The organism is Paenarthrobacter nitroguajacolicus (assembly GCF_007786235.1).
Lineage (GTDB): Bacteria > Actinomycetota > Actinomycetes > Actinomycetales > Micrococcaceae > Arthrobacter > Arthrobacter nitroguajacolicus_A.
The window spans coordinates 401,596-447,866 of sequence record NZ_VNFK01000001.1 but is presented as its reverse complement, the minus strand read 5'-3'; the positions used below and the strand labels follow the sequence as shown (position 1 = coordinate 447,866).

Here is a 46,271-nt window from a genome sequence, read left to right as displayed (position 1 = left end):
AGACGGGCAAGGACATGTCCGATAAGTACAAGGAAACCGCGATGGGCGGCCTCGCCGTCAACGTCGTCGAATGCTGAGTCTTTTTACTGTCTGTGCCTAGTGCCATGCTGTATCCATGAGCGGGGGATACGACAGGGATTTTTTGCGGGCACGCCTTGAACTGCCCAGTCCGTCGGCAACGACGATTCTTTTGGACTACATCCACTTCTCCGTGCGTTTCCGGGCTGCCCGGAAGCTCGCGGCGATCGTGGGGGTCAATATCAGCGGCGCGGAACTGAACCCACTGGCCCGCGAGGGGACCTGGCATTTCGATGACAGGATTCCGCGGGAACAGCAGGCAGGCCCGGACGTCTACAAGAACAACGCGTTCGACCGCGGACACTTGGTCAGGCGCCTTGACCCCGTCTGGGGTGATGCTGCCACGGCCAAGAAAGCCAATCAAGACACCTTTGCGTTCACCAACGCAGCACCGCAGGTTGATGACTTCAACCAAGGCAAGGAATTGTGGGTGGGGCTCGAGGACCATGTACTGGGGCATGCGGATGCCCATGACGCGAAGCTCAGCGTCTTTACGGGACCCGTCTTCCTTGATGACGACCAGCCATACCGTGGCGTGCAGATTCCGCGGAAGTTCTGGAAGATCGCCGCCTGGACCAATGATGCCAAGCTGGCCGCCGTCGGATTCGTCCTGGACCAGTCGCCGCTGTTGGGCAAGGTTGAACTGAAGAAAGCAATCGATCAACGGCTGCTGGAAGGCGAACCACCGCCGCTCGGGCCGTTCAGGACGTTCCAGGTTCCCATTGGGCAAATCGCGGACCTCACGGGATTAAGCCTCAGCAGGCTCACTACCGCGGATCGCCTTGTCAGCGGGCAGCGCGAACTGGGGAAACAACCGAAGGCCATCCAGCTGGAGAGCATGCAACAGATCCGTTTGTAGGATCCCGGAAGAGCGCGTTTCTGCTCGGAAACCAGCAGATTTTTCTCGGCCCGATAGACTTGGGGCTGCATGTCCGCATGCGCACCACGCTTTTGAACACTGCACCAAAACCCTGAGATTGGACACGGCCACCTTGCGAGAATTTACCGCCCGCTTTGCCACCGCCGAGGAAATCGATAACTGGGACAAACACGTCACGGCTAATCCGAACGGCGGCAACATGCTGCAGTCGGACGCCTACGCGGCAGTCAAGGACGGCAACGGTTGGTTGGTCCGCCGCTTGGTGGTGGAGACCGCCGATTACGCCAGCTACAACTTGCTCCTGGAGAAGAAGTTCCCAGTGATGGGCCGACTCTGGTATCTCATCAAAGGCCCCGATGCCGCCGCCGTCGAAGACATCAGCCCCATGCTCAAGGCGATCGCCGCATTGGCCAAGGAACAGAAGATGAACGTCTTCACCATCAAGATCGAACCCGACGTAGTGGAGTCTGCCGAGGCAACGTCCCATTTGACGGCTGCCGGTTTGGTGAAGGCCCCCAACATCCAGTCCAACGACTCCACCGCGCTACTGGACATCTCCGCGCCAGCCAATGAAGTGCTCCGCAGTATCTCCTCACGGGCCCGGAACGCGGTCCGCAGGGCAGAGCGGGAGGGGTGCGAGGTCCTCCCGGCTGAGCCCGGCGAAGACAGTTACCGCAAGCTCTACGCGCTCATGCAGAACACTGTAAACGCCAAGGGTGCCATGCCGCTGCGGAGCTACGAGTACTACTCGAAGTTCTGGGAAGAGTTCTGCAGCCGCGGCCAGGGGCATTTCTTCTTCGTCCACGAGGACGGCGCCCCCAGCGTTGGCGCTTTCGTCATCAACTACGGTTCCAAGGCCACGTACAAGGACGGCGGTTCCACCCAGAACCGCAAGCAGTACGGTGACTCGCACCTCGCCCAGTGGGCGGCAATACAGCGCATGCAGGAACTTGGCTGCGTGGAGTACGACTTCTGCGGCACACCGCCTGCCGCGAGGATCAAGGACAAAACCCACCCCCTTTATGGAATGGGCCTGTTCAAGACGAGCTTCACCAAGACCGTCACGGACTTCGTGGGCTGCTACGACCTCGTGCTGGGGCCTGTCCGGCACAAGTTGTGGCTCAAAGGTGCGGAGCGCATCTTCCGTCGACTCGAGACCATGCGCACAGGCGGCCAGTTCTACTGACGGTCAACCACAGCCAGAACGCCAACTTCAGGCCCGCCCCGGCCACCAACGGGTGCAAATCTACTTTAGGTGAGGTATTTTCTTTGACTCCGATTGAGGCTGGAACCGACATGGAATTCGTGATTCTCAGTGACGCTGATTTCGAGACCTTCGCCAAGGGCCATCCGCAAGGCAGCTTCATCCAGTCCATGGACCTGACGCGGTTCCAGCGCGCCCGCGGGCAGGAAGTCGAGCTCTTCGGCGTGACCCGCAGCGGCACCCTGATTGCCGCAGGGAAGCTCGTCTACACTGCCAATCGCTTTGGCTACAAAGTGTGTGACTGCGCCAAGGGACCACTGATGGACTACAGCGACGCCGCCGCGGTGCGCTTCGTCGTCGAGCAGTTGAAGAAGCGCGCGGCCTCGAAAAAGGCCGCTGAGCTGCGCATCTCGCCCAACATCCGGTACATCGCGCGCGACGAAGAAGGCGCCGAGCACCCGGAGGTTGAGGACAATCGTCCGCTGCTGAAGGAGTTCGAAGGCCTGGGCTTCAGGCACCAGGGCTTCGACATGAACTTCGCGAACATCAACTGGATGTTCATCAAGCAGCTCGACGGGATTGCCGATTCCGAAGAGCTGATCATGGGCATGAACTACCGCACCCGCAAGGCCATCCGGAAAGCCGAGAAGAACGGCGTGTACCTGGAGCAGGCCACGCTGGAAACACTGGACGATTTCTACACGGCGTTGAGCACCGCCGGCGACGAGAAGGGCTTCACGTACCGCGAGCGCGAGTACTACGAGCAACTTCTCCGCAACACCTCCGCTGAGTTCACCAAGCTCATGATGGCCAAGATCAACATCCCTGAGTACCGCGCGTCCATCACTGAGCGCCTGGATGCCGAGTCCAAGACCCTCGCGGACCTCAAACGGGAGGTAGAGGAGACTGGCAGCAAGAAGAAGGCCAACCGCGTCAAGGTGGTCCAGGACCTCGTCGACAGCTACGAGCGCAGCCTCAAGGACATCGAACGGTTCCCCGATTCCGTGGGCGTTGCGACTGTGGCAGCCATCCACTTCGCCTGCTCGGGCGACGAACTGGTGTGCGTCATTGGCGGCACCGTGCAGGACTACATCTACTTCAACGGCGCCACGTCCCTTTATTGGGGCATGATGCTGCACGCGCTCAACAACGGGTATTCCCGCTACAACTTCTACGGCACGTTCGGCATCCAGGGCCAGGACGAGACCGGACATGGCGGCTATGAGTTCAAGAAGGGCTTCGGAGGCGAGGTAGTGCAGTTGCTCGGCGACTTCGTCGCCCCCGTGAACCCCTTGGTGTTCAACGCCTACCGCGTGGTCAGGAAGCTCGCAGGAGCCGCCCAGACAGTACTGGGACGATTGCCACTTGAGAAATTGCCAGTAGTGCGAAAGCTTCGGGGGAACCGCTAATCAAACAAGCCAAAGGAGGATCACCGCGTGACTGAACGCCCCGAGGGGTCCGCCAGCCGGCCCCACACCGACGGTTTGCCCAAGACCCAACCGTTGCGTCCGTCGCAGGTCCGGCAGAACGTCAACGCCAAGCGCATGCTCATGCGCCTGGTCCAAGGTGATAGTCCGCCCACCGCCCCCATGAACATCGTGGACCGGCTTGCGGGGAGTCCTTACGCCAACCCCACCATCCAGGTGGTGGGGGTGGATGCCTCGGCCCGGAAGACCATCGACTTCGCCCTTCATCTGGCAGAGGTCATGTTCCGATACGGCGCTGGGGCCTTGGAAGTTGAAACCAGCATGATTGCGGTCACTGCTGCGCTTGGCCTGAAGAACATTGAAGTGGACATCACCAACCAGTCGGTGGCCATCAACTATGCTCCCAAGGACCAGACTCCCATCACGCTGCTGCGCGTGGTGCGCTCCTGGACCAACAACTACGCAGGCTTGGCTCAGGTGCACCAACTGGTCACGGACATCGTGGCCGGTGGAGTGGGCCGCGACGAAGCCGTACGCAGGTTGAACGAGATCATTCGCAGCGCCAAACCGTTCCCGCGGTGGATGGTCACCATGGCCTTCGGCATCTTTTCGGCGGTCTTTGTGGGCGTCCTGGGTGGCGGGCTGGGTGCATCGGCCGTGGCTTTTGGCTCTAACATCCTGATCAGCCTGCTCTCCCGTCAACTTGCCAGATGGCGGACGGCGGACTTCTTCAACACCATGGCGTGCGCGTTTCTGGTCACCTTCATCGCCCTGATGCTCGGCTGGGCGGGTGTGGACATCCCTCCGTCCATTGTGGTGGCGGGCGGAATCCTGCTGTTGCTCCCAACGGGCCGCCTCGTTTCGTCAGTGCAGGATGCCATCAACGGCTTCCCGGTCACAGCGGCCGGCCGGTTCCTCTCCACGGCGCTCACCTTCGGAGCCATCGTCGCGGGTATCGGCGTCGCCGTCGTGGTCGGAACGCTGATGGGCAGCGAAGTCCTGGACGTCACGCGAACATTCCCCGACGCGTATCCGCTGTGGGGCCAAGCGGTCCTGATCGCGATCGCGGTGGTGGCCATCGGCGTCACCGAACAAACGCAGATGCGTCTGTTACTTCCGACGGCGGCAGTCGGCATCGTGGGCTTCTTCGTTTTGTGGGGTGCCGGGGCAGCTGGTCTCGGCGATCGCCTGTCGCCGGCCGTCGCGGCGGTGGTGATCGGTCTCCTGGGCCGGGTTGTGGCGCTCAAGCTGGGTGCTCCGCAGCTGGTGGTGGCCGTCCCGGCGGCCCTGATCCTATTGCCCGGCCTCACTATATTCCGGTCGATGTATGTTTTGACCGTGGAAGAGGGAGACATCCTTGTGGGTGCTGGCGGCATGCTCAACGCCGCGGCCATCGTCATGGGGGTGGCAGCGGGCATCGTGCTCGGCGACAACCTCGCCAGGCCGCTGACCAAGGGCCTGTCCAGCAATGAACGTCGCCGGGTCAGGCGCCGCTAGGCATATCAGAGCAAACGGAAAGGGCGCCGCATCTTCGCGGCGCCCTTTCTGCACTAAAAGCTAGATCTGTCCTACGGGAAGTTTCTTCTCTGCCTGGAAGACTTCCTCAACGCGGCCTTGGGCCCAGTAACCGGACAGGGAGACCTGCGAACGCTCCAGCCCGCGCTGTGCGAAGAAGATCTCGCGCAGGCCCTTCATGTAGCCACGCTCGCCGTGGGCGAAGACGTCGACCCGCCCGGGCAGCCATTCTGTGGTGCGCAGTGCCTCAAGCAGGAGATCGCTGGATCCGGCGGGAGTTCCCTTGCGGAGCAGCCAGTGCAGTTCCACGCCGGCCGGTGCTGAGATCGGCAGAATGTCGGCCTCGCTGTCCACCTCAAGGTAGGCCGTTCCACGGGCGTTAGCACCCAAAGCTTCAACGCAGGCGGCGATGGCCGGGATAGCGGCGTCGTCTCCGGCGAACAGGTACCAGTCCGCGTCAGGGGCGGGGTTGTAGGCCCCGCCCGGGCCTGTGAAGATCATGGAGTCGCCTGGTTCGGCTGCGGCTGCCCAGGGCCCGGCGAGACCTTCGTCGCCATGCACCACGAAGTCGATGGCCAGTTGCTGGGCTTCGAGGTCCACCCAACGGATGGTGTAGGTCCGGGTGTGCGGCCACTGCTCACGCGGCATGGTGTCCCGGATGGTCCATAGGTCCAGCGGATATTCGTAATCGACACCCGGCTGCGGGAAGACGATTTTCACGTAACGGTCCACGTACTCGTTGTTCGCGTAGTCGCTGAATCCTGGCCCGCCGGCAACGATCCGCACCATGTGCAGCGAAAGTCGTTCCTTCCGCAAGACGGTCAGATTGACCTGGGGGCGGGTTTTGCGTGAGGCGGACGAGGTGACGGGGAGAGCAGTCATGAAGGTAAGCCTAAGCTAATTCACTGAACGCCTGCTGGGTATGAGTCGAAGGTTACAGTTCCGGGCTAGAGCACGGGCAGTTCCCACTTGATGGGGTCGGCGCCCTGCGCGCGCAAAAGGTCATTCGTGCGGCTGAAGGGCTTGGAGCCGAAGAAGCCCCTGGATGCCGACAGGGGGCTCGGGTGTACCGAGACAACCGACGGCGCTCCGGCCAGCAGCGGCGCAACTCCTTCGGCATCCTTTCCCCACAAGATCGCCACCAGTGGCCTCTGTCGACCAGTCGCGTCGGTTCGATTGGCCACAGCGGTGACGGCCGCCGTCGTCAGGGCCTCCCAACCTTTGTTGCGGTGTGAGCCGGCATTCCGCGCTTCGACGCTGAGGACGCGGTTCAGCAGCAGGACGCCTTGGTCCGTCCAGGCGCTGAGGTCGCCGTGGACCCGGGGTGGCAGGCCGAGGTCGTCATGAAGTTCCCGGTAGATGTTGGCAAGGCTGCGGGGGATGGGTCGCGTTTGCCGTGACACGGCAAAGGAAAGCCCGACGGCGTGTCCCGGCGTCGGGTACGGGTCTTGGCCCAGAATGAGTACTTTGACGTCGGTAAGCGGCTGGCGAAAGGCACGCAACAGATTGTCGGCGGCAGGAAGGACCTCGGCGCCGTTCCCGGCCTGGCGCGCCACGAAGGCCAGCGCGTCCCGGAGTTGTGGTTCAACAGGCCGCAAGGCCTCTGCCCAGTCGGGGGCCATCAGCTCCTCAAGCGGCAGATCAACCAGCGCGTCAAATCCGGGATCCGCCACGCCCGTGGGTTCAAGGTCAAACAGTGCATCCTCGCCAGTCACCACGCCATTGTCTCCCGGCTGGCGCCGGCAGGGCGAATGACAGCGTTGTTATTCGCCCGTAACATAGGGGTAGGACATTTTCACCCAACAAGCGTCGAAGGAGTGTGCCGTGGCAGAACCAGCACCGGAACCGATGGCGCCGCAGGCTACCGGGTTTGCCCTTGAAGATCTCGCGGCCGAGACCCGCAGCGACTCCCCGCTCAGTGAACGGGACCAGCAGATGCTGGCCCTGGAACGGCAGTGGTGGAAGTACGCCGGCGCCAAGGAACAGGCTATCCGCGAACTGTTCGATCTCTCCGCCACACACTATTACCAGATCCTGAACGCCTTGATCGATACCGAGGATGCGTTGGCCCACGATCCCATGCTGGTCAAGAGATTGCGTAGACTACGTACGTCCCGCCAACGTGCGCGGACGGCACGTCGCTTGGGGTCCGACGCGTAAATCGCCAGGCTGATCTGTCAGCAGCAACCAGCAAGGACAACGCTTCACCATGACCAAATTTGCCAGGGACGAATTCGACCAGGTCCCACAGAACACCAACCGGCAGGGCGTGCACCGCGACGCCCAGGAGACCGCCCGCCCCACCCTGTGGCCGGTCCTGACCGTAGGAGCCGTAGCTTTGGTGCTCGGCCTGGTGGCCTTCCTGATCCTTCCGAACCTCGGCTTGGTGGCCCCGAGCGCGTCCTCAAACGTGTCGACGCCGGCTCCCCAGCAAACTGGTGCCTCACCATCTGCCGAGCCCACCGAGGCAAGCAGCGACCCCGCCGCCTCCGGCGAACCCAGCCCGGAAACGACGCCATCGGACGTTCCGTCCGAGACGGCGTCCGCAGCGCCGGTGGACAAGACCACCCCGGTGGCGGTTTACAACGGGGCCGGTACCGCGGGCCTGGCCGGCCGAGTGGCAGGCTTGGTCGAAGGTGACGGCTGGACGTTAAGCACCGTAGGCAACTGGGGCGGCGTACCCCAGCAGACGTCCGTCATCTTCTTCAATGCTCCTGCGCAGAAGGCCAACGCCGAAGCCCTTGGCGCACTCCTGGGCATCCAGGCGATTGTGGAAAGCCCCGACGTCCAGCAGCCCTTGGTGGTCGTGGCGGGACCCGGCTACCAGTAGCCGCGAAACGGTCCGAAAAGGCCCAACTCGGTTAAGCCTCAATAACAAAAGTGATGCCCTCCCCGTTCATGGCAGCGCCGGCATAGTGACAGTGGTTACAGTGGATTAATTCCGGTACGGAGATCCCGGCAACCGGTCTTGGCTACTGCGAAAGTGTGGGCATCATGGCATTGGGAACCGTCAAATGGTTCAACGCCGAAAAAGGCTACGGCTTCATCACTGTGGATGAATCCGGGGACGACGTCTTTGTACACTGGTCCGCCATCCAAATGGACGGCTTCCGCGCCCTGGAGGAGGGGCAGCGGGTGGAGTTCGAACTGGGGGAGGGCCAGAAGGGGCCGCAGGCCGAAGGGGTCCGGGTCGCGTAGCTCGCCGCGAGTTCAGCAGTTCCCGTCAGCTCATGGCTGAAACCCCTTTGTTTATAGCGTAAATGGGCATCCCTGCTTGCACTCTCCCCGGCCGAGTGCTAATTATTGATTTAGCACTCCTACGGTTCGACTGCTAAGTCCGGCCCGGTTAATCCCGGTGGCGGATGGCTTTGGGCCGCTGGAGGATCAAGAAAAAACCTTGGTGGGGTGAGGTTCGGAGCGCGGGGCATACATAGGCCGCAAGCAAAGGACCGTCCGTCGCGGGCACCCCATCTGACAGGTACCTTCTTAACGACTGTCCCGAAAGGACTACCGCCGTTATGGCCAAGATCATTGCATTTGATGAAGAGGCACGCCGCGGCCTCGAGCGGGGCCTGAACATCCTCGCTGACGCCGTCAAGGTTACCCTCGGCCCGCGTGGACGCAACGTCGTCCTCGAAAAGAAGTGGGGCGCTCCCACGATCACCAACGATGGCGTTTCCATCGCCAAGGAGATCGAGCTGGACGATCCTTACGAGAAGATCGGTGCAGAACTGGTCAAGGAAGTTGCCAAGAAGACGGATGACGTCGCTGGCGACGGTACTACCACTGCAACCGTGCTCGCCCAGGCACTGGTGAAGGAAGGCCTGCGCAACGTTGCCGCCGGCGCCGACCCGCTGTCCCTCAAGCGCGGTATCGAGAAGGCTGTCGAGGCAGTCATCAGCGAACTGCTGGCCTCCGCCAAGGAAATCGAAACCAAGGAAGAGATCGCAGCTACGGCTTCCATCTCCGCCGGTGACCCGGAAATCGGCAGCCTGATCGCCGAAGCCCTGGACAAGGTGGGCAAGGAAGGCGTCATCACTGTCGAGGAGTCCAACACCTTCGGCCTGGAGCTCGAGCTCACCGAGGGCATGCGCTTCGACAAGGGTTACATCTCCGCTTACTTCGTCACGGATGCTGAGCGCCAGGAAACGGTTCTCGAAGACCCGTACATCCTGATCGTCAACTCCAAGATCTCCAACGTGAAGGAACTCGTCACGGTTCTGGAGAAGGTCATGCAGTCCAACAAGCCGCTGCTGATCATCGCCGAAGACATCGAGGGCGAGGCTCTGGCCACCCTGATCGTCAACAAGATCCGTGGCACCTTCAAGTCCGTTGCCGTCAAGGCTCCGGGCTTCGGTGACCGCCGCAAGGCTCAGCTCGCCGACATCGCCATCCTCACCGGTGGCCAGGTCATCTCCGAAGAAGTTGGCCTCAAGCTCGAAAACGCTGGCCTGGAACTCCTCGGCACCGCCCGCAAGGTTGTTGTCACCAAGGACGAGACCACCATCGTTGAAGGTGCCGGCGACGCCGAGCAGATCGCCGGCCGTGTGGCCCAGATCCGCGCCGAGATCGAAAACTCCGACTCCGACTACGACCGCGAGAAGCTGCAGGAACGCCTGGCCAAGCTGGCCGGCGGCGTTGCAGTGATCAAGGCCGGTGCCGCAACCGAAGTTGAGCTCAAGGAACGCAAGCACCGCATTGAGGACGCAGTCCGCAACGCCAAGGCTGCTGTTGAAGAAGGCATCGTTGCCGGTGGTGGCGTTGCCCTCATCCAGGCCGGCGCCAAGGCATTCGCCAACCTCACCCTCCAGGGTGACGAGGCAACGGGCGCCAACATCGTCAAGGTTGCCATCGACGCTCCGCTGAAGCAGATCGCCTTCAACGCAGGCCTCGAGCCGGGCGTTGTTGTAGATAAGGTTCGCGGCCTGCCTTCCGGCCACGGCCTGAACGCTGCCACGGGCGTCTACGAAGACCTTCTGGCTGCCGGCGTCAACGACCCCGTAAAGGTCACCCGCTCGGCTCTCCAGAACGCTGCCTCCATCGCTGGTCTGTTCCTGACCACCGAGGCTGTAGTTGCCGACAAGCCTGAGAAGAACGCTCCGGCTGCCGGTGGCGACGAGATGGGCGGCATGGGCGGCTTCTAAGCCCCTAAGCTGTAGCGATACAGCGCCAAGCATCACGCTTTAGAGCAAACGACGGCGGTCCTCACCTACTGGTGGGGGCCGCCGTTTTGTGTTGGTTCCCGAGGGCCGGCTCCCCAAGGAGGTAGCAGCAGAGGCCCTTATGAACGCTCAAAACGGCATCCCGTGCTGCTTAGTGGAGTAATAGCACGGAATAAGTGTCGGTGCGTTCTGGCAGGATTAACGCTATGACGATTATTGCTGCCGCCGATGGGTCCGCCCTCGGTAATCCTGGACCGGCCGGCTGGGCCTGGTACGTTGATGACTCCTGTTGGCGCGCAGGTGGGTGGCCGCACGGCACCAACAACCAGGGCGAACTAATGGCTGTCCTGGACCTGTTCAGGTCCACTGCCCATGTACCCCAGGAAGAACTGCTGATCCTGTGCGACAGCCAGTACGTTATCAACTGCGTCACCAAGTGGATGCCGGGCTGGAAGCGGAAAGGCTGGCGGAAGGCCGACGGCAAGCCTGTGCTGAACGTGGACCTGCTCAAGGACATCGATCAAGCAATCGTTGGCCGGAAGTACACGTTCGAATGGGTCAAAGGCCACGCCGGCCACGACCTGAACGAAGCCGCGGACGAGCGCGCACGCGCCGTTGCCACGGCCTACCAGCAGGGCGTGGCGCCGAAGGTGGGTCCCGGCTTCCCTGGCGCTGGGCAAGGGGCGCAGGCCCAGCAGGAGAGCCATGTCCAGGCCGCCGAGCCGGTTGCTGCAGCAGCATCCGCCAGTGCTGGCATTCCTGCCGGTGCCAGCGCAGCAGCGGCAGTGAACGCAGCTTCGACGCTTGCCAAGGCGGGCCGGGCCATGAGGCCGCATTTCGAGCCAACCCTCTTTGGAGAGTCGGGCATCTTTGGCCAAGCAGATCTTTTCAGCGAGCTCGACGACGACGCTTCCGCTCAGGAGCTGTCCGCGGAAGATACAGTGCTCGCCCTGGAGCGTGAACTCCTCAGGCCTGATGTGCGGGCGGACATCGGCCGGATTGGCATCCTGTTGCACCCCGATTTCGCGGAAATCGGCAGCTCCGGACGGTTCTGGACACGGGATGCCATGATGATGGCGCTGGAAGAGGATCCGGGCGAACCCACCGAGTTGGAGCTTCTCAGTGCCGACCGTCTCAGCGACAACACCATCCTGCTGAACTACCGCAGCTTCGCCCATACGGGCTCAGCGCTCCGGAGTTCCGTCTGGATCCTGGACCGCGGCCAATGGCGGCTGAGATTCCACCAAGGGACTGTAGAAAACTAAAGCGGCCATCGAAAACTAAAGCAGCCGTCGAAAACTAGAGCAGCCGTCGAAAACTAAAGCAGTCGAGCTTCAGGGCCGTGGACTATCGACCTGCGAGGCCGGATGTACAAGGGGGAAGACACCCGGCCCCGCAGGAGTTCATTGGTGCGGGCGCCGGTCGCTAGTACATAAAGCGCTGGGTGTTGCCCTGCTCCACTTCCGAATAGCTGGTTGCTGCAGAGGCCAAAGCCATAGTGATGGACGCCAGTGAGGCTTCAACTTTGCTTTGAGTCGTTGACCACTCCAGGACGAGAGCCTGGAAGTTGGTGGCCGCTGTCCCTTTCCATGTGGCCTCGAGTTCCTCGAGGCCGCGTCTCATGGTCTGCACATCCGAACTGATGCGATCAACAGTTCCTTTGACGTTCGCAGACTTGAGCTGGAGCAACTCGGTGTCGACGGAGATGACGCTCATGGGTAATGCCTTTCGATGAGATGTTCCGCAGGTTGCGGCGGGAAGCGTGGGCCACAACAACGAGCCTAGGAAGCCGCGTGAAACCACGAAACAGAACATCGACGCTATGTGGACAACAGCGCTATGTGGACGAAAGCGCTATGTGAATGAAAGCGCTAGGTGGAGAGCAACTCGGCAGCTTCTTCGTGGAACGGCAGGCTGACCACCAAGGTGGCCCCGCCGCCGTCGGTCTCTGTGACCCGGACTGAACCACCGTGGGAGCCAACAATTGCGGCAACAATCGCGAGTCCGAGGCCGCTGCCGCCTGTTTCGCGGGTGCGCGAGGTGTCGGCCCGATAGAAGCGTTCGAAGATCTTGTTGGTTTCAGCGTCAGGGATGCCGGGCCCGTGATCGCGGATCTCGATGACCGAGACCGAGCCGGCAGGCGTCGTCCGGACACCCACGGCGAGTTCGATCGGACTTCCCTCGGGCGTGTACCGCAAGGCGTTGCCCACCAGGTTCCCGATGACCTGCCGAAGCTTGGCTTCATCTCCCTGGACGGGCGCAGCGGCGGGGGAGCCGCCGTCGAGTCCTGTGAGCGTAATGGTGCGGTCACCCGAAGAGGCTTTGGTGTCCACCATGGCGTCGTGCGCCAGAAGGTGGAGGTCAACGGGTTTGAGTTGGAGCGGCCGTTGCTCGTCCAAGCGGGCCAGCAGCAACAAGTCCTCCACCATGGAGCCCATGCGTTTGGCTTCGCTTTCGATCCTGCCCATGGCCATCGCGATGTCTTCCTCAGTGGTGAGGGCGCCGTGGCGGTAGAGCTCCGAGAATCCGCGAATGGTGACCAAGGGCGTACGGAGTTCGTGGGAAGCGTCGGCCGCGAAGCGCCGCATGCGCCCTTCTGAAGCAGCGCGTGCTGCGAAGGAAGCTTCAATGTGTGCAAGCATGGCGTTCAGCGAACCACCAAGACGCCCCACTTCGGTATGCGGGTTGTCGATTTCCACGCGTCGCGACAGGTCTCCCGCGGCGATGGCAGCAGCCGTCTTTTCCACCTTCGCCAAGGGGCGGAAGGACCGGGCCACCGTCCAGGTGGCGATGAAGAAGGCCAATACGAGGGTCAATAAGCCCACGCCGACCACCACCAAGACGGCATGCTCCATGACTTTGTCCACCGGTGTCAGCGGCAGACCAATGATGACCACGCCGTTTTGTCCATTGGCAACGACGCCCACGGCAACGACGCGCCAGTTGGTGCCTGCGGTGCCCCTGACCTGGAAGGGAGTGTTGCCGCGCTGCTTGGCCTCTGCTGCGGTGATGTTCGTGATCGCTGGACGATCGGTTTGGCTTCCGCCGAACGTGTAGGGTTCCAGCCCGGGAACGTACAGTGTCAGCGAGTAATCCGTGGGCACTGCAGAGTCGGAAGGGGCAGCATCGTTGGGGCCAGAGCCGGAAGGGGCGGAGTTGGGCCTGGTGAGGTCGTCGAAACCCTGCTGTTCCTGCGCCAAGGCGACGGCGGCCTTGAGTTTATCGTCCACTTGGCCCTGCAGGTAGCTCTTGACGAGCGTTAACGTGCCGGAGCCCGTCGCGGCCAGGGCCAGTAGGAGAAGGCCCATGATGATGGCGACGAGTTGCGACCGCAGGGACGCCGATTTCCAGCGTTGCAGCAAGGTCAGCGCTTCTCTGCCGTCCGCAGCACGTAGCCCACGCCGCGCTTGGTCTGGATGAGGGCTGCGGCATCGGGGTCGATATCCACTTTGCGGCGCAGGTAGGAAATGTAGGACTCAACGATCGAGGCATCACCGTTGAAGTCGTACTCCCACACGTGGTCCAGGATTTGGGCCTTGGACAAGACGCGGTTGGGGTTCAGCATGAGGTAGCGCAGGAGCTTGAACTCGGTGGGGGACAGCTCGATCACGGTGCCGCCGCGGCGGACCTCGTGGGCGTCGTCGTCGAGTTCAAGATCGTCAACACGGATCACGGCGTCGTCGTCTTCCAGCGGCTGGGTGCGGCGCAACACGGCGCGGATGCGGGCCACGACCTCGTCGAGACTGAACGGCTTGGTGACGTAGTCGTCGCCACCCACGGTGAGGCCGGTGACTTTGTCCTCGGTGTCGTCCTTCGCGGTGAGGAACAGGACGGGGAAATGCTTGCCGGCCGCACGGAGTCGGCGGGTGACCGTGAAGCCATCCATGTCCGGCAGCATCACGTCCAGGACAGCGAGGTCCGGGGCATGGAGATCGGCCGCGGCGAGGGCTTCGCGACCATTGGACGCGGCCACGACCTCGAACCCTGCGAAGCGCAGGGACGTGGAGAGCAGCTCGCGGATGTTGGGTTCGTCATCGACGACAAGGAGCTTGGCTTCGGGGCCGTTCTTTTTCATGACATCCATGATGCTCCCAGAAACTGGGAGTTGTCTGGGTGCTGCATGTGAGCGAACTGCGCGGCCCGGCCAAGCCTCCTGCCAAGAGCCACGAGGTCGCTCAGGCACCCAGCACCAAACCGGCCCCCAGCGCGATCATGGTCACGGCTATGCCGCCGTCCAGGAAGCGCCATGACAGTGGCTTGGCGAAGAATCCCCGAAGGAAACGTGCCCCAAAGCCCAAAGAACAGAACCAGAGAATACTGCCCAGCATGGCCCCGGCGCCGAACCACCACTGCAAGGGAGTGCCCTGCGCGCTGGCAAGTGAACCGATCAGCGCGATGTCCAGGTAGACATGCGGATTGAGCCAGGTCAGGGCCAGGACAGTGGTGACCGAGGCTGCGAGGCCCCGCTTCGCGCCGCCGTCGTTCCGGGGGCCTTCAGCCGTCAGCGCCTGGGGCCGCAGCGCGCGCCGGGCGGCCATGACACCGTAGGTCACCAGGAATGCCGCGCCCACATAGCGGAGGACCACGACGGCGGCAGGGGCTGCCGTTATCAGGGCGCCGGTGCCAAGGACACCGGCACCAATCAATACAGCATCGGACAGCGCGCACACTGCCACGATGGGGCCAATGTGCTCTCCGCGGATTCCCTGGCGGAGAACGAAGGCGTTTTGTGCCCCGATCGCGACGATCAGTGCGAGGCCTGTGGCAAGGCCGAGGCCCGTGGAATGGAAGAAGTCAGTAAAAGTCACTCTTTGAAACTACGGAGGGGAATATCTTTAGACCAGCTAAAGTTCCTCATGCCACGTAAGATCTGCTTATGCCACAGTTCCCCTCCGAGCAACTGCTCACCTTCGCCACCGTCCTCTCCGAAGGAACACTGGATGCCGCCGCGCGCCTGCTGCACATCACACCGTCGGCGGTTTCGCAACGGCTGAAAGCGCTGGAACAATCGGCCGGCAGGGTGTTGCTGCAGCGAAGCAATCCTGCTCAACCCACCGAGGCGGGCGAGGTGGTGCTGCGACTGGCACGCCAGGTGGCACAGTTGGAGGCCGATGCGGGCAGGGAGCTTGGCTTGGGTTCCGATGGGGCGCAGCTTGCCGTCCCGATCGTGGTCAACGCGGATTCCCTGGCGGTGTGGTTCCTGCAAGCGCTGTCCCAGATTCCCGTGGACCTCAATGTCACCTTCGATCTCCACCGCGACGACGAACAGCATTCCACCTCGCTGCTGCGCTCCGGTACCGTTATGGCCGCCGTCACCGCTACACCGGAGCCGGTGCAGGGGTGCCGGGTGGAAAGCCTCGGGGTCATGCGTTACCTGGCCGTTGCGGCGCCCCACTTTGTGGACCGCTGGTTCCCGGGCTTGCCGGATGGCTTGGAAGCGAAGGTGCTCAATGCAGCCCCCACCGTGGATTTCGACCGCAAGGACACGTATCAGTGGGCCTTCGTGCAGTCGCGTTCCCGCACCGGCGGAGAACCGCTCCCCGTACGGAAGGGCCCGCGCCACTATGTTCCGGCCTCACAGGACTTCGGCGATGCCATACGGTTGGGCCTCGGCTGGGGACTCATCCCGGAAGTCCAATGCGGGCCGGACATCGCTGATGGCCGGCTGATTGAGCTTGCCCCTGAACGGCCCTTCGACGTGCCACTGTACTGGCAGCGGTGGCGGACAGCATCAAGGGTGTTGGACGTGCTCAGCGAGACCGTTCGCAACGTGTCGGGGCAGTACCTCAGGAAGCCTTGAGGGCTCCGAAATCCGAACACGCCCACGGATGCTTCCTAAATTGTCAGTGCCCCGTTCCACACTTGAAACATGGCAAAGACAACAGCTCCAGTCAGCATTCACCAGCACCGCAGCCGTGACGACGTCGAGTTCCATGTGACGTACTTGGATACGGATACAGGCCGGGTTCGGCGCGAAGACTTCCATGACCTCGCGGCGGCCGAACGCTTCGCCAGTGCCCAACTCCGCGATGAAGATTCCTGGGCCGTAGTGGATCAAGTCAAAGCCCACCACACCAGCCGCATGGTTGCCTGAGAGGGTCACTCCGGCCGGTTGCGGGAGTGACCGCCGTGGACGAACGGTGATGACACCCCTTCGTACTTCAACAGCATCATCATTCCCTCGGCTGCATGATCCAGGTTGTGGCAGTGGTCCATCCAGATGCCGGGGTTGTCGGCATGCAGCAGCAACTCCCACACTTCGCCCGGCAACACGTCCACCGTGTCCAGTACCAAGGGTGAACCGCTGGGTGCCACACCGTTCCGGCTGAGCACCTGCACGTGATGTCCGTGTGGATGCATTGGATGCGGCTCGGCTGTGCGGTTCACCACCGTTACTTTTACGGTGTCGCCCTCAGCCACGTCCATGGAGGGAACCAGCGGATACGCGGCCCCATTCACAGTGAACGCGTAACGCGGAATCCCATCCACAAAGCGGAACTGCCGGTCCAAAACCACCACCTCTTCCCGGGTGATCCTGCGGCTCCCCGCAGCAGCGCCCGTAGAGCCACCGGATGGTCCGACCAGGGGCTTGCCATACTCCAACAGGTCGAGCACGGGGGTGGTGGCGAACGCGCCCGCAGGGGCCTTTTCGGGGATCCCGGGCTCAGCGACGCCCGAACGTGACGGAGAGACCACCACTGCGGCGCTGGCAGCGGCGTCGGACCGCACGGTCACGGGCGCATCCGGCATGATGAAGGCGATGTCCACCCGGCCCCCTGCACCAAGACGGACCAGCTTGCCGTTCACTTCTTCCGGCTGGTTCACGTCGGTTCCGTCCACAGCCACAGCCTTGAAGGCAGTGCCCTCCACCAAGTAGCGCTGCGGCAGGGAATCGGTGTTGATGAGCCGCGCCCGCACCATCGAACCAGGTACGGCGGAGTGGCCACTTACACGGTCTGAGGAGCCCAGCAACCCCAGACCGCTAAGGTCGTGTCCGGCCACCACGATGTCCGTTTCAGCACGGGGCAACGAGGGGTGGTGCACGACGAATGTGCCGTAGAGGCCTTTGCGGACCCCTTCGGCCGAATCCTGATGAGTGTGGTACCAGTAGGTGCCCGCTTGGGCAGCAGTAAAGCGATAGGTCATGGACTGTCCGGGCATCACGGCATCCTGCGTGGCGCCGGCCACTCCGTCCATGGCATTGGGAACGTCGTACCCGTGCCAGTGCAGCGTCACGCCCGCAGTGACGTCGCGGTTCTTCAAAACCACCTCCATGACTTCACCCAGTTGAGCTTCCAACGCTGGGCCCGGAAGGCTGCCGAAGGTCCAGGCCTCCGTTGCCTGCCCGGATGGCAGCGTCACCTGTTCCACGCGGGCGGTCAGTTCGTAGTGCCGCACCACGGCGTCGGCGGGAGGGTCGCCCAGCAAGCTGGTCACCGGCGTCGGGTCCGTCACTGTGGTGGCTGTGCCGCCGTTGTGGTGGCCGACGGCGGCACTAATCACGGTGCCGTCGGCGGACCGGCTCCCAAGCCAAGCGAAGACTCCCGAGCCCAGAGCGGTGCATGCCATGAGGCCGGCAACCGCGGCAGCCGCCGTCGGACGCCTTCCTGCGGGGGAGGCGCCGCGTGTTCCTGTAAGTCCTGCCTTTACTCCGCGCCCCGGTGTTAACAGGGCGAGCCGTGCCAGCAGCACCGTTCCGGCCACCATCAACAGCAGTAGCGCAATGCTCCACGGTGCCGGAAACGGACCAAGGATGAAGGTCAGTGCGAGTGATGCCACCGACGACGCTGCCGCGGCCACCATGGCGAGTACGGCCCATTCACGGGATCGCCCACCACGTTCCCGGTCCTCTTCGGCAGGTTGTGAGCCGGTGTTCCGCCTCCTCAGCAAGTACGGAACACCGGCCATCGCGGCCCAAGCCGCGGGGATGGCGGTCAGGGGAAGGTTGATGGTTGTGCGTTCGCTTGCAAACCACCAACTGCCGGCCACCAAAGCAGGGAGTAACGCGTAGCGCGCCGCCGTCGCTACAACGGCGACACCGACGAAAAGGATCGCCAAGTGGATGTTTCCAGTCTTGGTTGTCCGCCCGTCACTACTCAATGAAACGGTCTTCCAGACGGCGGCGATCCAGGCGCCGGCCGCCAGGACGGACAGCACCAAGTCCACCGCCAGCAGCTGTGAGATGGTCACAGCTGCGGGTGGTCAGGCTGCGCTGGACGAGGCCGAAGCATCCGATGCCGCGGCCTTGGGAGGCAACGGTTGCGGGTTGAGTGCCGCAGCACGTGCACGGTTGAACAGCCAGTACGACATGAAAATCATCAGCACGCCAACGATCGGGTGGATGGAGACCACCCACGATCCCGCCGGGGTGATGAACTCCGGCGAAGAACCGGTGAGCATGCCGCCGATGATGAAGATGAACAGTTGCAGCCAGGTCAGCAGGAAGATGCCTGCGGCCAGCCAGATGGTGCGGGAGCCAACTTTGGCAATCGCCGCTACGATGGCAGCCAACAGGGCCCCGTACCGCAAGACGTACTGGCCGTTTACTGCATGGAAGACGCCCGCTTCACGCTGGGCTTCGATGGTGTTCTGGAAGTGGAAGTAGCCGGCAAAGAACAACTGGGCCAGTGCTGACAGCAGGACGATCGCCGACAGGACCAGGAGGGTCTTACGCATAGGGAATCCTCTGGTAAAAAATTCACAGATTCTTCAAGGCCTTCAAACCGTCGGCTCCCTGGCTGCGGGCTTCCCCCACCGCCGACGGCTGGCCGCCAAGTTGCCTGGACCAGGGGCAACCAAAAGGGCGGAGAGCTTCACTAGGAATCGTAAAGTCGCTGGAGATGATTGGCAAGGGGCCTGAGGTTCTTTGGTTCCTTGGCCTGCTGCCTATTGTTCCTGTCCGACGTCCTTACCCACATCCTTGGCGTCCATGATCCGGTAGGCGTAGCCCTGTTCGGCAAGGAAGCGTTGGCGCTTGGCTGCGAAATCCTGGTCCAGTGTGTCCCTGGCAACCAGGGAGTAGAAGCGGGCGGCCCGGCCGTCCTGCTTGGGTCGCAGGAGACGTCCCAGCCGCTGGGCTTCCTCCTGACGCGATCCGAAGGAGCCTGAGACCTGGATGGCCACGGATGCTTCCGGAAGGTCGATGGAGAAGTTGGCCACTTTGGACACCACCAACGTGTGGATCTCGCCTTTACGGAAGGCATCGAAGAGTTTCTGCCGCGCCTTGACGCTGGTTTCGCCCTTGATCAAAGGAGCGTCCAACCGCTCGGCAATCTCGTCCAGCTGGTCGATGTACTGGCCGATCACCAACAGTTGCTCGCCCCTGTGAGCGGCCACGAGTTGCTCCACCAGCTGGGTCTTGGTTTCCGACGTCGCGCAGAGCCGGTACTTGTCAGCGTCATCGGCCATGGCATAGGCCACCCGTTCGTCCCGGGGGAGATCCACGCGCACCTCCACACAGTCGGCCGGTGCTATGTAGCCCTGTGCTTCGATGTCCTTCCACGGAGCGTCATACCGTTTAGGACCGATCAGGCTGAACACCTCGCCTTCGCGGCCATCCTCGCGGACGAGTGTTGCCGTCAGGCCAAGCCTGCGCCGTGCCTGCAGGTCCGCTGTCATTCGGAAGATCGGGGCAGGCAACAGGTGGACCTCGTCATAGATGATGAGTCCCCAGTCGTGGCCGTCCACGAGTTCCAAATGCGGGTAGAGGCCGCCGCGCTTGGTGGTGAGGACCTGGTAGGTGGCGATGGTAACGGGCCGGACTTCCTTGACCGCACCGGAGTATTCGCCGATTTCGTCCTCAGTCAGCGACGTCCGTTTGAGGAGCTCGTCCTTCCACTGCCGCGCCGACACAGTGTTGGTGACAAGGATCAGCGTGGTGGTGGATGACGTTGCCATCGCAGCAGCCCCCACCAACGTCTTTCCCGCACCACACGGAAGCACGACGACGCCGCTGCCGCCGGCCCAGAAGTTCTCCGTGGCCACCTTCTGGTATGGACGGAGCTGCCAGTCGCTTTCGTCCAGCATGATGAGGTGGGGCTGCCCGTCCACATAGCCGGCCAGGTCTTCCGCGGGCCACCCCAGTTTGAGCAACAGCTGCTTCAACTGTCCCCGCTGCGACGAGTGCACCACCACGGTCTCGCCGTCGATCCTTGGACCCAGCAACGGGGCGATCTTCTTGGCCCGGATGACTTCTTCCAGCACGGGGTAGTCATCAGTCCGCATCACCAGGCCATGTTGTGCGTCCTTCTCAAGCCGCAGGCGTCCGTAACGGGACATGGTCTCTTCGATGTCGATCAGCAGCGCATGCGGCACGGGGAAACGCGAATACTTCAGCAGGGTGTCCAACACCTGCTCGGCGTCCAGGCCGGCGGCGCGGGCGTTCCACAGGCCCAGCGGCGTGAGCCTGTAACTGTGCATGTGCTCGGGGGCGCGTTCCAGCTCAGCGAAGGCGGCGATGGCGTGCCGGGCCTCGGTGGCGAGTTCGTGGTCGACCTCAAGCAGTATGGTTTTGTCGCTTTGTACGATCAGCGGACCGTCGGTCACTGTTGAATCCTCACTTGCGCAGTTTCACGGCGCGGTTTTCATGAACGCAGTTCACCTGCGGGTTCCACATCGATGATCCGGTGGATGGACAACACCCGTTCGGTGTCCTTGGCGGGATCGAACACCCGGACGCGTCCCCCGGAGACGGAGACAGGAACAACGGTTTCGGTGTTGGCATTCCCCAGGCTGTCCACCACGTTCATGGTGACTGCCTGTTTGAGCCTTATTGCCGTCTGCAATGTCTCCAAGCCAAGCTGTGTGGACGCTTCGCCCGTCCCGCCGGCGGGAACCCCGCGGTGCTGCCGCAAGACCGAAAGCTGCGCCTCGACGTCGTCGTCCGGCGGAGCGGTCCGCGGTGCCGTGTAGACGGGCCGGGCGCTGCCCGGCACCGCTGTGGTCCGCTTGAAACGCACGACGGCGGGTTCGGCCTCCTGCACCGCCGGCGAAAGTCCCAGCTCGCGGAGGACACGGGCCGTTTCGCGGGGGCTCGCCGAGGAAGTTAGGACAGTCGGCGCGATGCGCACCAAGCTCAAGGCCGACGTCCGGGCCTCCTGCAGGAGATCGGTAATGGCGGTCTCGTCATCGCTCTGGATGAAGCTGGCACTCGTGCCGATCCGCAGGCGGCCATGCCTGGACGCCGTGTCCTGGATGAGGTACGCCAGCGGCTGGGGCACGTCCGTCGCGGAGTGCTCACGGAGGAACGCCAACAGCGACTCCGCATCCTGTCCGGCGTCGAGCGCCCTGCGTATGGTGACGGCAGAGAACCGGTAGATGGACGCCGGACCTTGCCCCTCGGCGTCGGCCATCAACAGCAGCGTTTCGCTGAGTTCGGGCGCAAGGTACCCAGGTGCCACGGCCGTCAGGTCCGCCTGCAGGAGGATGTGGTTCACGGCAGCGGGCAGGTGCTCGCCCAGAATAGTCATGGCCTGCTCGGGCTGGGCATCGGCAATGGCCGAACCCAGCTGGGTCAAAGCACCGGAGCCCATCAGTCCCAGAAGGGCGGCTTCTTCGAGGATCCCGCGGACCAGGGAACTGAAACGACGGGACATCCTCGGCTGGGACCACTCGGCGCGTTGAAGTACGGCACGGGCGTCCAGGACGGGAGCCTTGCCGTCCGGCGCTGCGGCCTCCACCGTAAGCTCATTCAGGATTTCCAGGACCCTCCGCCGAACCACTGGGGCGTCGGGCCGTTGGGCCTCCGCGGACAAAGCATTGATGGTGGTGCCGGCCGCCCCCTGATGGGATGCGGTGGATGAGGGACCCGTGAGCGGTTGCCCCACCAGCGACGGGGCGCGCTCGCTGGCCAGCCAGGCGTTGACCAGCCAAAGCCATTGCTCCTGCCGGGGCAGGTTGAGCCATTCCAGCGACGGCGGCTGGACCCAGGTGGAACTGTCCACATCCAGCCGCAGCAGTCCGGCCATGGCACATAGCTCAAGGAAAATGGCGGTCTCGTGCACGCCGCAGCGGATGGACTCGGCCAGGCGCCGGAGTTCCCGGACGCCCACCCCGCCGCTTCGGAGCGTCGCCAGGGGTTGCTCACGAACGGCGAACAACAGCTCGCCGGCCAGCCGCAAGGTTTCGGCGATTGCGCCCATGGCCGCATTGCGCCGCAAAGCAGCACTGGTATGGCCCAGCTCCGGGACGGGTGGGGCCAGCGTAAAGTCATCCACGATCGCCCCGCCACGGAGGGCGATACCCACGCTGTGGGGCAGTTCCACGTGGCCGGCGTCCAGGGGGACCAGCAGACCGCGCGCCAACAGCCAGTCGATAGGCCCGACGTCGGCGCTTTCGTGGGTGACGGACGCACGGCGTTGGGCTTGGGGTACGGCGCCCATGGCCCAGCTGCCGAACTTGTCCAGCAATCCAAGGGTGCGCTCCGGTGCTGTCGCCAGGATGGTGCGCAGGTTCTCCGGACTGGACGTCCACCGCTGCAGCGCGAGCGCCGCATCCATGGGAGTGCTGGCCAAGTGGATGCCCAGGCCACTGTGGTGGAGTTCGGCTACCAATTGCACCACGCGCTGGGCAAAAGCCGGCTGCAACCGGACGAGTTCCGTATAGCTCCTGCCCAGGCCTGCTGGATAGATGCCAATGACGTCCTTGAGGCTTCCCACGGGAAGGTAGAAACGTTGCCGTGAGCTGGTGGCCGGTGTTCCGGCGGGCGGATCGGCCCGATGGACCAAGGCAAGTTCCTGCAACTTGGCGAGGATGGGGTCCAGTGCTGAGAGCGTTGAGCCGGCAATGACCTTCTTCAGCCCGGCGGCGGAAACGCTGTGGCCGGTGTCGGCATTGGTGCAGAGGTGGAGAGTCTCCAGGACCTGCATCTCGGGCTTGTTCAAGCGTTCCAAAGCCCTCTGGACACTGACCCGGGCACTGGCTCGTGCGGCCAAGGCCGGGAAGTCCGGCGCCATGGGGGAGATCAGGTCCGGTCGCGCGGCAAACAAGGCCCGCAGCGAGTTGTCGCTGCGCGCTTCCAGTTCCTTGCTGAGCGCGCGAATAAGGGACATCAATCCAACGTTACCGCCCCCGGGCCGCTCGTGCCCGCCGACGGCGCCGGTGGTTACTGTCGGCGGCGCTGGCGAACGGCGTCGAGGACCAGGATGACGGCCAGCATGAAGGCCACGGGAAGTCCATAGAGTGCGGTGGAGGTGACCCAGACCGGCGCCACGCCGCCGTTGTACGCCACTGCCATGACTGCGCCAACCGCGGCCAGGGAAACGATTGCGATGACGGCGGCGATGATCATGAGGGGGCGACGGTAACCCGGGGAAGTCATGCCATCAACGCTAGCAGCAGCATCCGTTCGGGATGGATTGCTGCTGATCGGGTACGGCGTGGACGCGACAAAGCGGGATTAGGGGGCTGGGCAGGATAACCTTGAAGGAACAGACCAACACGGACCGGGCTGCCACCCTCGATCCCGCAGAACCCTGCGGATGCGGTGTTTGGCCCGACGTGTCTCCCAAAGCAAGAACGAAGAAGGTTGATTACGTGCCTACCGGCAAGGTCAAGTGGTATGACAAGGAAAAAGGCTTCGGATTCCTCGCGGCTGAAGATGGCCAGGAAGTATTCCTGCCCAAGACGTCCCTGCCCGCGGGCGTGACGGAGCTCAAAGCCGGAACCCGCGTGGAGTTCGGTGTGGCCGACGGCCGCCGTGGAGCACAGGCTCTGGGACTGCGTGTCCTGGAGAAGACTCCGTCCATCGCCAAAGCCAAGCGGATGAACGCCAGGGACCTCGCACCGATGGTGCAGGACCTCGTCACGGTGCTGGACAACCTCTCCGGTTCCTTGTCATCCGGCAAGTACCCCGACGGCAACAAGGCCAAGGCCATCTCCATGGCGCTGCGCAAGGTTGCCGACGAGCTGGAAGCCTAGGACCCGCCATGACATCGGAATCCGCACAGGACACAAAGGCCGGAAGGGACGAACAGGCAAACCCTGTGGCCGGCCCTGACGCTGCCAAGGCTCCTGGAAACGGGGATGCCCCCGGGCGGAAGCCGGTTGCGGCGAAGTCGCGCGCCGGCTTGCCCGTGTGGCGCACCGGCAAGCCGGACGCATTCCTTGCCGCCGCCGTCGATACTGCCCGCGAAGCAGTAGAGAGCATTGCCAACCCTGGCGAAGTAGGGGCGCACCTCGGCGCGAAGTCGGAGGGTGACCGCGTGGTCACGCACCTGTTCGAATCCAAGCTTGCCGGCTATGGCGGCTGGCAGTGGTACGCCGTGGTGACCCGTAACTCACGTTCCAAGATCGTGACTGTGAGCGAGCTCGGGCTGCTGCCCTCCGAGGATTCCATCCTGGCACCCGAGTGGGTTCCGTGGGCCAAGCGTGTCCGTCCCGAGGACGAGACGCCCCTGGTGGAGGAGACCGTGGAGGACGTCACGGAGGAGTCGGTGCAGGCGGCCGAAGACGAAGCAACCGAACCCGCTGACTCGGATGCCGATTCGGACGAACCCGACGCCGATGCGTCGGATGAATCCGACGACGTCGACCCTGAATAAGGGCTGTTGTCACCGGAACAAACAGAGCTAACCGGAACAAACAGAGCTAAAGGTGGACACTGATGTCCACCTTTAGCTGTTTAATCAGAGCCCGTCGTTAATCGGAGCCCCGTCGCCGTAACGTGGCAGCGCCTTGGACGGCGGCCCCTTAAACGGCGGCGGCGCCGTCCGGGAAATACCGGAACGACGCCGACCCTCACGTTGCGCGGAAATCGCGCCCGGGTTACTTCTTCAGTTCGCCCACCACATAGTCGATGCTGGCAAGCAGCGCTGAGATGTCGTCCGGCTCGATCGCCACGAACGTGGCAATGCGCAGCTGGTTGCGGCCGAGCTTGCGGTAAGGCTCGGTGTCCACAATGCCGTTGGCGCGCAGGATCTTGGCGATTGCCGCAGCGTCAATCGAATCGTCGAAATCTATGGTGGCGATGACGTTGGAGCGGTCTTCGGCGTTCGCGACGAACGGCGTGGCGTACTCGGAGGCTTCGGCCCAGGAGTAGATGCGGTTGGCTGAATCCGCCGTGCGCTTGCTGGCGAAGTCCAGGCCACCGTTGCTGTTGAGCCACTGCACCTGCGCGTCCAGGGTCACCAAGGTGGACAGTGACGGCGTGTTGTACGTCTGGTTCAGCTTGGAGTTGTCAATGGCGGTCTGAAGGTCCAGGAAGTCCGGGATCCAGCGGCCACTGGCCTTGATCCGAGCGGCGCGCTCCAACGCGGCGGGGGAGAACAGGCCAAGCCACAGGCCGCCGTCGGAGGCGAAGTTCTTCTGCGGGGCGAAGTAGTAGACATCCGACTCGGCGACATCCACGTCCAAGCCGCCGGCTGCTGAAGTGGCGTCCACCAGTACCAGTGAGCCCTCGTCCGCGCCCTGGACGCGCTTGACGGGAGCTGCCACGCCGGTGGAGGTCTCATTCTGGGGCCAGGCGTAAACATCCACGCCTGCTTCCGCCTGTGACACCGGACGAGTGCCGGGTTCGGACTTAATGATGGAAGAAGCATCGAGGAACGGTGCCTTGTTGGTGGCCGCTGCGAACTTGGAGCCGAACTCGCCGAACGAAAGGTGCTGTGCCTTCTTCTCAACCAGGCCAAACGCAGCAACGTCCCAGAACGCGGTGGAGCCACCAACGCCGAGGACAACCTCGTAGCCTTCAGGAGCGCGGAAGAAGGAGCTGAGCCCTTCGCGGACCGAACCCACGAGGTTCTTGACTGGAGCCTGTCGGTGGGACGTGCCGAGGATGGTGGCCGATGCGGCAGACAACGCCTCGATCTGTTCCGGGCGGACCTTGGATGGTCCTGCACCGAAGCGTCCGTCCTTGGGGAGGAGGTCGGCGGGGATGGTGATGCTGTTGTCGCTCACGTGTGGCTCCAATGGGTATCGGCTCGAGATGGGTCGTGGCAGGTGGCATCAACTGCCCCTTCGACACCCCAATTCTGCCTGACGCCGCCCGGGCGCAGGAACCTGCGGTCGTCATAGTCCGCCACGTGGAATGCCGAGGAACCATATGCGACCGGAATTATCCAGAGTAATTCCAAATAAGCTAGGCTGGGGGTTGGCGTCCATGGGGCGGCGGAGCACACCGCACGCCCTGGCAGGGGACGCTGTACGGTGGAGATTACGCAAGAAACTGCGTTCGAGGAGAGCTGAGCTGGATGACGGATCTGATCGATACCACTGAGATGTATCTTCGGACCATTTTGGAGCTTGAAGAAGAGAACATTGTGGCTCTCAGGGCCCGCATCGCGGAGCGACTGCGGCACTCCGGGCCCACAGTCTCCCAAACCATCGGACGCATGGAGCGCGATGGCCTGGTGATCGTTTCCAACGACCGGCACCTGGAGTTGACCGAGGTCGGGCGGAAGCGCGCCACCGAGGTCATGCGCAAGCACCGCCTTGCCGAGCGCCTCCTGGCGGACGTGATCGGTCTTGACTGGGCCTACGTGCACGACGAAGCGTGCCGCTGGGAACATGTCATGAGTGAGCGCGTTGAGCGTCGGTTGTACGAGCTCCTGGAGCACCCCACCGAGTCTCCCTACGGCAACCCGATTCCAGGACTGGAAGCACTTGGCGGCCTGGCCGGCCAACCCCTCCCGCGGCTTGACGTCAACCTCCTGCAGGCCATGGACGGGTACGCTTCCGATTCCCGCGTCGTGGTCAGCCGCCTTGCTGAGCCCATCCAGGTGGAGCCCGAACTGCTCACCCAGCTGGACGAGGGCGGAATCCGTCCGGGGGCCTCGGTGTCCTTGGAGCGTGTGGGCGAGTACATCTCCGTCCGCGTGCCCGGGATTGAGGGCGCCTTGGAGCTGCCTCCCGAAGTTGCCGCGCACGTCTTTGTCTCCCTCAGCTGATCGCTGTCTCCCTCAGCTGATCGCTATCGGTTCCAGGTGTCAAACCTCACTTTCGCACGTTTCGCGGGCGTGTGACCTGCGGTTTTCCGCTATTGATGATAAGGGCCTCCCGGAACACGCGCGTTTCTGTTGATAACGAATTTATTACTACGGCGTTTAATCCCCTATAGTTATCTACTAGCGCTGATACCAAAGCGTTACCTGATCCGGAGCCGAGCTCTGCCAGCGGATCAGGTGTGTCACCCACCACTGGCAGAGGCGGGGGAACCACAAGCGGCTGTCTAAAGAAGCAGCCTTGGGGTGAAGTCCGCAGCAGAAGTGCCCACTTACGCAAGTCCCTCCTGGGATACCTGTGTGCCGTGAGCGCCTCGTGCGGGCCGGGTCTTGAAACTCTCTGACCCGAATCCGACAGCTAACTTCGCAGGCTTTTTAGAGAGGAACAGAGTTTGACATCGCAGAACGTCAGGGGCCGCCGCCGCGCGTCCGGCCCCGCTGTTGAGCTGCGGCCAGCCCGCGCCACTATGGAGATCCGGCCCCGCGACACTGAGCGTCAGGTCCGCCGCCGTAAGAGCCCGTTGCGCCAGGTAGCCGATTTTGCCGCAGCCAGTGGCGTCGGGCAGAAAGCCGGTGTAGCGCTTGCCGCCACCGGACTTGCCCTGACTGTCGGTCTGCCGGCCACCAGCCCGGTCATGGCCACCTCGGAGTCCGGCCAGACTGAGGCCGCCCTCGCCGTCACCGGCGGGAGCCAGCCCGAGGTTTCCGCAGCCGCATCCGCCAAAATCGACTTCAGCCGCGCCGCCGTTGCCACTGCCGCGGATCCCGACGGAAAGCTGAAGCAGCTCCTCAGCGCCCAGTCCGCCGGAAGCATCCAGCGCGCCTCGTCCGTTGGCACCATGGCCAGCCCCTTGGATACGCTCACCACGGCATCACCCTTTGGTTACCGCATCAGCCCCCTCACGGGCGGTTCCGGTGACTTCCACCGCGGCCAGGACTTCGTAGCCCAGTGCGGCACAGCCGTCCATGCTGCGGCCACCGGCAAGGTCACTTTCGCAGGTTGGCACGAGTACGGCGGAGGCAACCGCGTGGTAGTGGACCACGGCAACGGCCTTGAGACCACGTACAACCACCTGTCGTCCTTCACCGTCAAGGTGGGCCAGACGGTCAACCGTGGCGACACCGTAGCCCTGAGCGGCACCACAGGCGCTTCCACCGGATGCCACCTCCACTTCGAGGTTCAGGTCAACGGCGAAGTTGTCGACCCCATGGGCTGGCTCTGAGCTAGTTGATGGTTGTCTCTCGCATTCGTGACACGCCCCGTGACCTGAATGTGACATTCACGTTCAACTGTTGTACCGTACAAAGCGCATCGGCTTTTTAGGGGGCCGGTGCACTTGAGTGGATTGCCTAGCTCTGCCACCACTCGAGGTCCGTTCGCATAAATCGTCTGGCAGGGGCGGGGGAACCACTTCTGGTCTTCGAGAGAAGGCCTTGGGGTTAAGTCGCAAAAGCTTCCTTGAAGCGGCGCGGCCGGATGACTCCCATCCGAATCCGACAGCTCACCTCGCAGGCATTGGGAGAGGCTACCTTCGTGTCATCACGCACTACCCCTGCGCGCCACCGCGCCGAATCGGTTCGAACGAACCCTTTGAACAACCTTTCCAAGGCTGTTTCATCCAACGCCGGAACTGTTGGTCGCCAGGCCGCCGTATTGGCAGCAGCCTCGGGCCTCGTCCTTAGCGTCGGCCTGCCGGCACAGGCAGCGGACACCGACGTCACCAAGTCGGAAGCCTCCAGCACCCAGCAGCTGGTCGCCACGGCAGTCGTCACCGCAGAGCCCACCGCCACCGTTTCCTTTGAGAGCCCCGTTGTGGTCACCAAGGAAGCCCCCAAGGTAGTCCAGCGTGCTTCGCAGACCACCCAGCGCACGGCGGCAAACAGCACACAGGAAACCGCGGGTGCCGTCACCGCGAAGTCCTCCGAAGCCAAGGACGCTGCTTCCAGCGCCGCCGCTTCCGGTCTCGCCGCGATTGCCTACACCGGCATTGGCCACCCCTATGTTTGGGGCGGCACCACTCCCAACGGCTGGGATTGCTCAGGCTTCACCCAGTGGGTTTACGCGCAGGCCGGCATCAGCATCCCCCGCGTCAACGCCTGGACGGCCATGAAGCCCACCAGCACCCCTGCTCCCGGCGACCTCGTCATGCAGAACGGCGGAGCCCACGTGGGCATCTACGTCGGCAACGGCATGATGATCAGCGCCTTGAACCCGGGCCAGGGCACGCTGCTGCACTCAGCGGCTTCCACAGGTACGTCCTCCTTCTTCACCCTCCGCTAGAAATCATCCGGTTCGGGGTAAGCCAGCATGCCCCCAAGTGCTGGCCTGCCCACTACCCGCGTGTACCCCAACTGCCCGCGGATACGAAAAGAGAAAATCATGACCAGTGCAAACAAGGTTGCACGGCATCGCGCTGAGGCCCCCAAGACCAGCTCGCTTGCCGTTATCGCCAAGGCCGTCAGCGACAACGCCGGTGGCGTTGGCCGCCAGGCAGCAGTTATTGCCGCAGCATCAGGCCTGGTCCTGACCAGCGGTGTGGCAGCCAACGCTGCCGACACCAATGTCGATCGCGAATCCACGTCGACGTCCACCCTTGACGTCCAGTCAGTGGTTCAGGCCACCATCGCTGCGGATTCCACGGTCGCCATCTCCTACGAGCGCCCCGTGGTCACCACGGTGGAAGCTCCGGCTCCGGTCGAGAAGAAGGCCCCCGCCAAGGCTGAGACCAAGAAGGCTGCGGAAAGCACGGCAACAGCCGGCAACGCTACCCTCGCGGTCAACACCGCAGCCCCGGCCGCCAAGGCTCCTGCAGCCTCGAGCGGGCTCGGTGCGGCTATTGCCGCTGCTGCCTACGCACAGCTCGGCGTGACCCAGGACTGCACCATGCTGGTGACCAACTCCCTGGCAGCCGTCGGCATCAACTTCCACGACTGGCCGGCCGGTTACCTCTCCCTGGGCCGCACCGTCAGTGCAGCAGAAGCCCAGCCGGGCGACCTCGCCTACTACGCCAATGGCGGCTTGGCCGGACAGGCCCACATCGCTGTATACGTCGGTAACGGCATGGCAGTCCACGGTGGATGGAACGGATCCACTACGGCACTGTTCAGCGCCAACGTTGGCTCCGGACCGGTTTTCATCCGCGTCAACGGCTGATCCAAGCACCTCCAAGAACACCCCGCAGGCTGAGGCCGGCGGGGTGTTCTGCTTTTAAGAGCAGCCCGATCCAGCGACCAGCATTGATGCGTCGGGCGGCCCGTACCGTCCGCAACAACTCTCAGCCTGCGGGTCACCCGACACGCCGTCATCCTTGGTGTGTCCTCTTCGGTCGCCGGTCAAAGTGGGTGGTGGAGGCCCGCTTTCGCAGCCCGGCGATGCCGCACATCCCTTAACCACGCATGAATTTTTGCCGACACCGCACGCGAAACGACAGAAAAATTCGTTGATACGGCATATAAGTGCTTACCCTTATGGTGTCGATCCACAGCCCGTACAAGCAGAGGGCAGCCGGCCCTCGTGCCCCTGACGGGTGCGGCCGTGAAGAGGTACGTGCATGCGCACACTCGTTCTGAATGCTGGATATGAACCGCTGGCGGTAATAACATTCCGCCGGGCGCTGGTCCTTGTGCTGACTGGGAAAGCAAGCGTAGTGGCCGAAGGCGACGAGCCTGTCGTCGGGCCACAGGAGATTCTTGGACGCCCCTCCGTGATCCTCCTTAACCGCTACATCCGCCCCAGGTACAACAGGATTACCGCCGTGAGTCGCCGCGGGGTCCTTCGCCGCGACGGTCACCGCTGCGCCTATTGCGGGAAAACAGCCCACACCATAGACCACGTCCACCCCAAATCCAGGGGCGGCGCGGATTCCTGGGAAAACCTGGTTGCGGCGTGCTTGAAATGCAACAACGCCAAGAGCGACCATACGTTGGCTGAAATGGGATGGAAGCTCCGTTTCAAGCCAGGCGTGCCCCAGGGAACCATGTGGCAGATCAAAGAACTCGAGAAACCTGCGCCGGACTGGGACCCGTTCCTGTTGCCGGAATCCGCTGCCTGATCGATTTCTGCTGAACTCCGCCCGCCCGGGTACTCTGGGCGGATGGAATTCAACGCCGTGATTCTGGCGGGTGGCAAGGCCACCCGCCTCGGGGGCGTGCCCAAGCCGGCGCTGAAGTACGACGGCGCCACTCTCCTTACGCATGCGCTGCAGGCGGCCCGGGGTGCTTCTGCCGTGGTGGTCGTAGGACCGGAGGCGGAGGCGTTGCCGGGAGAGATCCTGCGGGCACGCGAGGAGCCCGTGTTCGCAGGCCCTGCAGCTGCAATCGCCGCCGGCCTGGCCGCGCTGAAGACGAGCGCTTCGAGCCAGGCATGGACGCTGGTGCTGGCATGCGACATGCCACACGCTTCCGGTGGTGTCGAGCTCCTTTGGGCTGCGCTGGCGTCACATCCCGGCGTTGAAGGGGCCATGGCGGTCTCCACTGATGGCCGGAAGCAGCCTCTCCTGGGGGCTTACAGGACCGCCGCCCTGGAACGGGAAGTGGCGGCAGCTTCCGAGGGAGACGGGTTAACGAACTCTTCAGTGTTCCGACTGCTTGCTAGGCTGAACCTGCTGGACGTTGACGTCCCCGCGGGGTCCACTGATGACGTGGATACGTGGGAGGACGCTGCGGCCTTGGGCATTGACTACGAGTTGGAGGCGGACGTGAAGAGCCAGGAAGAGACGCTCGAGGAATGGTGCCGCACACTGCTGCAGGCGTTTGAGCTTGAGGGCGTTGACGTGGACGTCAACGAGGTCCTCGCGGTTGCAGGAGTCGCCGCGCATTCAGTGGTGCGCCCCGCCGCACCCCTGACTACGTTCATCGCCGGGTACGCCGCCGGCATGGCCCGGGGCATCGGCCAGGCCAGCGACGACGCGTCCATGAAGGCTGCCTTGGAGTTGGCCCGTAAAGTTGCCAAGGAATACGCGGAGCCAGGGACTGACACCGAATGACAGGGGCCCCCACCGAGGGCCACCACGCGGCACACACTTGGCATGAGGCCCGGCAACGCGCGTTTGATGTTGCCACTCCCATCCCGCCCGGGCCCGTGCCCCTCAGGTCCGCCCTTGGTCGCACACTCGCGTCGAATGCGCTGGCGCTTCAGGACATGCCGCACTATGCGTCCTCGGCCATGGACGGGTGGGCCGTTAATGGAAGCGGCCCCTGGATCCTCAGCGAACCAGGGCAGAGGCTGGCCCCGCATCAAGCCAGCCCCATCGTCACCGGCGGGCTGATACCCCCAGGTGCCAAAGCGGTGCTGCGCAGCGAGAGCGGCGTCATCTCCACGGACGACGACGGACTGCCGATCCTTGCCCTGGGCGGCACGGCCAAACCAGGGGAGCCCCGCAACGGCCAACACATCCGCAAGGCTGCCGAGGAGGCAGCCGAGGGGGACATCCTGCTCAAGGCCGGAACGCTGCTGAACCCGGCCCATGTAGCACTCGCCGCGCTTGCCGGGTTGGATCACTTGGAGGTTCTGGGTAAGCCCCTGGTCAGGTTCCTTCTGACGGGATCCGAAGTCATAGCGCAGGGGGTTCCCCAGCCAGGACAGGTCCGTGACACGTTTGGTCCTCAATTGGGCGCCGTCGTGGAGCTTCTGGGCGGCATCGCAGGAGAACAACTCCGGGTAGGCGATAGCTACGAAGAGTGGGTTGCCGCGCTCCAGGATACAGAGCCCCTGCCTGGCGAACCGGAGACGGAAGCCCCTGCCGACGTCGTGATCACCACCGGAGGGACGGGACGGTCGGGGACGGACCATTTCCGCAAAGCGGTGGCAGAGCTGGGCGGCCGGTTGCTGATCGACGGCATTGCCATGCGCCCCGGCCACCCGGCAGTGTTGGCCGAGTTGCCCGATGGGCGCTTCGTTCTGGGACTGCCCGGAAATCCACTGGCGGCGATGATGGCCCTCTTCACCGTGGGGTCGCCGTTGCTTGCCGCTTTGGGGAACGGACAGCTGCAGGATGTGGCTGAAGTTCCCTGCGGAGCGATGATTGATGCGGATCCCGGACGAACCCGTCTGATGCCGTTCACGCTGGTGTACGGTCTGGCATCTCCGGCACAGCACACCGGCCCGGGAATGATGCGAGGACTGGCCGGCGCCGACGGGGTGATGGTGGTGCCGCCGCACGGGGTCCAGCTGGGTGAGTTGGTGCCCGCTTTCGCGTTGCCGTGGGGCAAGCCCCTGCCAGCGCCCAAGAGCGCCGAGGACAAGCCCCGGAAGGCGACGGTGCGGCCACAGAAGAAGTCTCCGTCAGGGCCAGTGGACTGGAGCGCCCTGGACGCCTGAGGGCGGCGCCCCTGGCCGGTGGTCAGCGACCACAAAGTGCAATGATGGACTCATGAACAGGCATGCTCCAGAACAGGACATCAACGAAGATGACCTGCAAGTCCACCCGCCCAAACGCGCCGCTGCAGGAGTCAAGGCCGTCACCGTCGCCCTGGAACGTGGCTACGCCCAGGCTGGCGTGGCCCGGACGGTCCGCTCCATGCTCAGGGTCAACCAGCACGATGGCTTTGACTGCCCGGGATGCGCGTGGCCGGAATCCATTACAGGACGGCGAAGCCCCGCAGAGTTTTGTGAGAACGGTGCCAAAGCGATCGCCGAGGAAAGCACCACCAGGACCGTAGGTGCAGAGTTCTGGGCGAAGCATTCGCTGGCCGACCTGGACCACAAGACCGAGTACTGGTTGGGAAGCCAGGGGCGGATCTCCGAGCCTGTGGTAGTCAGGCCGGGCGACACCCACTATTCACCGATCAGCTGGTCTGAGGCATTCGCCCTGATCGGGCAACACATCAACGCCACTACACCTGACAAGTGCGTCTTCTACACCTCCGGCCGGACAGCCAATGAGACGGCTTTCATGTATCAGTTGTTTGCCAGGAGCCTCGGTACCAACAACCTTCCGGACTGCTCCAACATGTGCCATGAATCCTCCGGCAGCGCCCTTAACCCCACCATTGGCATCGGCAAGGGCACTGTATCCCTGGAGGACATCCACCACGCCGAGCTTGTCCTGGTGGTGGGCCAGAACCCGGGAACCAACCACCCGCGCATGCTGTCCGCCCTGCGCGACTGCAAGAACAACGGCGGAAAGATCGTTGCCGTCAATCCCCTTCCCGAAGCCGGACTCTTGAACTTCAAGGACCCGCAGTCCCTTAACGGCGTCATCGGAGGCGGTACAACCATTGCCGACGAGTTCCTGCAGATCAAAGTGGGCGGCGACCTCGCACTGTTCCAGGCGCTGGGCCACCTCCTCCTGGAGGAAGAGCAGCGCAACCCGGGGACCGTCGTCGACCATTCCTTCATAGAGCAGCAGACCGAAGGGTTTGCTGCCTACAAAGAAGCACGTTCGGTACTGGACTGGGACGAAACCGAGCGGGCCACCGGCCTGACGCGTGAGGAAATCACCAAGGCGGCCGGGATGATGGCTGAGTCGAAGGCAACCATCATCTGCTGGGCGCTCGGACTGACGCAACAGCCGCACTCGGTGGATACCCTCCGGGAGATCATCAACCTGCTGCTGCTCCAAGGCAACTTCGGTAAGCGTGGGGCAGGGGCCTGCCCGGTCCGAGGTCACTCGAATGTTCAGGGCGACCGCACCATGGGCATCTGGGAGAAGCCCAAGGAGCAGTTCCTGGCCGCTTTGGACAAGGAATTCGGTTTCCACATGCCCCGTGACCACGGCTACGACTCCGTGGAAACCCAGCACGCCCTGGAAAAGGGTGACGTGGATGTTTTCGTATCCATGGGCGGAAACTTTGCTGCTGCGGGATCGGACACGGCAGCCCTTGAGGCAGGCCTGAAAAGGGCGGGGCTGACCGTCCATATTTCCACCAAGCCCAACCGCGCCCACATTGTGCACGGCAAGACATCGCTGATCCTGCCCACGCTCGGCCGGACAGACACCGACGACAAGCACCCCAAGGGCAAACAGTTCCTCTCTGTCGAAGACTCGATGTCCGTCATCCATAAAACGCAGGGAAGGCTGGAACCGGTCTCCGAACACCTGCTGAGTGAACCGGTGATCGTGGCCCGCATGGCGCAGGCAACGTTCGGTGACGATCACAGCGTGGACTGGCGGGCCATGGCCGAGGACTATGACGTGATCCGGGACCACATCTCCCGCGTGATTCCAGGATTCGAGGACTTCAATGCCAGGGTCCGCACCAAGAACGGCTTCGTGTTGCCCAACCCGCCACGCGATACCCGCACCTTCGCCACGGACATAGGCAAGGGACGGTTCTCTGTGCGTCCCTTGGAATATCTGGAAGCACCGGAGGGCCACCTGATCCTGCAGACAGTCCGCAGCCACGACCAATACAACACCACGTTCTACGGCTTGGACGACAGGTATCGCGGCGTCTCCGATGGGCGCCGGGTGATCCTGGTGCACCCTGAAGACCTTGAGGAGCTGGGCTTCCAGGACCGGGACCTGGTGGACGTTGTCTCCACGTTCTCAGGCACCGAACGGCGTGCCAACAAATTCAGGCTCATCGGCTACCCGACGGCCAAGGGATGTGCGGCAGCCTACTTCCCGGAAGCCAACGCCTTGGTGCACCGCGAGCTGGTGGCCCGCGAATCCAACACCCCTGGCTACAAGGCCATGATGGTGCGCTTCGTGAAGCATGACGATGCAAACCCCAACCAGACGAAGGGATCCTGACGTGGGACGCGTGACGCAACGCCGCAAGGTGCACAAGTTTGTCCTGGATGGTTCGCCGCAGGCATTGGAACATCCCGTCCGGTTCAAGGAGGACGTGCTGGCCGTGGAGGAGCCTCTGGAGATCCGTCTGGGGGACATGTCCTTTTCAGTGACCATGCGCACCCCGGGAGACGACTTCGACCTCGTGGCGGGATTCCTTGTCTCGGAGGGGATCATCTGGGAGCCGTCCCAGCTGATTTCGGAGCGTTTCTGCTCGGGGGAGGACGAGAACGGCGTGCAGACCTTCAACGTGGTGGATGCGCAGCTTCGTCCGGATGTTGAACGCCCTGACACCGGGCGGAACGTCTACACGTCCAGTTCATGCGGGATCTGTGGAACGGACTCCATTGAGGCCGTCCGCAAGTCGTCCCGGCACAGCCCCAGGGAGGACGACGTCACCATCCCGGTGGGGGCGCTCGCAGCCCTGCCGGATCGCCTGCGGGAGGAGCAGGCGGTCTTCGCCAAGACGGGGGGCGTCCATGCTGCCGGGCTCTTCAGGATTCACGACGACGGCACTACGGAACTGCTCTGCCTCCGAGAAGATGTGGGGAGGCACAACGCGGTAGACAAAGTGGTGGGCTGGGCCTTGCGGGCCGGAATGCTGCCGCTGAAGGGCACGGTGCTGCAGGTTTCGGGCAGGGCATCGTTCGAGCTTGTCCAGAAGGCGGCAATGGCTGGAATCCCCGTGCTGGCCGCCGTCAGCGCGCCCTCCAGCCTGGCGGCGGAGTTGGCCGAGGAATCAGGCATCACGCTGGCTGGGTTCAGTCGTGGGTTGAGTCTCAACGTGTACGCGGGACGGGAAAGGATCGTGGCGGATCCTGCTGGCCAGAACCCGCAGACCGCCGGAGATAGCATCCAATCACTTGGCTATTGAGCTGGAACAACGTAGATTTTATCCATCGATTGGAAGCACGGTGATCCTGGAACCACCGTCCTCTCCCAGCACGATGAGGCCCGGCTCCCTGGCCTTATCACCCAGCCGAAGCCCAAAGGGGAATTAATTGCACGACGACCGCCGGATCACTGAACAGCGTCTCGATCGATTCGTTCGGGAACGACTTCTTCCGGCCATTTACGGCAGGGCAATCCCACTCCAGCTCAGCAGCTGGGAAGCTCCGGGCGAGCCGGTACCGGCCGCCGAAGCCCTGCGCCAGCTCTTCACCCCGCAGGAGCCAGGAGCACTTTGGGGGAAGGCCTGGAGCACCAAGTGGTTGCGCCTGCAGGGCGAAGTGCCCCAGGACTGGGGCATGGCCGATAACACCGCAGTGGAAATCATCGTAGATCTCGGGTTCAACAGTGACGTGCCGGGATTCCAGTGCGAAGGCACCGCTTGGCGTGCAGATGGCAGCATCATCAAGGCGATCTCGCCGAGGAACTACCATGTGCCACTCAAGCTTCTGGGTGGCGGGCTCTCCGTGGATTTCTACGTGGAGGCCGCAGCCAACCCTGACGTTGCCCAAGGCTGGTCGTTCGCCCCCACTCCGCTGGGAGATAAGGCCACCTCCGGAGAAGAACCCCGGTATCGCTTGGGCCGCATCGCCATCGCAGAGCTGAACGAAACGGTCTGGGAGCTCAACCAGGACATTTGGACCCTCACCGGCCTCATGCACGAGCTACCCACGGAGCTGCCGCGACGCCACGAGATCCTGCGGGCGCTGGAACGCATGCTGGACATCATGGACCCGGACGACGTCGCTGGAACCGCCGCAGCGGGCCGTGAAGCCCTCAAGGAGGTGCTGAACCGCCCTGCGTACGCCTCTGCCCATGAGCTTCTGGCTACTGGTCACGCCCACATCGACTCGGCGTGGTTGTGGCCGGTTCGCGAGACCATCCGGAAATGCGCCCGTACATTTTCGAATGTGGTGGCCCTCATGGACGAGGACCCGGATTTCGTTTTCTCCTGTTCCTCAGCCCAACAGATGGCGTGGATCAAGGAGTACTTCCCGGAGCTTTTTGTCCGGATCAGGGAGAAGGTCAAAGCCGGCCAGTTCGTCCCCGTAGGCGGCATGTGGGTGGAATCCGACACCAACATGCCCGGCGGCGAGGCCATGGCCCGGCAGTTCGTGGAAGGAAAGAGCTTCTTCCTCAAGGAGTTCGACGTCGAATGCCAGGAAGCCTGGCTGCCCGATTCCTTCGGCTATTCCGGTGCCATCCCGCAGATCGTCAAGGAAGCCGGTTCCCGCTGGTTCCTCACGCAGAAGATTTCCTGGAACAAAGTCAACCGGATGCCGCACCACACCTTTACGTGGGAGGGCATCGACGGCACGCGGCTGTTTACGCACTTCCCGCCAGTGGACACCTACAACGCCGAATTGCACGGCCGCGAACTGGCCCACGCGGAGCGTAATTACCGCGACCATGGCCGCGGCACCATGTCGCTTGTGCCGTTCGGCTATGGCGACGGCGGTGGCGGACCTACGCGGGAAATGGTGGCTGCCGCGCACCGCACGGCAGACCTGGAAGGCTCGCCGAAGGTCCGTATGGGCACAGCCAAGGACTTCTTTACCAAGGCCGAGGCGGAGTACGCCAACCTGCCGGTCTGGGTGGGGGAGATGTACCTGGAGATGCACCGCGGTACATATACCAGCCAGGCCAAGACCAAGAAGGGCAACCGACGCAGCGAACACCTCCTCCGCGAGGCAGAGCTGTGGTGCTCAACGGCCGCTGTCCGGCTGGGTGCGGACTACGCGTATCCCCAGGACGAACTCAAACGGCTCTGGCAGCTGGTCTTGCTCCAGCAGTTCCACGACATCCTGCCTGGCAGTTCCATTGCGTGGGTCCACCAGGATGCCGAGCGGAACTACGAGGCCATAGCCCGCGATGTGGAGGCGATCATCCAGGAGGCCTCCAGCGCCCTGGTGGGTTCCGGCGACAAGCAACTGCTGCTCAATGCCGCACCCCATGAGCGCGAGGGGGTACCGGCTTTGGGTATCGCCGAGGCCCGTGGAACGGCCTCCGGCGTCCAGGTGGACGATTCCGGCGATGGTTTCGTGCTGGACAATGGCGTCATCCGCGCGGTCTTGAACTCGGACGGACTGGTGACGTCTTTGGTGGACCACGCCAGTGGCCGTGATGCCATTGCTCCGGGACACGCCGGCAACCTTCTGGAGTTGTTCCGGGATACCCCCAATGAGTGGGACGCCTGGGACATCGAAGAGTTCTATCGCAGGAACGTCACCCAGCTGACCCAGGCGGACGCCATCGACGTCGAGCGCACGCCGGCGGGCGCCGTCGTGGTGGTCAAACGCAAGGTTGGCGCTTCCACCATCACGCAGCGAATAACGCTCGACGCCGGTGCCAAGTCACTGGGCATCGCCACCACGGTGGACTGGCAGGAACGCGAGAAGATGCTGAAGATCGCCTTCCCGCTGGACGTGCGGGCAGACCGTTCAGCGTCGGAGACACAATTTGGCCATGTGTTCCGGCCGACCCACACCAACACGTCCTGGGAAGTGGCCAAGTTCGAAATTTGCGCGCACCGATGGATCCACGTCGCCGAACCCGGTTACGGCGTGGCAGTGAGCAACTCCTCCAGCTACGGGCACGATGTCACCAGGGCGGTCCGCGAAGACGGCGGAACCACGACGACGGTCCGCACCTCGCTGCTGCGTTCCGCCAGGTTCCCGGATCCGGAAGCGGATCGCGGTGAGCATACCCTGGAGCTGTCCATCAGGCCAGGAGCCGGTATTGCTGATGCCGTGGAGGAAGGCTACCGTACCAACCTGAAGCCGAGGTTCGTCACGGGTGGTCACGCAGTGGAACCGCTGCTGTCCGTGTCCAACCCCGCGATTGTGGTGGAAGCGGTGAAGCTGGCCGAGGACGGTTCCGGGGACGTCATTGTCCGGCTCTACGAATCATTGGGCCAGCGCTCAGCCGGTTCTGTAGCGGCCGGGTTCAAGGCCACCGGCGCCATGGCCACGGACCTGCTCGAACGCCCTGTGGAGGCGCCTGGGGTGGCTGTGGAGGAAGACTCCACCGTGAACCTCGTGCTCCGTCCGTTCCAGTTGGTCACGCTGCGCTTCTCCAGATAGTCCGGAGAGCCCAGGGTTGAGGATCCTGCGCAGGGTTGAGGGCCCTGCACAGAACTGCGGGACCCTCAACCGTGAGCTAGTTAGCGGTCAGCTCCACGTCGATCGTGTCCTTGAGGATCTGTTCCCTGGCAGGGATCACTGAGTCGAAGTGCTTGATATCGGCTGAGATTTCCTTGGCAAAGACGTTCTCCACCAGCGACGGCATTTCCTTCACTCCGGCCAGGTAGCGCTTGGCTGCGAAGTCGAACTCGGAGCGGTTGGCACGTATTTGGGCGTTGACGGCCTTGGCGTCGTCGGCAATTTTCTGCACTTCCGCGTCGGGGGCGTTGCGGGCTTCAGCATCGTCTGCTCTTTTGACGAAGTCATCCTTGAGCCGAACGAATTCAGCGTAATTTTCCTCGCCTTTGGCCGTGACCTCGGCGCGTTCCTCCAGCTCAGCCACCTTGTTGTTGAAGCTTCGGGCGAACTCCACGTAGGCATTGTTCTTTGACTGCAACAGCTCGCTTGCCGCTTTTCGGCACGGAGCAGCAGCCTGGGCCAGCAGGGTTTGGCGCTCCCGCAGACTGGCAGCTTTAGAGCCGACGAACAGTCCGTTGCATCCGGCCGCATCATCACCGCGGAAGAGGCCCTCAAATTGAGGGTAGGACTCCACCAGGCCTTCCATGTAGTCGAAGTAGTCCTCATGGGATTCGACCAGCTGCTGAACTGCCACTCCTACGGGGGTGTCGCCGGAGCCATTCCCTGACTTCAGCTCCTGCAGGGCAGACCGGGCGGAATTCGAGGCCTGCTGGAATTCTTCTTTTTCTTTTTGGCTGTCCTTCTGGGCCTGGTCCCGCGAGGCAGGGGCGTTCCGGGCCTTCTTGTAGGCGGCCAGGTACGCGTTGGCTGCCGGCTGGACCTTGCCCCTGGCATCGCCCAGTGCGTTGAGGCGGTCCCCCTTCAACGCGGAGAGGCTTTCAGACTTCTGCTGCCCGGCGAAGTTGTTGACGGCCACAACGGCACCGATGGCAATCACCAGAACGGCAAGGACGATGCTGGCCACCAGGATGACGGGGCGGCGCCGCGGGCGGGCAGCGGCGGGGGTGATGCCGGGGTTCTCGTTGGTCATGGCTTATTTCCCCTCCTGGCCGGCGGCCCCAAATTGGTCCAGCCGTGATTTCAGGACACGTTCGAGCTCGGCATTGGAGGCATTCGCGTCATCGACGAGCTTGGTTGAGCTGGCCTTCACGGCGTCCTCATACGTGGTTCGAACCTTGTCCAGGGCATCGTTGATGTCCAGCATGGCAACCCCTGCCGTCGTGCGTTTGGCAAGGCGTGCGAGGTCGTCCGTGGTATCCAGGACTTCCTGCTGTTTGTCACGCTGTCCTCTGACGACGCCTTCGATTCCCTCCAGGAGTTGCACGGTGTCCGCATCCGCCTTGTCCTTGGCGCTTGCCAGGGCCAGCAGGCAGGAATCGGCCGTCTCGACGTACTCCTGCGCATAGTTCTCGCCGCTGACATTCAGGTCTTTGTGGAGAGGAGCGCAAGGGCCGCCCATCGAACGGGTGATGTTGGCCGTATTGATGAGCCGCTGGTCGTTGTAGGCGATCACGGCCCCATAGTGTTCCTTGAACCGCCGGAACGCCTCAGCGATCTCCGCCTCCTGCGTCACAGGGGAGTGGGCCATGGCATCGAGCCTGCCGGTGTTTACGTCCGACTCGCGTTTGATCAGATCGCTTTCCTGGTTGAACACCTGCTCTTTTTGCTGGTCCCCTTCCTCCTCTGCGACCACGTTCGTGTATCGTGCCGTGAACTCCTCCAGCAACGGGTCGTAGAGGTTCATGGACCGATCCACAATGCCCCGCTGCTTGTCCAGGCTCTCCACGTCCGCACGCTGCACTCCGGACGGGCGGAAAAAGGCGAACCAGGCGCCGAAACCACCGGCAACCAACGCAATGACGACTGCCACCACAATGATCCCGGTACGCCGGGAGCTGCCCCGCCCGGATTCCTTGCTTGTCTCTTCCAATGTCTGATCCCCCAAAGTTTTTCAGAAAGGCTAAACGTCGTGCTGCAACCGCTTGACGAAGAGCTTGGTCCGTTCCTGCCGGGGTGCTCGCAGCACTTCGGCGGCGGGCCCCCGCTCCACCACAACGCCGCCGTCCATGAAGATGACTTCGTCAGCCACGTGCTGGGCGAAGGCGAGCTCATGGGTCACGATGACCATGGTCCAGCCCTCTTCCGCGAGCTCCTTGATGACCCCCAGGACGTCTCCCACCAGTTCCGGATCCAAGGCGGACGTGGGCTCGTCGAACAGGAGCAACTGTGGCTTGAGGGCCAGTGCCCGCACGATTCCCACACGCTGCTGCTGGCCTCCTGAGAGCTCGAAGGGATAGGCATCGCGTTTGTCGGCCAGGCCCACCCGCTCCAGCAGGCGTTCGGCCTCTGCGATGGCCTCCGCCTTGGGGCGCTTCTGCACCTGCACCGGACCTTCGATGATGTTTTTGAGCACTGTCATGTGCGGGAACAGGTTGTAGTGCTGGAAGACCATGGCACTGCGGTCGCGCAGGGCGGCAATGTCCTTCTTCCCAACCTTGCTTCCGAAATCGATGGACAGGCCTCCGGAAGTGTCGCCATTGGTGCCGGTACCGCCAAAGGTGACCGTGCCGCCGTCGGGAACTTCAAGTCCGTTGAGTGAGCGCAGGACGGTGGTCTTGCCCGAACCCGAAGGCCCGATCAGGGCCACCACCTGGCCGCGGCGGATATCGATGTCGATGTCCCGCAGCACCTTGTTGCTGCCAAAGGCCTTGGCGAGATTCCTTGCCTTCAGGACCGAAGCTGCGCGGGGTTCCGGGTTGTTAGTGGGCGACATAGCGGTCCAATCTCCTCTCCACGGCGGACTGCGCTGTGGACAGGACGAGGCAGATGACCCAGTAGACCAAAGCTGCCTGCAGGTACAGGGCCATGAACTCCTGGCTGAACGCAGCGATCTGCTGGGCGTTGCGGAACAGTTCGGTGACCAGGATGAGCGAAGCGAGGGAGGTGTCCTTCACCAGCGAGATAAACGTGTTGGACAGTGGAGGAACAGAGACGCGGGCGGCCTGGGGCAGGATGATGCGCACCAGCGTCTGCGGGCGGGACATGCCAATGGTGTGGCCCGCCTCCCACTGGCCCTTGGGCACCGAAAGGATGGCAGCGCGGATGATCTCGGCCGCGTAGCCACCCACGTTCAGTGAAAAAGCAATGATGGCACTGGGCCACGGATCAAGCCGGATCCCGATGCTGGGAAGGCCGAAGAAGATCACGAACAACTGCACCAGCAGAGGAGTGCCGCGAATGACCGAGACGTAGAAACGGCCGATGCCCGAGAGCAGCCAGTTTGAACTGAGCCTCATCAAGGCAACCACCAGGGCCAGGATCAGGCCAAAGGCGAAGGAAGCGAGCGTCAGGGGGATGGTCCCCGTGACGGCCCCTGTGATGAGCGGTCCGAAGGAACTCCAGATGAGGTCCCAGTTCATCTACTTGGTGACGTCCGCGCCGAAGTACTTGTCCGAGATTTTTGCCAGGGTTCCATCCGCCTGGAGGTCGGCCAACGCCTTGTCCACGGCCGCTGTGAGCTCCGTGGAGCCCTTCCGGAACACCAGGGCACTCTCAGTCTTGTCCGGTGCCTCTGCAGCCACCTTCAAGCCCGAATCCGGGGTGGTCTTGGCGTAGTCGAGGTACGTGAGTTTGTCGTTCACGGTGGCATCCACGCGCCCCTGCTGCACCAAGGTGGCGGACTGGGCCCAGCCTTCGACGGCCTGGACGTTGGCGCCGGCTTCCACGGCCATCTTGTAGAAGTTGCTGGTCAGCGACTGGGCGGTGGTCTTGCCCTTGAGGTCGGCGAAGCTGTTGATGCTGCTGTTGTCCGACTTGGTGACCACGACGCCGGTGGAGATGGTGTACGGCGTGGAGAAATCGTACTTGGCCTTGCGCTCGTCATTGATGGAAATCTGATTGGCGATGGCATCGAAGCGCTTGGCGTCCAGGCCGGCAAAGATGCCATCGAACTGCGTTTCCTGGAAGGTTGCTTTGACGCCGAGTTTTCCGGCTACGGCCTGCGCAATCTCAACGTCGAATCCGGTGAGTTCCCCGGCCCCGTCTGCATGGAAACTGAAGGGGCGGTACGTGCCCTCAGTGGCGACGACCAGCTCACCCTTGGATTTCACCTCCGACAGGGAGGTGTCTCCGCCGGACTGCGCCGGTGCTGAGCCGCCGCCGCACGCAGAGAGGGCGAGGGCAGCGGAAGCCAAGGTGGCGGCAAGGATGGAACGTCGGGTGCGGAGGCTGTTCATGGAGCCATCTTAGTCACCGGAGGGAACGGGCACGGCGGTGGACACCGGCACCGGGTAAAGGTGCGTTAAAAAGGCTGAGTGGGGGCGGTCCCCAACAGCCCGCCACCACTCATCCCCCCAATTGTGATCCCGTGGGCGCCACATCCACCGGAAACCCGTTCTCTGATTCCGGTGTCAGGCTGCAGCCGCGTTCACACATTCATGATTGTGCCACGGTCTAATGGTTTTGTGAAAGTCTTACGCTGAAAGTCGTCGTTTTCGTCTCGCATAGGCCTTGGAGAACCAAATCCCGGCCAGACCGATGCATGTGGACATGGCGGCCGAATAATTGATGAGGACCCGAAGCCACGCCTCGGAAAAGGGGATCAAGGGGAAGAATTGGGACAGCAGGAGCAGGCACAGCCCCAAAAGCAGCAAAGCTGAAGCAACGCGGAGCAACACAGGTGCCGGGCTCACCACGGTGCGCCAGATGGCAGGCACCAGGCAAGCTGCAACGAAGCCTGGGTAGAAGCGGCCCATGAACGCATAGGCCTCCAAGGATGGCCCCCATCTCAATCCGCTCATGCCGGCCGATGAACCTTGGGTGTCCGTGATGACGAAGAAGTACACGGTCAGGACTGCCACGATTGCCGCCACGGTCAGGCCGACAGGTCCTCGGATGGCTCGGACGGCTGATGACGAGCCGAACGCGGTGGCGATCTTGATGCCCATCAGGAAGAACGTGGTGTACAGCAGGAAGCGCAGGATCAGGTTGCCGATGTTCATCCCACCCAGCCAGCTGTCCAGGACCAGGTACGGCGCCTCGATGCTGATGAAGATGCTGAGGGAGATCAGCGAGAAGATGTAGAACACCACCCGGTTCTCTCCGCGCAGTGCACTGGGGATCCGTGCAACGGTGACAGCAAGGCAAACAACCAGAGTTACCCAAGGCAGGACGGCCGTCATCCGAGGTTCTCCCAAATTCTTTCAGTTCGTTCGTGGTCTTGTTCCTGGCGGCGCAGCGTCTTTCCCAACGCCAGGAGCCGTTCGCCTGCCAGGGTTACCAGCGCGCTCTGGGACATCCTGTCGAGGGCTTCCTGACGGGCATTCGGTGGCCAACCGGCTTCGGCTTCTGTAATGAGTCCTCCGGCCACCAGGCCTCCTGCAGGGCCGACGCCGGCTGCACGGGAGGTGGCGATCGCCAGTTCGGGGGGGAGCCTGTTGGCGGTCAGGTGGGCCGAAAAGTTTTGGGGTGCGATCCCGGTGGCGTCACTGACCCGGTGCCGCAACTCGCCGTCGTCGATCGCGTCCACCCAGTTCCGCACAGACGTAGGGTGCGGTGGCTCGGAGAGGGGTGCAGCAGCGGCGGAACCGGGCTCGCTGCGTTCAACCACTGCCCGCAGCAGGTCGATGGTGGCGACCTGGCTCACCAGTTCGCAGCCTGTGGGTGGGACGGGGTCGCCGCGGAGTTCGGAGTAGAGATCGAAAGTGGAGAGGGCTTGGACAGGATTGATGTGGAAGCCCCGGCTGATGCTCACCAAGGTGGACTCGGCTACCTTGCCGCGGACCAGTTGCTGGGCCAGGGTTGTTCGTTTGATGCCCGCGATCCTGCAGACGTCAGCGGTGCTGGCATCGGGCGCAACGCCATGAAGCCAGCGCTGGAACGCCTTGGATTGCAAGGGCATGTGGAACCTTCTGGGACGGAGCACGGGGCAGGGCAGTGGTAGGCCGCAAGTGGGAGTACGAATCGATTTTACGCCGACGCCACATTGAATTATGCTTGATGCTTGAACCCGTTGGTCCGTACACCCCCCAAGTCCGGACCAACGGGTTTTTCCATGCCCGCGGGAATCGCGGCCTGATTTTCTGCGTTTCCCTGCTGGAGGATACACAATGACAGCAACCTTGGTGGCCAAGGATCTTGCCGGCGGCCACGGCCATCGCACTCTTTTTTCGGGCCTCTCCGTGACCGTGTCGCCCGGCGATGTGGTGGGCGTGGTGGGCGCCAAC

Annotated in this window: 43 protein-coding genes and 2 riboswitches (1 of these 45 running past the window's edge); of the genes, 24 read left to right on the top strand and 19 right to left on the bottom strand. The window is 63.1% G+C overall.

What is annotated here, in order from left to right; translation table 11 throughout:
• Positions 1-115: 115 nt before the first annotated feature.
• The 4 genes from FQP90_RS02010 (at position 116) to FQP90_RS01995 (ending at position 5,086) form a co-directional block, all read left to right on the top strand.
• The gene (locus FQP90_RS02010) at positions 116-937 is read left to right on the top strand and encodes a DNA/RNA non-specific endonuclease (protein ID WP_144648061.1); all 822 of its coding nucleotides are present in this window, start codon (positions 116-118) and stop codon (positions 935-937) included.
• 118 nt (positions 938-1,055) lie between these two features.
• The gene (locus FQP90_RS02005; RefSeq protein ID WP_144648060.1) at positions 1,056-2,144 is read left to right on the top strand and encodes a lipid II:glycine glycyltransferase FemX; all 1,089 of its coding nucleotides are present in this window, start codon (positions 1,056-1,058) and stop codon (positions 2,142-2,144) included.
• Positions 2,145-2,254: 110 nt separating this feature from the next.
• Positions 2,255-3,571, top strand: a complete 1,317-nt coding sequence (locus tag FQP90_RS02000) for a peptidoglycan bridge formation glycyltransferase FemA/FemB family protein (RefSeq protein WP_144648085.1) — start codon at positions 2,255-2,257, stop codon at positions 3,569-3,571.
• A gap of 27 nt (positions 3,572-3,598) precedes the next feature.
• Positions 3,599-5,086 carry a threonine/serine ThrE exporter family protein gene (locus FQP90_RS01995; protein ID WP_144648059.1) on the top strand — a complete coding sequence of 496 codons (1,488 nt, stop codon included), beginning with the start codon at positions 3,599-3,601 and terminating at the stop codon, positions 5,084-5,086.
• A 60-nt stretch (positions 5,087-5,146) separates the two neighbouring features.
• On the opposite strand, the gene FQP90_RS01990 is transcribed toward FQP90_RS01995, so the two are convergent.
• Positions 5,147-5,986, bottom strand: a complete 840-nt coding sequence (locus FQP90_RS01990; protein WP_144648058.1) for a siderophore-interacting protein — start codon at positions 5,984-5,986, stop codon at positions 5,147-5,149.
• Positions 5,987-6,051: 65 nt separating this feature from the next.
• Positions 6,052-6,822 (bottom strand): uracil-DNA glycosylase, encoded by a 771-nt coding sequence (locus FQP90_RS01985; protein WP_144648057.1) that lies wholly within the window; start codon positions 6,820-6,822, stop codon positions 6,052-6,054.
• 106 nt (positions 6,823-6,928) lie between these two features.
• Between FQP90_RS01985 and FQP90_RS01980 the strand changes: the two genes are divergently transcribed.
• The 5 genes from FQP90_RS01980 to FQP90_RS01960 all read left to right on the top strand — a co-directional run bounded on the left by FQP90_RS01980 (position 6,929) and on the right by FQP90_RS01960 (position 11,531).
• The gene (locus FQP90_RS01980; protein ID WP_144648056.1) at positions 6,929-7,264 is read left to right on the top strand and encodes a DUF3263 domain-containing protein; all 336 of its coding nucleotides are present in this window, start codon (positions 6,929-6,931) and stop codon (positions 7,262-7,264) included.
• Between the two features lie 49 nt (positions 7,265-7,313).
• The gene (locus tag FQP90_RS01975) at positions 7,314-7,934 is read left to right on the top strand and encodes a LytR C-terminal domain-containing protein (RefSeq protein WP_144648055.1); all 621 of its coding nucleotides are present in this window, start codon (positions 7,314-7,316) and stop codon (positions 7,932-7,934) included.
• A 164-nt stretch (positions 7,935-8,098) separates the two neighbouring features.
• The gene (locus tag FQP90_RS01970) at positions 8,099-8,302 is read left to right on the top strand and encodes a cold-shock protein (protein WP_011773737.1); all 204 of its coding nucleotides are present in this window, start codon (positions 8,099-8,101) and stop codon (positions 8,300-8,302) included.
• A gap of 320 nt (positions 8,303-8,622) precedes the next feature.
• Positions 8,623-10,248 (top strand): chaperonin GroEL, encoded by a 1,626-nt coding sequence (gene groL, locus FQP90_RS01965; protein WP_144648054.1) that lies wholly within the window; start codon positions 8,623-8,625, stop codon positions 10,246-10,248.
• A 224-nt stretch (positions 10,249-10,472) separates the two neighbouring features.
• Complete coding sequence (locus FQP90_RS01960) at positions 10,473-11,531, top strand: ribonuclease HI family protein (RefSeq protein ID WP_144648053.1); 1,059 nt, start codon at positions 10,473-10,475, stop codon at positions 11,529-11,531.
• Between the two features lie 160 nt (positions 11,532-11,691).
• Here FQP90_RS01960 and FQP90_RS01955 read toward each other — a convergent pair whose 3' ends face one another.
• From FQP90_RS01955 to FQP90_RS01940, 4 genes are all read right to left on the bottom strand, one after another.
• Positions 11,692-11,982: a WXG100 family type VII secretion target gene (locus tag FQP90_RS01955; RefSeq protein ID WP_144648052.1), complete on the bottom strand. Its 291-nt coding sequence runs from the start codon at positions 11,980-11,982 to the stop codon at positions 11,692-11,694.
• A gap of 155 nt (positions 11,983-12,137) precedes the next feature.
• On the bottom strand, positions 12,138-13,628 hold the full coding sequence (locus FQP90_RS01950) for a sensor histidine kinase (RefSeq protein ID WP_144648051.1): 1,491 nt from the start codon (positions 13,626-13,628) through the stop codon (positions 12,138-12,140).
• Between the two features lie 2 nt (positions 13,629-13,630).
• Positions 13,631-14,341: a response regulator transcription factor gene (locus tag FQP90_RS01945; RefSeq protein ID WP_026543233.1), complete on the bottom strand. Its 711-nt coding sequence runs from the start codon at positions 14,339-14,341 to the stop codon at positions 13,631-13,633.
• Between the two features lie 100 nt (positions 14,342-14,441).
• Complete coding sequence (locus FQP90_RS01940) at positions 14,442-15,074, bottom strand: LysE/ArgO family amino acid transporter (RefSeq protein ID WP_144648050.1); 633 nt, start codon at positions 15,072-15,074, stop codon at positions 14,442-14,444.
• 68 nt (positions 15,075-15,142) lie between these two features.
• Here FQP90_RS01940 and FQP90_RS01935 point away from each other — a divergent pair, with 68 nt between their 5' ends.
• Together FQP90_RS01935 and FQP90_RS01930 are read left to right on the top strand one after the other, a co-directional pair.
• The gene (locus FQP90_RS01935; RefSeq protein ID WP_144648049.1) at positions 15,143-16,066 is read left to right on the top strand and encodes a LysR family transcriptional regulator ArgP; all 924 of its coding nucleotides are present in this window, start codon (positions 15,143-15,145) and stop codon (positions 16,064-16,066) included.
• A gap of 69 nt (positions 16,067-16,135) precedes the next feature.
• Positions 16,136-16,360 carry a hypothetical protein gene (locus FQP90_RS01930; protein WP_144648048.1) on the top strand — a complete coding sequence of 75 codons (225 nt, stop codon included), beginning with the start codon at positions 16,136-16,138 and terminating at the stop codon, positions 16,358-16,360.
• A 5-nt stretch (positions 16,361-16,365) separates the two neighbouring features.
• On the opposite strand, the gene FQP90_RS01925 is transcribed toward FQP90_RS01930, so the two are convergent.
• From FQP90_RS01925 to FQP90_RS01905, 5 genes are all read right to left on the bottom strand, one after another.
• Positions 16,366-18,456: a multicopper oxidase family protein gene (locus tag FQP90_RS01925; RefSeq protein WP_144648047.1), complete on the bottom strand. Its 2,091-nt coding sequence runs from the start codon at positions 18,454-18,456 to the stop codon at positions 16,366-16,368.
• A 12-nt stretch (positions 18,457-18,468) separates the two neighbouring features.
• Entirely contained in the window at positions 18,469-18,942 is a 474-nt protein-coding gene (locus FQP90_RS01920; protein WP_144648046.1) for a hypothetical protein, read from the bottom strand.
• A 210-nt stretch (positions 18,943-19,152) separates the two neighbouring features.
• Complete coding sequence (locus tag FQP90_RS01915) at positions 19,153-20,811, bottom strand: DNA repair helicase XPB (RefSeq protein WP_144648045.1); 1,659 nt, start codon at positions 20,809-20,811, stop codon at positions 19,153-19,155.
• Positions 20,812-20,849: 38 nt separating this feature from the next.
• Entirely contained in the window at positions 20,850-23,315 is a 2,466-nt protein-coding gene (locus FQP90_RS01910; protein ID WP_144648044.1) for a helicase-associated domain-containing protein, read from the bottom strand.
• Positions 23,316-23,368: 53 nt separating this feature from the next.
• Positions 23,369-23,584: a hypothetical protein gene (locus FQP90_RS01905; protein ID WP_144648043.1), complete on the bottom strand. Its 216-nt coding sequence runs from the start codon at positions 23,582-23,584 to the stop codon at positions 23,369-23,371.
• A 215-nt stretch (positions 23,585-23,799) separates the two neighbouring features.
• Here FQP90_RS01905 and FQP90_RS01900 point away from each other — a divergent pair, with 215 nt between their 5' ends.
• Both FQP90_RS01900 and FQP90_RS01895 read left to right on the top strand, forming a co-directional pair.
• Positions 23,800-24,183 (top strand): cold-shock protein, encoded by a 384-nt coding sequence (locus FQP90_RS01900; protein ID WP_011773749.1) that lies wholly within the window; start codon positions 23,800-23,802, stop codon positions 24,181-24,183.
• 8 nt (positions 24,184-24,191) lie between these two features.
• Complete coding sequence (locus FQP90_RS01895) at positions 24,192-24,806, top strand: DUF3027 domain-containing protein (protein WP_144648042.1); 615 nt, start codon at positions 24,192-24,194, stop codon at positions 24,804-24,806.
• A gap of 223 nt (positions 24,807-25,029) precedes the next feature.
• Here the strand turns inward: FQP90_RS01895 and serC are convergent, their stop codons facing one another.
• Positions 25,030-26,160: a phosphoserine transaminase gene (gene serC / locus FQP90_RS01890; RefSeq protein ID WP_144648041.1), complete on the bottom strand. Its 1,131-nt coding sequence runs from the start codon at positions 26,158-26,160 to the stop codon at positions 25,030-25,032.
• A 293-nt stretch (positions 26,161-26,453) separates the two neighbouring features.
• Here serC and FQP90_RS01885 point away from each other — a divergent pair, with 293 nt between their 5' ends.
• The 10 genes from FQP90_RS01885 (at position 26,454) to FQP90_RS01840 (ending at position 39,969) form a co-directional block, all read left to right on the top strand.
• Positions 26,454-27,149, top strand: coding sequence for a metal-dependent transcriptional regulator (locus FQP90_RS01885; RefSeq protein WP_144648040.1), 696 nt, complete (start codon positions 26,454-26,456; stop codon positions 27,147-27,149).
• 230 nt (positions 27,150-27,379) lie between these two features.
• A riboswitch (cyclic di-AMP (ydaO/yuaA leader) is annotated at positions 27,380-27,591 on the top strand.
• Positions 27,592-27,595: 4 nt separating this feature from the next.
• Positions 27,596-28,426, top strand: a complete 831-nt coding sequence (locus FQP90_RS01880; RefSeq protein ID WP_144648039.1) for a M23 family metallopeptidase — start codon at positions 27,596-27,598, stop codon at positions 28,424-28,426.
• A 145-nt stretch (positions 28,427-28,571) separates the two neighbouring features.
• Positions 28,572-28,733: riboswitch (cyclic di-AMP (ydaO/yuaA leader) on the top strand.
• Between the two features lie 4 nt (positions 28,734-28,737).
• Entirely contained in the window at positions 28,738-29,484 is a 747-nt protein-coding gene (locus tag FQP90_RS01875; RefSeq protein WP_244296434.1) for a C40 family peptidase, read from the top strand.
• 99 nt (positions 29,485-29,583) lie between these two features.
• Entirely contained in the window at positions 29,584-30,357 is a 774-nt protein-coding gene (locus tag FQP90_RS01870) for an NlpC/P60 family protein (protein WP_144648037.1), read from the top strand.
• A 397-nt stretch (positions 30,358-30,754) separates the two neighbouring features.
• Positions 30,755-31,255, top strand: coding sequence for an HNH endonuclease (locus tag FQP90_RS01865; RefSeq protein WP_014920921.1), 501 nt, complete (start codon positions 30,755-30,757; stop codon positions 31,253-31,255).
• A 42-nt stretch (positions 31,256-31,297) separates the two neighbouring features.
• Positions 31,298-32,188 carry an NTP transferase domain-containing protein gene (locus tag FQP90_RS01860; RefSeq protein ID WP_144648036.1) on the top strand — a complete coding sequence of 297 codons (891 nt, stop codon included), beginning with the start codon at positions 31,298-31,300 and terminating at the stop codon, positions 32,186-32,188.
• A complete protein-coding gene (locus FQP90_RS01855; protein WP_144648035.1) occupies positions 32,185-33,522 on the top strand; it encodes a molybdopterin molybdotransferase MoeA in 1,338 nt (445 codons plus the stop codon). The genes FQP90_RS01860 and FQP90_RS01855 overlap by 4 nt, the downstream gene beginning before the upstream one ends.
• A 52-nt stretch (positions 33,523-33,574) precedes the next feature.
• Positions 33,575-35,899, top strand: coding sequence for an FdhF/YdeP family oxidoreductase (locus tag FQP90_RS01850; protein WP_144648034.1), 2,325 nt, complete (start codon positions 33,575-33,577; stop codon positions 35,897-35,899).
• A gap of 1 nt (position 35,900) precedes the next feature.
• The gene (fdhD, locus tag FQP90_RS01845) at positions 35,901-36,812 is read left to right on the top strand and encodes a formate dehydrogenase accessory sulfurtransferase FdhD (RefSeq protein ID WP_144648033.1); all 912 of its coding nucleotides are present in this window, start codon (positions 35,901-35,903) and stop codon (positions 36,810-36,812) included.
• A gap of 127 nt (positions 36,813-36,939) precedes the next feature.
• Positions 36,940-39,969, top strand: coding sequence for an alpha-mannosidase (locus FQP90_RS01840; RefSeq protein WP_144648032.1), 3,030 nt, complete (start codon positions 36,940-36,942; stop codon positions 39,967-39,969).
• Positions 39,970-40,045: 76 nt separating this feature from the next.
• Here FQP90_RS01840 and FQP90_RS01835 read toward each other — a convergent pair whose 3' ends face one another.
• The 7 genes from FQP90_RS01835 to FQP90_RS01805 form a co-directional block, all read right to left on the bottom strand.
• Complete coding sequence (locus FQP90_RS01835; protein ID WP_144648031.1) at positions 40,046-41,077, bottom strand: hypothetical protein; 1,032 nt, start codon at positions 41,075-41,077, stop codon at positions 40,046-40,048.
• Positions 41,078-41,080: 3 nt separating this feature from the next.
• Positions 41,081-41,977: a hypothetical protein gene (locus FQP90_RS01830; protein WP_208759908.1), complete on the bottom strand. Its 897-nt coding sequence runs from the start codon at positions 41,975-41,977 to the stop codon at positions 41,081-41,083.
• Between the two features lie 30 nt (positions 41,978-42,007).
• Complete coding sequence (locus FQP90_RS01825; protein ID WP_144648029.1) at positions 42,008-42,820, bottom strand: amino acid ABC transporter ATP-binding protein; 813 nt, start codon at positions 42,818-42,820, stop codon at positions 42,008-42,010.
• Entirely contained in the window at positions 42,807-43,466 is a 660-nt protein-coding gene (locus FQP90_RS01820; RefSeq protein ID WP_090820407.1) for an amino acid ABC transporter permease, read from the bottom strand. Before FQP90_RS01820 ends, FQP90_RS01825 begins: the two co-directional genes overlap by 14 nt.
• Complete coding sequence (locus FQP90_RS01815) at positions 43,467-44,282, bottom strand: amino acid ABC transporter substrate-binding protein (protein ID WP_144648028.1); 816 nt, start codon at positions 44,280-44,282, stop codon at positions 43,467-43,469. It abuts the gene before it with no gap.
• Positions 44,283-44,519: 237 nt separating this feature from the next.
• The gene (locus FQP90_RS01810) at positions 44,520-45,227 is read right to left on the bottom strand and encodes a hypothetical protein (RefSeq protein WP_144648027.1); all 708 of its coding nucleotides are present in this window, start codon (positions 45,225-45,227) and stop codon (positions 44,520-44,522) included.
• On the bottom strand, positions 45,224-45,946 hold the full coding sequence (locus tag FQP90_RS01805) for a hypothetical protein (RefSeq protein WP_144648026.1): 723 nt from the start codon (positions 45,944-45,946) through the stop codon (positions 45,224-45,226). Before FQP90_RS01805 ends, FQP90_RS01810 begins: the two co-directional genes overlap by 4 nt.
• Positions 45,947-46,154: 208 nt before the next feature.
• Between FQP90_RS01805 and FQP90_RS01800 the strand changes: the two genes are divergently transcribed.
• Positions 46,155-46,271, top strand: the 5' portion of a protein-coding gene (locus FQP90_RS01800; RefSeq protein ID WP_144648025.1) for an ABC-F family ATP-binding cassette domain-containing protein. It continues 1,545 nt past the right edge of the window; only the first 117 of its 1,662 coding nucleotides appear in the window; its start codon is at positions 46,155-46,157; the stop codon falls past the right edge of the window.

Coding starts and splice junctions, on each gene's coding strand:
- FQP90_RS02010 (WP_144648061.1), top strand. CDS start 116: ATGAGCGGGGGATACGACAGGGATTTTTTGCGGGCACGCCTTGAACTG.
- FQP90_RS02000 (WP_144648085.1), top strand. CDS start 2,255: ATGGAATTCGTGATTCTCAGTGACGCTGATTTCGAGACCTTCGCCAAG.
- FQP90_RS01990 (WP_144648058.1), bottom strand. CDS start 5,986: ATGACTGCTCTCCCCGTCACCTCGTCCGCCTCACGCAAAACCCGCCCC.
- FQP90_RS01975 (WP_144648055.1), top strand. CDS start 7,314: ATGACCAAATTTGCCAGGGACGAATTCGACCAGGTCCCACAGAACACC.
- FQP90_RS01970 (WP_011773737.1), top strand. CDS start 8,099: ATGGCATTGGGAACCGTCAAATGGTTCAACGCCGAAAAAGGCTACGGC.
- groL (WP_144648054.1), top strand. CDS start 8,623: ATGGCCAAGATCATTGCATTTGATGAAGAGGCACGCCGCGGCCTCGAG.
- FQP90_RS01960 (WP_144648053.1), top strand. CDS start 10,473: ATGACGATTATTGCTGCCGCCGATGGGTCCGCCCTCGGTAATCCTGGA.
- FQP90_RS01955 (WP_144648052.1), bottom strand. CDS start 11,982: ATGAGCGTCATCTCCGTCGACACCGAGTTGCTCCAGCTCAAGTCTGCG.
- FQP90_RS01945 (WP_026543233.1), bottom strand. CDS start 14,341: ATGAAAAAGAACGGCCCCGAAGCCAAGCTCCTTGTCGTCGATGACGAA.
- FQP90_RS01935 (WP_144648049.1), top strand. CDS start 15,143: ATGCCACAGTTCCCCTCCGAGCAACTGCTCACCTTCGCCACCGTCCTC.
- FQP90_RS01930 (WP_144648048.1), top strand. CDS start 16,136: ATGGCAAAGACAACAGCTCCAGTCAGCATTCACCAGCACCGCAGCCGT.
- FQP90_RS01920 (WP_144648046.1), bottom strand. CDS start 18,942: ATGCGTAAGACCCTCCTGGTCCTGTCGGCGATCGTCCTGCTGTCAGCA.
- FQP90_RS01910 (WP_144648044.1), bottom strand. CDS start 23,315: ATGTCCCTTATTCGCGCGCTCAGCAAGGAACTGGAAGCGCGCAGCGAC.
- FQP90_RS01905 (WP_144648043.1), bottom strand. CDS start 23,584: ATGACTTCCCCGGGTTACCGTCGCCCCCTCATGATCATCGCCGCCGTC.
- FQP90_RS01895 (WP_144648042.1), top strand. CDS start 24,192: ATGACATCGGAATCCGCACAGGACACAAAGGCCGGAAGGGACGAACAG.
- FQP90_RS01885 (WP_144648040.1), top strand. CDS start 26,454: ATGACGGATCTGATCGATACCACTGAGATGTATCTTCGGACCATTTTG.
- FQP90_RS01870 (WP_144648037.1), top strand. CDS start 29,584: ATGACCAGTGCAAACAAGGTTGCACGGCATCGCGCTGAGGCCCCCAAG.
- FQP90_RS01865 (WP_014920921.1), top strand. CDS start 30,755: ATGCGCACACTCGTTCTGAATGCTGGATATGAACCGCTGGCGGTAATA.
- FQP90_RS01860 (WP_144648036.1), top strand. CDS start 31,298: ATGGAATTCAACGCCGTGATTCTGGCGGGTGGCAAGGCCACCCGCCTC.
- FQP90_RS01855 (WP_144648035.1), top strand. CDS start 32,185: ATGACAGGGGCCCCCACCGAGGGCCACCACGCGGCACACACTTGGCAT.
- FQP90_RS01850 (WP_144648034.1), top strand. CDS start 33,575: ATGAACAGGCATGCTCCAGAACAGGACATCAACGAAGATGACCTGCAA.
- FQP90_RS01835 (WP_144648031.1), bottom strand. CDS start 41,077: ATGACCAACGAGAACCCCGGCATCACCCCCGCCGCTGCCCGCCCGCGG.
- FQP90_RS01825 (WP_144648029.1), bottom strand. CDS start 42,820: ATGTCGCCCACTAACAACCCGGAACCCCGCGCAGCTTCGGTCCTGAAG.
- FQP90_RS01820 (WP_090820407.1), bottom strand. CDS start 43,466: ATGAACTGGGACCTCATCTGGAGTTCCTTCGGACCGCTCATCACAGGG.
- FQP90_RS01815 (WP_144648028.1), bottom strand. CDS start 44,282: ATGAACAGCCTCCGCACCCGACGTTCCATCCTTGCCGCCACCTTGGCT.
- FQP90_RS01810 (WP_144648027.1), bottom strand. CDS start 45,227: ATGACGGCCGTCCTGCCTTGGGTAACTCTGGTTGTTTGCCTTGCTGTC.
- FQP90_RS01805 (WP_144648026.1), bottom strand. CDS start 45,946: ATGCCCTTGCAATCCAAGGCGTTCCAGCGCTGGCTTCATGGCGTTGCG.